This window comes from Salinivibrio sp. IB574 (assembly GCF_001996205.1).
GTDB classification, from domain to species: Bacteria; Pseudomonadota; Gammaproteobacteria; order Enterobacterales; family Vibrionaceae; genus Salinivibrio; species Salinivibrio proteolyticus.
Window position 1 is genome coordinate 1 of the sequence record NZ_MUFN01000002.1, and the last position, 57,671, is coordinate 57,671.

Annotated in this window: 51 protein-coding genes (1 of these 51 running past the window's edge); 28 read left to right on the forward strand and 23 right to left on the reverse strand. The window is 50.6% G+C overall.

Going from position 1 to position 57,671, the window contains the following annotated elements; genetic code table 11:
* Both truC and BZJ17_RS00700 read right to left on the reverse strand, forming a co-directional pair.
* Positions 1 to 651 (reverse strand): tRNA pseudouridine(65) synthase TruC (gene truC, locus BZJ17_RS00695; protein ID WP_077639470.1); only part of this gene is annotated, 651 nt, incomplete at its 3' end.
* Complete coding sequence (locus BZJ17_RS00700; RefSeq protein WP_069588592.1) at positions 648 to 968, reverse strand: YqcC family protein; 321 nt, start codon at positions 966 to 968, stop codon at positions 648 to 650. The genes BZJ17_RS00700 and truC, both read right to left, overlap by 4 nt.
* 140 nt (positions 969 to 1,108) lie before the next feature.
* Between BZJ17_RS00700 and BZJ17_RS00705 the strand changes: the two genes are divergently transcribed.
* The 4 genes from BZJ17_RS00705 (at position 1,109) to BZJ17_RS00725 (ending at position 3,901) form a co-directional block, all read left to right on the forward strand.
* Positions 1,109 to 2,161 (forward strand): DUF3549 family protein, encoded by a 1,053-nt coding sequence (locus BZJ17_RS00705; RefSeq protein ID WP_077639610.1) that lies wholly within the window; start codon positions 1,109 to 1,111, stop codon positions 2,159 to 2,161.
* Entirely contained in the window at positions 2,151 to 2,459 is a 309-nt protein-coding gene (locus tag BZJ17_RS00710; protein ID WP_069588591.1) for a DUF3301 domain-containing protein, read from the forward strand. The genes BZJ17_RS00705 and BZJ17_RS00710 overlap by 11 nt, the downstream gene beginning before the upstream one ends.
* Positions 2,460 to 3,304: 845 nt before the next feature.
* Positions 3,305 to 3,538, forward strand: coding sequence for a DUF2789 domain-containing protein (locus tag BZJ17_RS00720; RefSeq protein ID WP_077639472.1), 234 nt, complete (start codon positions 3,305 to 3,307; stop codon positions 3,536 to 3,538).
* A gap of 66 nt (positions 3,539 to 3,604) precedes the next feature.
* Complete coding sequence (locus BZJ17_RS00725; protein ID WP_077639473.1) at positions 3,605 to 3,901, forward strand: hypothetical protein; 297 nt, start codon at positions 3,605 to 3,607, stop codon at positions 3,899 to 3,901.
* Here BZJ17_RS00725 and BZJ17_RS00730 read toward each other — a convergent pair.
* Both BZJ17_RS00730 and syd read right to left on the reverse strand, forming a co-directional pair.
* Positions 3,869 to 4,648 carry a Zn-ribbon-containing protein gene (locus BZJ17_RS00730; RefSeq protein ID WP_069588584.1) on the reverse strand — a complete coding sequence of 260 codons (780 nt, stop codon included), beginning with the start codon at positions 4,646 to 4,648 and terminating at the stop codon, positions 3,869 to 3,871. The genes BZJ17_RS00725 and BZJ17_RS00730 overlap by 33 nt on opposite strands.
* Positions 4,645 to 5,193 carry a SecY-interacting protein gene (syd, locus tag BZJ17_RS00735; protein WP_077639474.1) on the reverse strand — a complete coding sequence of 183 codons (549 nt, stop codon included), beginning with the start codon at positions 5,191 to 5,193 and terminating at the stop codon, positions 4,645 to 4,647. The genes BZJ17_RS00730 and syd overlap by 4 nt, the downstream gene beginning before the upstream one ends.
* A gap of 63 nt (positions 5,194 to 5,256) precedes the next feature.
* On the opposite strand from syd, the gene queF reads away from it, so the two are divergent.
* The 5 genes from queF (at position 5,257) to xni (ending at position 12,747) form a co-directional block, all read left to right on the forward strand.
* Positions 5,257 to 6,105 (forward strand): NADPH-dependent 7-cyano-7-deazaguanine reductase QueF, encoded by an 849-nt coding sequence (gene queF, locus BZJ17_RS00740; RefSeq protein WP_069588581.1) that lies wholly within the window; start codon positions 5,257 to 5,259, stop codon positions 6,103 to 6,105.
* Between the two features lie 2,003 nt (positions 6,106 to 8,108).
* Positions 8,109 to 8,792 (forward strand): hypothetical protein, encoded by a 684-nt coding sequence (locus BZJ17_RS00750; protein ID WP_077639476.1) that lies wholly within the window; start codon positions 8,109 to 8,111, stop codon positions 8,790 to 8,792.
* A 73-nt stretch (positions 8,793 to 8,865) separates the two neighbouring features.
* A complete protein-coding gene (locus BZJ17_RS00755) occupies positions 8,866 to 10,425 on the forward strand; it encodes a GGDEF domain-containing protein (RefSeq protein ID WP_077639477.1) in 1,560 nt (519 codons plus the stop codon).
* Between the two features lie 103 nt (positions 10,426 to 10,528).
* On the forward strand, positions 10,529 to 11,884 hold the full coding sequence (ppnN, locus tag BZJ17_RS00760; RefSeq protein WP_069588576.1) for a nucleotide 5'-monophosphate nucleosidase PpnN: 1,356 nt from the start codon (positions 10,529 to 10,531) through the stop codon (positions 11,882 to 11,884).
* Positions 11,885 to 11,961: 77 nt separating this feature from the next.
* Entirely contained in the window at positions 11,962 to 12,747 is a 786-nt protein-coding gene (xni, locus tag BZJ17_RS00765; RefSeq protein ID WP_077639478.1) for a flap endonuclease Xni, read from the forward strand.
* On the opposite strand, the gene rlmM is transcribed toward xni, so the two are convergent.
* From rlmM to BZJ17_RS00785, 4 genes are all read right to left on the reverse strand, one after another.
* A complete protein-coding gene (rlmM, locus tag BZJ17_RS00770; RefSeq protein ID WP_077639479.1) occupies positions 12,744 to 13,832 on the reverse strand; it encodes a 23S rRNA (cytidine(2498)-2'-O)-methyltransferase RlmM in 1,089 nt (362 codons plus the stop codon). The two genes, xni and rlmM, sit on opposite strands and share 4 nt — an antisense overlap.
* A gap of 107 nt (positions 13,833 to 13,939) precedes the next feature.
* The gene (locus BZJ17_RS00775; protein WP_077639480.1) at positions 13,940 to 14,320 is read right to left on the reverse strand and encodes a DUF423 domain-containing protein; all 381 of its coding nucleotides are present in this window, start codon (positions 14,318 to 14,320) and stop codon (positions 13,940 to 13,942) included.
* Complete coding sequence (locus tag BZJ17_RS00780; protein ID WP_077639481.1) at positions 14,320 to 14,955, reverse strand: alpha/beta fold hydrolase; 636 nt, start codon at positions 14,953 to 14,955, stop codon at positions 14,320 to 14,322. Before BZJ17_RS00780 ends, BZJ17_RS00775 begins: the two co-directional genes overlap by 1 nt.
* The gene (locus BZJ17_RS00785) at positions 14,952 to 15,857 is read right to left on the reverse strand and encodes a transcriptional regulator GcvA (protein ID WP_069588567.1); all 906 of its coding nucleotides are present in this window, start codon (positions 15,855 to 15,857) and stop codon (positions 14,952 to 14,954) included. Before BZJ17_RS00785 ends, BZJ17_RS00780 begins: the two co-directional genes overlap by 4 nt.
* Before the next feature lie 382 nt (positions 15,858 to 16,239).
* Between BZJ17_RS00785 and BZJ17_RS00790 the strand changes: the two genes are divergently transcribed.
* The 8 genes from BZJ17_RS00790 (at position 16,240) to BZJ17_RS00825 (ending at position 24,402) form a co-directional block, all read left to right on the forward strand.
* On the forward strand, positions 16,240 to 17,451 hold the full coding sequence (locus BZJ17_RS00790; protein WP_077639482.1) for a cysteine desulfurase: 1,212 nt from the start codon (positions 16,240 to 16,242) through the stop codon (positions 17,449 to 17,451).
* A 22-nt stretch (positions 17,452 to 17,473) separates the two neighbouring features.
* On the forward strand, positions 17,474 to 17,899 hold the full coding sequence (gene csdE / locus BZJ17_RS00795; protein WP_069588564.1) for a cysteine desulfurase sulfur acceptor subunit CsdE: 426 nt from the start codon (positions 17,474 to 17,476) through the stop codon (positions 17,897 to 17,899).
* 502 nt (positions 17,900 to 18,401) lie between these two features.
* The gene (locus tag BZJ17_RS00800) at positions 18,402 to 19,142 is read left to right on the forward strand and encodes an SDR family oxidoreductase (protein ID WP_077455935.1); all 741 of its coding nucleotides are present in this window, start codon (positions 18,402 to 18,404) and stop codon (positions 19,140 to 19,142) included.
* Positions 19,143 to 19,156: 14 nt separating this feature from the next.
* Entirely contained in the window at positions 19,157 to 20,368 is a 1,212-nt protein-coding gene (locus tag BZJ17_RS00805) for an acetyl-CoA C-acetyltransferase (protein WP_077639483.1), read from the forward strand.
* 55 nt (positions 20,369 to 20,423) lie between these two features.
* Entirely contained in the window at positions 20,424 to 20,771 is a 348-nt protein-coding gene (locus tag BZJ17_RS00810; protein WP_069588559.1) for a phasin family protein, read from the forward strand.
* An 81-nt stretch (positions 20,772 to 20,852) separates the two neighbouring features.
* Positions 20,853 to 22,667 carry a class I poly(R)-hydroxyalkanoic acid synthase gene (locus BZJ17_RS00815; protein ID WP_077639484.1) on the forward strand — a complete coding sequence of 605 codons (1,815 nt, stop codon included), beginning with the start codon at positions 20,853 to 20,855 and terminating at the stop codon, positions 22,665 to 22,667.
* A gap of 124 nt (positions 22,668 to 22,791) precedes the next feature.
* Positions 22,792 to 23,556 carry a transporter substrate-binding domain-containing protein gene (locus tag BZJ17_RS00820; RefSeq protein WP_077639485.1) on the forward strand — a complete coding sequence of 255 codons (765 nt, stop codon included), beginning with the start codon at positions 22,792 to 22,794 and terminating at the stop codon, positions 23,554 to 23,556.
* A gap of 60 nt (positions 23,557 to 23,616) precedes the next feature.
* The gene (locus tag BZJ17_RS00825; protein WP_077639486.1) at positions 23,617 to 24,402 is read left to right on the forward strand and encodes a transporter substrate-binding domain-containing protein; all 786 of its coding nucleotides are present in this window, start codon (positions 23,617 to 23,619) and stop codon (positions 24,400 to 24,402) included.
* Here BZJ17_RS00825 and tcdA read toward each other — a convergent pair whose 3' ends face one another.
* Together tcdA and BZJ17_RS00835 are read right to left on the reverse strand one after the other, a co-directional pair.
* Positions 24,403 to 25,221: a tRNA cyclic N6-threonylcarbamoyladenosine(37) synthase TcdA gene (gene tcdA, locus BZJ17_RS00830; protein WP_077639487.1), complete on the reverse strand. Its 819-nt coding sequence runs from the start codon at positions 25,219 to 25,221 to the stop codon at positions 24,403 to 24,405.
* A 27-nt stretch (positions 25,222 to 25,248) separates the two neighbouring features.
* Positions 25,249 to 26,169, reverse strand: a complete 921-nt coding sequence (locus BZJ17_RS00835) for a LysR substrate-binding domain-containing protein (protein ID WP_168174069.1) — start codon at positions 26,167 to 26,169, stop codon at positions 25,249 to 25,251.
* Between the two features lie 98 nt (positions 26,170 to 26,267).
* Between BZJ17_RS00835 and BZJ17_RS00840 the strand changes: the two genes are divergently transcribed.
* The 3 genes from BZJ17_RS00840 to BZJ17_RS00850 all read left to right on the forward strand — a co-directional run bounded on the left by BZJ17_RS00840 (position 26,268) and on the right by BZJ17_RS00850 (position 29,569).
* Positions 26,268 to 27,596 (forward strand): aspartate aminotransferase family protein, encoded by a 1,329-nt coding sequence (locus BZJ17_RS00840; RefSeq protein ID WP_077639489.1) that lies wholly within the window; start codon positions 26,268 to 26,270, stop codon positions 27,594 to 27,596.
* Between the two features lie 28 nt (positions 27,597 to 27,624).
* Positions 27,625 to 28,455, forward strand: a complete 831-nt coding sequence (locus tag BZJ17_RS00845; protein ID WP_077639490.1) for a 3-keto-5-aminohexanoate cleavage protein — start codon at positions 27,625 to 27,627, stop codon at positions 28,453 to 28,455.
* A gap of 142 nt (positions 28,456 to 28,597) precedes the next feature.
* Positions 28,598 to 29,569: a TAXI family TRAP transporter solute-binding subunit gene (locus BZJ17_RS00850; RefSeq protein WP_069588547.1), complete on the forward strand. Its 972-nt coding sequence runs from the start codon at positions 28,598 to 28,600 to the stop codon at positions 29,567 to 29,569.
* Positions 29,570 to 29,643: 74 nt separating this feature from the next.
* Here BZJ17_RS00850 and mltA read toward each other — a convergent pair whose 3' ends face one another.
* Positions 29,644 to 30,723, reverse strand: coding sequence for a murein transglycosylase A (gene mltA, locus BZJ17_RS00855; protein ID WP_077639491.1), 1,080 nt, complete (start codon positions 30,721 to 30,723; stop codon positions 29,644 to 29,646).
* Between the two features lie 235 nt (positions 30,724 to 30,958).
* On the opposite strand from mltA, the gene BZJ17_RS00860 reads away from it, so the two are divergent.
* Entirely contained in the window at positions 30,959 to 31,183 is a 225-nt protein-coding gene (locus BZJ17_RS00860; protein WP_069586647.1) for a hypothetical protein, read from the forward strand.
* Between the two features lie 74 nt (positions 31,184 to 31,257).
* On the opposite strand, the gene BZJ17_RS00865 is transcribed toward BZJ17_RS00860, so the two are convergent.
* Positions 31,258 to 31,602, reverse strand: a complete 345-nt coding sequence (locus tag BZJ17_RS00865) for a DUF2850 domain-containing protein (protein ID WP_131826787.1) — start codon at positions 31,600 to 31,602, stop codon at positions 31,258 to 31,260.
* Between the two features lie 246 nt (positions 31,603 to 31,848).
* Between BZJ17_RS00865 and argA the strand changes: the two genes are divergently transcribed.
* Entirely contained in the window at positions 31,849 to 33,174 is a 1,326-nt protein-coding gene (argA, locus tag BZJ17_RS00870; protein WP_077639492.1) for an amino-acid N-acetyltransferase, read from the forward strand.
* Positions 33,175 to 33,189: 15 nt separating this feature from the next.
* On the opposite strand, the gene recD is transcribed toward argA, so the two are convergent.
* The 6 genes from recD to BZJ17_RS00900 all read right to left on the reverse strand — a co-directional run bounded on the left by recD (position 33,190) and on the right by BZJ17_RS00900 (position 46,251).
* Positions 33,190 to 35,028, reverse strand: coding sequence for an exodeoxyribonuclease V subunit alpha (gene recD, locus BZJ17_RS00875; RefSeq protein WP_077639493.1), 1,839 nt, complete (start codon positions 35,026 to 35,028; stop codon positions 33,190 to 33,192).
* Positions 35,025 to 38,558 (reverse strand): exodeoxyribonuclease V subunit beta, encoded by a 3,534-nt coding sequence (gene recB, locus BZJ17_RS00880; RefSeq protein WP_077639494.1) that lies wholly within the window; start codon positions 38,556 to 38,558, stop codon positions 35,025 to 35,027. Before recB ends, recD begins: the two co-directional genes overlap by 4 nt.
* 123 nt (positions 38,559 to 38,681) lie before the next feature.
* Positions 38,682 to 39,212 carry a GNAT family N-acetyltransferase gene (locus tag BZJ17_RS00885; protein ID WP_077639495.1) on the reverse strand — a complete coding sequence of 177 codons (531 nt, stop codon included), beginning with the start codon at positions 39,210 to 39,212 and terminating at the stop codon, positions 38,682 to 38,684.
* A 163-nt stretch (positions 39,213 to 39,375) separates the two neighbouring features.
* Positions 39,376 to 41,622, reverse strand: a complete 2,247-nt coding sequence (locus tag BZJ17_RS00890) for a CehA/McbA family metallohydrolase (RefSeq protein ID WP_077639496.1) — start codon at positions 41,620 to 41,622, stop codon at positions 39,376 to 39,378.
* Positions 41,623 to 42,052: 430 nt separating this feature from the next.
* On the reverse strand, positions 42,053 to 45,433 hold the full coding sequence (gene recC, locus BZJ17_RS00895; RefSeq protein ID WP_077639497.1) for an exodeoxyribonuclease V subunit gamma: 3,381 nt from the start codon (positions 45,431 to 45,433) through the stop codon (positions 42,053 to 42,055).
* 134 nt (positions 45,434 to 45,567) lie between these two features.
* On the reverse strand, positions 45,568 to 46,251 hold the full coding sequence (locus BZJ17_RS00900; RefSeq protein ID WP_069586686.1) for a DNA-3-methyladenine glycosylase I: 684 nt from the start codon (positions 46,249 to 46,251) through the stop codon (positions 45,568 to 45,570).
* Between the two features lie 83 nt (positions 46,252 to 46,334).
* On the opposite strand from BZJ17_RS00900, the gene BZJ17_RS00905 reads away from it, so the two are divergent.
* From BZJ17_RS00905 to pheA, 4 genes are all read left to right on the forward strand, one after another.
* Positions 46,335 to 46,643, forward strand: a complete 309-nt coding sequence (locus BZJ17_RS00905) for a YebG family protein (RefSeq protein ID WP_077639498.1) — start codon at positions 46,335 to 46,337, stop codon at positions 46,641 to 46,643.
* Positions 46,644 to 46,868: 225 nt separating this feature from the next.
* Positions 46,869 to 47,900 (forward strand): 2,3,4,5-tetrahydropyridine-2,6-dicarboxylate N-succinyltransferase, encoded by a 1,032-nt coding sequence (dapD, locus tag BZJ17_RS00910; protein ID WP_069586682.1) that lies wholly within the window; start codon positions 46,869 to 46,871, stop codon positions 47,898 to 47,900.
* A 396-nt stretch (positions 47,901 to 48,296) separates the two neighbouring features.
* Positions 48,297 to 48,647, forward strand: coding sequence for a ribosome-associated translation inhibitor RaiA (gene raiA / locus BZJ17_RS00915; protein ID WP_077639499.1), 351 nt, complete (start codon positions 48,297 to 48,299; stop codon positions 48,645 to 48,647).
* Positions 48,648 to 48,905: 258 nt separating this feature from the next.
* Positions 48,906 to 50,090, forward strand: a complete 1,185-nt coding sequence (gene pheA, locus BZJ17_RS00920; RefSeq protein WP_077639500.1) for a prephenate dehydratase — start codon at positions 48,906 to 48,908, stop codon at positions 50,088 to 50,090.
* A 78-nt stretch (positions 50,091 to 50,168) separates the two neighbouring features.
* On the opposite strand, the gene BZJ17_RS00925 is transcribed toward pheA, so the two are convergent.
* From BZJ17_RS00925 to BZJ17_RS00935, 3 genes are all read right to left on the reverse strand, one after another.
* A complete protein-coding gene (locus BZJ17_RS00925; RefSeq protein WP_077639501.1) occupies positions 50,169 to 50,942 on the reverse strand; it encodes an HAD family acid phosphatase in 774 nt (257 codons plus the stop codon).
* A gap of 350 nt (positions 50,943 to 51,292) precedes the next feature.
* On the reverse strand, positions 51,293 to 52,426 hold the full coding sequence (gene tyrA, locus BZJ17_RS00930) for a bifunctional chorismate mutase/prephenate dehydrogenase (RefSeq protein WP_069586891.1): 1,134 nt from the start codon (positions 52,424 to 52,426) through the stop codon (positions 51,293 to 51,295).
* A gap of 3 nt (positions 52,427 to 52,429) precedes the next feature.
* Positions 52,430 to 53,506, reverse strand: coding sequence for a 3-deoxy-7-phosphoheptulonate synthase (locus tag BZJ17_RS00935; RefSeq protein ID WP_077639502.1), 1,077 nt, complete (start codon positions 53,504 to 53,506; stop codon positions 52,430 to 52,432).
* A 186-nt stretch (positions 53,507 to 53,692) separates the two neighbouring features.
* Between BZJ17_RS00935 and BZJ17_RS00940 the strand changes: the two genes are divergently transcribed.
* A complete protein-coding gene (locus BZJ17_RS00940) occupies positions 53,693 to 55,390 on the forward strand; it encodes a sensor histidine kinase (RefSeq protein ID WP_069586889.1) in 1,698 nt (565 codons plus the stop codon).
* Positions 55,387 to 56,106 carry a two-component system response regulator BtsR gene (gene btsR, locus BZJ17_RS00945; protein ID WP_077639503.1) on the forward strand — a complete coding sequence of 240 codons (720 nt, stop codon included), beginning with the start codon at positions 55,387 to 55,389 and terminating at the stop codon, positions 56,104 to 56,106. The genes BZJ17_RS00940 and btsR overlap by 4 nt, the downstream gene beginning before the upstream one ends.
* Before the next feature lie 20 nt (positions 56,107 to 56,126).
* On the opposite strand, the gene BZJ17_RS00950 is transcribed toward btsR, so the two are convergent.
* Together BZJ17_RS00950 and BZJ17_RS00955 are read right to left on the reverse strand one after the other, a co-directional pair.
* A complete protein-coding gene (locus BZJ17_RS00950) occupies positions 56,127 to 56,516 on the reverse strand; it encodes a DUF2799 domain-containing protein (protein ID WP_069586887.1) in 390 nt (129 codons plus the stop codon).
* A gap of 101 nt (positions 56,517 to 56,617) precedes the next feature.
* A protein-coding gene (locus BZJ17_RS00955; RefSeq protein ID WP_069586886.1) for a carbon starvation protein A crosses the window boundary here: on the reverse strand, positions 56,618 to 57,671 show its 3' portion. The gene runs 371 nt beyond the window's last position; only the last 1,054 of its 1,425 coding nucleotides appear in the window; the start codon falls outside the window, past its right edge; the stop codon is at positions 56,618 to 56,620.

A 57,671-nucleotide genomic window follows, 5' to 3' on the forward strand; every position in this document is an offset into this window, starting at 1 on the left:
AGACACAGGGTGTTCAAAACACATCTGGCTTGCGTGCAACAGTAAACGATGACAGTCAAAGTGGTGACGAAAAACCCGGTTATGCCGTCCATCGCCGTGGGTGGTGTCGCCAATAATCGGATGACTGAGATGATGCATATGTCGACGCAACTGATGTTTGCGACCGGTATGCGGCTGCATGGCGACTAAACTATACCGGCTGGTCGCATAACGCCCCGTCGCGATCGGTAACTCTATCTTCGCTAATGGCTGATAGTCGGTGATCGCCGACTTGGCTTCCGGCGCCTGGCTGGCATGCTTATCAGCAATTTTATCTAGTTCTTCCACCAGCGGATAATCAAGCTGGCCGGCGTCTGTTATCCAGCCTCGGACGATGGCATGGTAGCCCTTTTTAATCTGGTTGTTGGCAAACTGTGGCATCATTGCCGCGGCAACGTCACTGGAAAGGGCAAACACCAAGACACCAGAGGTGGGTTTATCAAGCCGGTGGAGTGGATAGACATGTTGGCCAATTTGATCCCGTAACGTTTGCATCACAAAACGGGTCTCACCTTTATCCAACCAAGAGCGATGAACCAGCATACCGGCAGGTTTATTGACCACCACCAAGTGCTCGTCTTGATATAAAATACTAAGCGGTAGGTCTGTCATTGATCGGCAAACAAACTATCAATCCGCACAACCACAGCGACCACCTCACGATGCCCGGCCTGCTCTTTCATTGCTTCTTCCACATAAGGTGAAATTTCAAAGTTACGCGGTAAAGTCTGCCCAGCATCAATCAGTGCACGCATTTTAGGTACAAAAATCCATTGCAGCCATTCGTGACATGCCAAGGTATCGACAGCAAAAGGCTCAGTGCTCGCGAGACGCTCAGCCGACGGTGGCGTCGTTTGCCATAGCGCGTGATCATTTAGCACTTGCTCCAACTCATCAAGAAGTTGGATACATTGAAAGTGAAGACTCATTGATACCCTCATCACTTAGTGTTTATGGAAACCGCGAAGCATACCATGATCAAGCCAAAGACAACACGCACAAGGCAAGCATCTGCTGGGTGAAAACTGATATACTCCCGCCCATCAAGCGAAAACAGCGAGCGGATACCATGGAATCTTTTCACGCGCTGAGCACCCTTTTTGATCATGCCCAGTGTCAGTTTAGCGTCTACGACTTAGGCCGACGTGTTTGTCTTCTCGACGATGCCGAGTTTCGTGCCGTTGAGGCGAACCAACAACCTTACCCTTACCCTCTGCGCCATCATGCGCATATGGCTGTCGCGTTCTGGCCAAAGGGCGGCGCACCTTGGGTATGGTTTTTGAAAATGCCACTGGATGAGCGAGGGCTACTCAGTCACACCGCGATGGGCGACTTTCTGCAATATGTCAGTGCGGCCATGGGGGAGAATTTAAGCGCAACGCCGAACAAAGCGCAGCGTGAGAAGCTGGCTAACAACCCTTACACCTTCACCCCAACCGATGACAAGATGGCGATGTTTCATGCTTCGCTCACCTACTCGCTCGGTCGTCCCGCGAGCCAATATTACGAACAAGCTCAACACTATTTAAACGGTGAACTCGGCTGGGATAACTGGCAAGGCGTTGGCCTACAAGGCTTGGCAGATATTTGCGTGCGTATGCACGATCAAAACAATGCCACGCGAGTAAGAAAAGCGATCGCCAATATGCCAACCACGCCGCAATATGCATTGCTGGGGTGCTTGGAGCACTGCACCTTGAGCGACAAGCTTGCTGCCACCTTGCGCACGCTATTTAGCGACTTGTGTGAGAGCCAAGAAGTCGACCTCTTTTTCGTTAGCGCATTATTGCGCGCCCATGCGGGTGCACCAAAAGCACAACGCGATCAATTGATCCGTGCCGTATTAGCTAAACGCGCACTCCACCATCAAGAGATCTTTGTCGCCATCGCGGGGCGGTGCTGGGATGGATTAACCGATGATGCGGTATTGGATGCCTTTTTAATTGCGATTGCCGACCAACATGACCCGGCGCTATTCCAACAAATCTATGCCGATCTGGTGATGATGCCTGAGCTTCGCGGTGCATTATTAAGCCGCTTGCATGGCAATACCTCTCCGGCACTGACTCAGGCGATGGCTCGTCTGCAATCGGCAGTGAAGCAACCCCATCATGATCACTGATCTTGTTACCCTATTACTCGTCTTTGTCGTCGCGATGCTGTTTTGGCAACAGCGGCGGCAAAGCGAGCACGCGCATCGATACATTCAGCATTATTGCCAACATATGGGGCTTCAGGTGTTATCCATTGCGCGCGGTAAGCATCGACTCACACACACCGATCAGGGCTGGCGCTGGGTAACACATTACTGGTTTGAATTTTCATCGACCGGGCAAGATAGCTATACCGGCCATGCGCAGTTGCGAGGATTTCGCTTAAAAAGCATCGACACGCCGGTCCATACCATGCCTGTACAATAAGGCCCATACCCACACAATCGCGCCATATTCGCGCAAATGGATAAGCTGTACTAGAGTAACAGTATGATGCACACGTCGCGCGACACGCGAGTAGTACGTGACAGGGAGTCACCGGAAAAGATGGGGTAACCGCTCATGTTTACCGGCTACAAAAAGGAAGGGCGCAGCTTGCGCCGCGCCCGAGAGTTTTACTTGCAGCTATCCTGCTACTAAAAGGTGCTCCCTGCATCATTCCTTGATCAGTCGCCGATTCCTTCAGCGCCGTTCCATGTCTCTCCGTCTTGGAGGTGTCCTTTCGTCATCCTGACAAACCGAAATTCCCGTTTTCGATAAGCTCTCCATCCTGGAGGTGTCCATGACTTCGTCCTGAAGTATTCCTTAAGCCCCCATCCTGGGTTGTCCTAAGTCTTCCTGACGTACAAGCTTCCTGCTTGTAGAGAACGGTTCCATCCGATGTCCTTCTGCAATCCTTGCCAGCGCTTCATCCTGAAGTACTGCCTCATCCTGAGGTACCGAGTCCGTGGTGATTCCTGTTCCCTGTGTCAGTTCCCTTCCGACACCGATAAGATTACGCGACTGAGCCTTTGGCACAAGGCATCACAACGTGCGCGATGTCTCAATTTTATCCCAATCATATAAAACAAAACATAAGCCATTGTTTTTATTAAACTAAAAGCCTACACCTTCTCGTTTGACCCGGTACGATTCTGCTTTTCTCCCACGCCTTTGTAAGAGATATCTCACAAGCGAACCAGCACTTTGTCCCTACCAGAGCACAAGGCAAGCTGTCTAGAGGATTGCTATAGTCAAATAATGGATGCATAGACTAGGTTTGAGGAGCGACAATGGAAACTTTCCAGCACGATTTAACGCACTTGTTTGAGCAATTAGGCCTAGCAAGCGACCAGCAGGCCATCGAGCATTTCTTAACAAGCCATTGTCTGGTCGATGGTCAATCTTTGGTAGATGCGCCGTTTTGGAACACCGCCCAACGGACTTTTATCCATGAGGTGTTACAAGAGGATGCCGATTGGGCCGAACAAGTCGACACCCTTGATGCTTTGTTGAGAAAATCTTAGATTACGACGAGGGCAGCGCGGCAACGAGTTAGCTAAGCGCACGTATTAATGAGATTGAGAATCACGATGAGTTATCAAGCGGCACTAGAACGCGCAATCCACACCTTGGTCCAAAAAGGGCAATCAGTCACCGTGGCAAAGCTGAAAGCACAGCTTGATACCCCGGTGCCGTTGCCCCTCATTATTCAAGCGGTAAAAAGTGCTAAATCTAATTCACCGTTACCCGACATGGCCGAGGCAGAGACTGCTCCTTCAGAGGCAATGCGACTTGCGGCGCTCGAGCAGCAAGTCTCCCAACTGACGGCTCGTCTGAGCGAATTGGAAGAGCGCTTAAGTGAGCTTGAAGTCCCACGAAAGGTTTGAGACCAAACGGCAAGCCTCGCACTTGAACAGGAAAATATCGTGCAGTGGTGTTTCCAATCGCCACTGTCCACCACATTTAGGACAAGGGCGCGCTAGCTCACTGTCCTTATCTTTACCACCGACACGATATTGATAGTAATACGTGGGTATACCCGTGAGGTATTCAATCCGTCCACGCAAATCCCAGCCACGTTGGAACAATCGAGTTTGCGGGTTTTCTAGCTCGTTAAGCCCGGCAAACTCCGCATCACTGGCACCTGCCATCTGCAATTCATCACACGCTTGCCATTCCGTTTGCCACTTGATTACAGATTTGTGGTCACCATTAAAGGTCGCGGGTAAGCGATATAAAGGAATCGGCAGCAAGGTATCACCACACCGTAACGGTGAGCAGGTGTGGACAAACGTGGTATATAACACCTGCCAACTCGGTGTCGTACTTGGCGCCGCTTGTTCGGAGTTAAGGTCTCGACCTAAAAGACGCACCTTAGGCTGAGTCAGACACGCCTCGGACAGTTGATTCAATGCTCGCTTGACTTGAGGGCTATTAAACTTTGGCTGCAACGCATCTTCATCTGGACAAACAACCCGAAGCTGAAACTGCCCTTCTTGCATCAGTATCGGGAATTCACGCCCCAACACCTGACCGTTATAACGCAACGCATCCATCAGGCCATTAATCGCGCGGTCAACCGCGCTCACCGTTGTATTGTCGAAGCACTCGAAGGTTAGCTCGGTAAGGATCATGCTRCATCCACCTCTAACACCTCAATGAATTGCTCAACATCGTCCGCCAACACCTCTCGCGATCCTTTATTGAGTACTTCTTTCACCACTTGGCCCGTGACATTATCAATAGCAATAATCGTCATTTCATCATCAGTGGTCGCAATAAAGACACTCGGGGAGCATTTACGCTGACGCTGCATCATTAAATGCCCAAGAATATTTTCTTGTAAGCGGGCCAAGTCATCTTCACTCCACACTTGCAGTAAATTGAAGCGCTCACCGCCAAAGTGCACCGGCAAATCTGCGCAGTACATAAAGTTATAAAAGTCTTTAATGTCGCTGTGCAGACGTAACTCAATCGCGTGCTCCACGTTGGTGAAGTCTGCCAAGGTATCACGCTGAACCGGTTGCCATTGCACTTGGTGGGCATTTTCGCTCTCGACACATGGTGACGCTAAGCCTAAATACGCCTCCGTGCACGGCAAGCACTGCTGCTCCTTTCGCCATTTGGCAACATATTTCTGGGCTAGCGCCCAAAGGGCGTTATGTAATGTGTTCTCCATTAGCAACCTATAGCAAGATTCAGTAAACTTTACCCATTCTACTTGAATCGATGGCAAATCCGTATGAGCAATTACCAAGATGCCGATGCCCTAGCCGGTCTGTCGCTAGGCCAACACACTGACTACCCGACGCAATACGACCCGTCACAGCTACGCGCCGTCCCGCGTGAGCTGAATCGTCAAGCCATTGGCCTGAGCAATGAGACTGTGCCCTTTACCGGCTATGACACCTGGACACTTTATGAGCTGTCTTGGTTAAACCAAAACGGCCTTCCGCAAGTGGCCATCGGTGAGGTACGCCTACCCGCTTCGAGCCCAAACTTGATTGAGTCTAAATCGTTTAAACTGTATTTAAACAGCCTCAATCAAACCCGCTTCGAGAGCTGGCAAAAAGTCGCCGATGCACTACAGAAGGATTTGTCTGCCTGTGCAGGCGAAGAGGTGGATGTGACCCTCTCGCCACTGAGCGAACTGGAAGGCGAAACCATTGCTGGAATGGCCGGTGAGTGCATCGACCATCAAGATATCAGTATTGATGATTATACTTTTAATCCTGATTGGCTCGATGGCGCCGCGCAAGGGGCGATTGTGTCAGAAACGCTGCACAGCCACTTGCTAAAATCCAATTGCCTGATCACCAACCAGCCTGATTGGGGGTCGGTGCGCATTGCCTATAAAGGGAAAAAGATTAACCGCGAGAAGCTACTGCGTTATCTCGTGTCCTTCCGTGAACATAACGAATTCCACGAACAATGTGTGGAACGTATTTTCATGGACATCATGCGTTTTTGTCAGCCAGAAAAGCTCACGGTTTACGCGCGTTATACACGTCGCGGCGGACTCGACATCAACCCTTATCGCACCAACATGGGTAAAACGCCGAGCGAAAATAACCGACTCGCACGTCAGTAACCATGATTCAGCGACGTCTCGTTGCGGCATATTTGCCGCAACGTTGAGTCAGCGCGCAGACATGGCTGCCTCAAACTGGCAGCCTTCATTTTTGTTCAGACGCATTTTTGAGGATAGCGCATGCGCTTTAGCCGCCCCTTCCTAGGCCTGCTCTTATGGTTAACGTCGTCCATGGCGTTGGCTTCTATCCATTCCTCGCCTGTACTAACCAATGCAGAAGAACTGTTAGCCACCGCGCCTGAGCAATCGTTAGAGATCAGTAACCGTTTCTTAGCGCAGCGACGACTCACTACGGGTGCGAACCGCTCTCACGTCAATAACGATACCGATCGCTCAATTCGCACCCCCTTGCATACGGTGTACGCCTATCTGATCAGTGCTCGTGCTTACGCACACCTTGAGCAACCGCTAGAAGCCAAAGCGGCATTACAAAAAGCCTATCAAGTCGTCGAAGAACACGAACTCAAACACACACTGGTGCAAGTGATGCTGACCGAAGCGTCCCTTACTTGGCATTTAGTCGGCGATGATAAACAGGCATTGCATAAACTGGATGAGGTCGATGCGGCATTGAATGCGCTCCCTGATAACAGTCTCAACATCCACGACGTGCGTTTTAACAGCGCCTTGTTGCGCGCCAATATTCTCGCCGCCACAGCAGACAGTGAAACGGCGCTCATCGCGTATGAGCGTGCACGTAGCCAATTATCCACGCACCCGGAAAACCTACGTGATAAAGTCGAGTTTCAACTCTCATTGGGGGCTTTCCTACTCGATGAAAAACAGCATGAAAGCGCATTGACCGAGTTGCTCAGTGCATTTTGGATAGCCAGTGAAAATGAGTACACCGCGCTCATCGCTCGCGCCAACATGCAACTTGCGCAATTGTACTTTCAGCAAGGCGTGCTCAAACAAGCCCTCGAGCACGCTAACCAAGCAGCAGCGTTTTTTGAACACTTTTCACTGAGCCGTCAGCTTTCCGCTTCCCAGCGTTTATTGGCCGCGATTTACGAACAACAAGCGCGTTATAACTTTGCATTAGTGCATTACTTTAACGCGCTTGAAATTGAGCAAAACCTGTCCAGACCTAAGCCTCTGGCCGAGGTTCACTTTGCCATTGCAAGAACCTATTTCGAGTTATCTCACTACCCATTAAGCGACCGCTATATTCAAGATACGTTACGCTTAGCCGGTGCAATGCCCAACTCGCAGCTCACAACCCAAGCAATCCTGTTGCAAGGGCAAATTCATTTAGCCCTGTCTAAACCCAAACTGGCCGAAAAAGAAATCCAAACTGCGCTTGAACAGGCCCAAGCCCAGCAAGACCTCGCCACCGTMACGCGAGCTTATCAGGCTTTATCCGCGGCGTTGGAAGCTCAGGGGCAGTATCAACAGGCACTCGCCATGCAACGCGAGTACGAACGCTTACGCGCCCGTCAAACCGAAACCGAGCAACAAAGCCAGGCCGATACGTTCAAACAACAGCAACGTGTGGTCGAGCGCCAATTGCAAATGGACGAACTACAGCGTCAACTCGATGGCGCGCGTCAAGAGCAGATCCATTTGCAAAAAGTTAACTATTTCTTGCTCGGTAGCCTTGGTGTGCTGCTGGTCATCGTCTATTTGCGCCACCGAGCCGCCGTGATGCGCCAAATCGAGCTTGAGCAATTGCGTGACGATTTTTATGCCCACCCTCGTACTGGGCTACGCAACCTACGTATGCTCAATGCCAAGCTGCCCCGTTCGTTAGAAAAAAGTAATGCTAATTTTGAGCAATGGTACTTAAACGACATGATCCACCAGCCACTCAGTGACCGGCTGCGGTTCGCAATGTTTGATGTCGCCTTTTTAAAGGATTTATTTTTGCACCATGGCTATCAATATGCGCAGGATATCGAACGTCAACTGGGTGAATACCTCTCCGATAAAGTCACGGGAACCGGTCGCCTATACCACTTTTCCGATGCCCTATTTATTNTGATTTTGAGCAATGGTACTTAATCGTGATGATCCACCAGCCACTCAGTGACCGGCTGCGGTTCGCAATGTTTGATGTCGCCTTTTTAAAGGATTTATTTGTGCACCATGGCTATCAATATGCGCAGGATATCGAACGTCAACTGGGTGAATACCTCTCCGATAAAGTCACGGGAACCGGTCGCCTATACCACTTTTCCGATGCCCTATTTATTTATATTGAAACCAACTGGGAAGAAGATGCCCAACCCGACGCCCTTGCCCATTTTGTTCAATCTTTGATTGAAGATTTTGTCGCACATTATCATCAGCAACCCGACGACAGTGATCAGGATGATACGCTATCAGCAAATATCAGCCTCTCAACTCAAGTTTGTGTCGGGCTGGCTGAATATCCTTTCTTGCCGCGAGCGTATACCTCGATCAACGATCAGGAATTGATTGAAATTCTCCTCACGGCCACCAATAAGGCATGCGAGCTCGCGGAGCAAAGTGGTGATAGCCATTGGGTACATTTAAGCGCCATTGATACCGCGCCTGCCGCCAGCTTCGTCAATACCAACTTACGACATGCCTGCCTGCGCGGTATTGACTCCGGATTAGTGAAGGTTAAAACGTCAGCGAACACATCAATTAACTGGCAGACGGATCACGAATCTGATAAAAAGCGAGGGTTAATTATTGATGATCGAAGCAATAAGTCGGTATAGCTAGAGACGTTTGGCTGGCGAACCCCGCCGCCTGTTGCGTCATCGCAAATGTTGTCAGGTGTATCCCCGAGAAATGAATAAGTCCAATCCACAGCCGGTAACGGCAGGCACCGCGTCTGCGGTCCAAGAAGATACGCCATACGCGTATCGGGACTTGGCCTTAAAATCACGTCGTGAGATCCATATTCTCAAGCGCTTGGTGACTCGCTTTGTCGCGACCTGTACCGGAAGAAGCCCGCTACTCGATAAAAAGTTGGCTGAATTCCGTGAGCTGTTACATGTTACGCAGGATGTCAGCCCTTTGATCCCGCGTTTAGCAATTATAGAACGCATGGTGGGTCAGCACGATATGACACAAAAGAAAGCCGAGTCGCATCTTAGTGCGCAGTTTCATGCCAGTGGCGAAACGCTAAAGCGCGTGCCCGGCTTACCGGCACAACTGAAGCGCGATTTGCGCGATCTTTTATCTCAGCCGGCGGACGATCAAACCACCCGCACCCAGCAGTTGGTCAAGTTACTCCAACTGTATGAGCGCGCTGTCACCTTGCAAGCGGTACGTCCCGGCGCTCGACACTCGGAGACCACCCTCGAACAGGATCAAATTCGCCGTATTGCCGACGAATTGCAAAACCTGATCATTGAACTTGATCTCGACGGGGAAGCAGGCCAACGCTTGCTCGATATTCGTCAGCAGCTACTCGACGCACTCTCACCTGCGACCATCATTGCACTCACATTAGAATCGCTCAAGCTTATCCTTGAGGCGACACACGCCGAGCGGCGGGCCTCGCAAGCATTTCTAGCACAAGTGAATGATAATCTGATTGCGATCAGTCAACAAAATACCCGCGCCTACGATCATGCCCATAGCCTGCGCCAAGACCACCAGCGTATTGATACCTTACTGGGTGGCACTATCGCTAACATTGAACGCGATCTGAGTGCACCTAGCGCCGATGCCACTGCACTAAGTCGCTCGTTAGCGCATGCGCTGGCCGATCTCAAAGCGCTTGCCGACGAGAATGAAGCTCTAAAAAACCGCGAGCAGTCTTTGGTTGAGCAATTGGCGCACAATCAAAACCAGCTGAACGCGGTTGCCGAGCAAACCATGGATCAAAGGCGCCGCTTGGGCGACCAAGAGCGTAAGCTGTTACTCGATCCGCTCACCCGTGTATACAACCGCGCAGCGTTGCACGACCGTCTGGAGCATGAATACCGTCTATGGCGCAAATATCAGCATGATTTCTGTCTCGCGGTAATCGACATCGATCACTTCAAAGAGGTGAATGTCCAATTCGGTCATCTTGTCGGTGATAAGGCCCTCAAGATTATCGCGCGCAGTATTTATCAGTGTCTGCGTGATACCGACTTTATCGCTCGCTTTGGCGGCGAAGAATTTGTGGTCTTACTGCCTGATGCGGATGAAACAACCCGAACCGACATTTTGGCGAATGTGAGTCATACCATCCGTCAGTTGCCGTTGAAATTTAAAAACCAACGCGTCTCGATTACAGCATCGATTGGCGCCACGCTGTTCTCCGGCTCTGACACGCCAACGCATGTGCTTGAGCGTGCCGACCAAGCCCTCTATCAAGCGAAAAACGCCGGTCGCAACCAAATCATTTGGTGTTAATTTTTTCTGGTCAATCTGCCAACCTGTGTGTATTTTTAATTAACACACTGATTTTTATAGCACCACTCTGCCCTTCCTAATTTGTCTTCAAGAGGTTGTCGCTATGATCACACACATTAGCCCTATCGGCACCATGGACCTGCTTTCTCAAATCGAGGTCGATCGTCTTAAAGCGAGTGCAAGCAGCGACTTATATCGACTTTATCGAAATTGCTCACTGGCCGTTCTGAACTCAGGCAGCCACACCGACAGCTCCAAAGCCTTGCTAGAAAAGCATACCAACTTTGAGATCCGCGTATTGCGTCGCGAGCGGGGGATCAAACTAGAGCTGGTCAATCCCCCTGATCATGCGTTTGTCGATGGCAAAATTATTCGCGGTATTCAAGAACATATGTTTTCCGTCTTGCGCGATATTATCCATGTCAATGTTCAGCTCGAGCACAGCCCGACACTTAACCTTACCAGCTCTCCCCATATCACCAACCTGATATTCGGCATTTTACGCAACGCAAAAACACTACGGCCGCGGGTCGATCCTAATCTCGTGGTCTGCTGGGGCGGTCACTCAATCAATGATATTGAGTACCAATACACCCGAGAGGTTGGTCATGAGCTGGGGTTACGTGAACTAGACATCTGCACAGGATGTGGCCCCGGCGCGATGGAAGGTCCAATGAAAGGCGCCGCGATTGGACACGCGAAACAGCGTATCTACGATAGTCGCTTCATCGGCCTCACCGAGCCATCTATTATTGCTGCGGAGCCACCGAACCCTATGGTCAACGAGCTAGTGATCATGCCTGACATCGAAAAACGCCTTGAAGCTTTTGTCCGTATCGCCCACGGCATTATTATCTTCCCTGGCGGGGCAGGGACCGCTGAAGAACTGCTCTACATTCTCGGTATCATGATGCACCCAGAGAACCGTGAACAACCACTACCCATTGTGCTAACTGGGCCAAAAGAAAGCGAAGACTATTTCCGCAATATCGACACCTTCATTCGCGAAGTCCTTGGCGACCAAGCGACCCAATATTATGAAATTGTGATTGACGATCCGGCCAAAGCCGCGCGTTTAATGAAAAATGCGATGCCAGCGGTAAAAGAACACCGTAAAGCCACTGGAGATGCATATTCCTATAACTGGTCACTCAAAATCGAGCCAGAATTCCAACTGCCTTTTGCACCGACCCATGACAACATGGCGAACCTGAATCTACATATGAATCAACGCCCTGAACTGCTGGCATCGGCATTGCGCCAAGCGTTTTCAGGCATTGTGGCAGGTAACGTTAAAGATGAGGGGATCCGCAATATTGAGCAACATGGCCCGTTTAAAATTGACGGCGATAAAGTGCTGATGGCGAAAATGGATAAGCTGCTGCAAAGCTTTGTCGATCAACAACGAATGAAATTGCCGGGCACTGAGTATGTGCCTTGCTATCAAATCGTCTCTTAATCCCATCGGGCGGCTTTGCCCACCCGTGTAAACTGGTACAATGGGTAGCATGCTGCTCATTGTTACCGGTTAAGTCTATGTCCAAGCTTCACGTTGTTATCATTGATGCCATGAACCTGATCCGTCGCGTTCATGCCGCCCAGCCCGACACTCATACCCTTGAGGCAACCACACAGACCTGCCTGAAAACACTCGATAAAATCATCAGTCACAGTGAGCCCAGCCATATCGTTGCCGTTTTCGATCATACCGGCCAAGATCGTGGTTGGCGTGCCGATATTCTGCCTGAGTACAAACAGGGCCGGAAACCCATGCCTTCCGACCTCGAACACGGGTTGGATACCATTCAAGATGCATTCTGGCAGCGTGGTGTAGACTCCTTGCTCTCACAAGGGGATGAAGCCGATGACATGATCGCAACGCTCGCATTAAAAGTCGCGGCTCATCGCGAGCAAGCCACCATTGTTTCCACTGATAAAGGCTATTGCCAACTCTTACAGCCCACATTGCGGGTGCGAGATTATTTCCAACATCGCTGGCTTGATTTAGCATTTGTGGAAAAGAGTTTTGGCGTTCGCCCTGAACAGTTGTGTGATTTTTGGGGGCTCGCCGGCATCAGCAGTAGTGAGATCAGCGGCGTACCGGGTATTGGCCCGAAAAGCGCAGCCAGTTTACTGTCCCAGTACGGTGATCTGGACGCCATACTCTCGGCTAACGATCTGGCTGATAAGTGGGCGAAGAAGTTAGATGGTCACCACGATCTCGCACGCAAATGTAAGGCCGTGGCACAACTAAAAACGGATATCCCACTGGGTTTTAACCTACAGGATATCCGCTTTCAACCGACCACAGTCAGTGCCTAACCATTCAACGAGTGTTGACGTTTTACACGACGCAAGTACACGGTGATTTCTTCACGATCGTGATAAAGGTGTTTCGCCTTCATCTCGTAGGGAATGTTGTGCTGCTTTAAAAACTCACCCAAGGTGTCGAGGTTATAAGAAACCTGCTCATATCGACGGCTCATGGGGAGCTTCAAGTTGAACATGGCCTCTTTCGCCCATCCTGCAATCAACCACTCCCCCATGAGTTGAGCGACGCGGGAGGGTTTTTCGATCATGTCACAGACCAACCAAGTCACATTTTTTCTCGTGGGCTCAAACTTAAAGCCATCTTCGGCATGATGGAATACTTGGCCAGTTTCCATCAAGCTTTCATCCATCGCGCCGTTATCAACCGCATGCACAAACATCGAACGCTTCACTAACTGGTAAGTCCACCCGCCGGGACAAGCCCCCAAGTCGACCGCCCATAATCCGGGCGCGAGTCGCGTATCCCACTCTTCTTTAGGAATAAAGTGATGGAACGCCTCTTCTAACTTTAAGGTCGAGCGACTCGGCGCATCGGCAGGAAATTTCATGCGCGGGATGCCCATGTAATGCGGTGAGTTATTGGTGGTCAATGAGTAACCCACAAAGCATGTCCCCGGCGCGATAAAGCAAAGATGAATAACCGGCTTTTTAGGATTGTCTTTTGCTAACATCACGCCCTGCTTTCGCAGTGCCTGACGCAATGGAACGGTGAACTTACGACAAAACTTCAATAAGGCTTTCGCCTCGTCATTATCCGGCGTCTCCACCCGTAAGTCTCCCGCTTTGGGCAGTGCATCCGCAACAGCCAAAATCGGAGAAATTCGGTCGTCCGGATCCAGATCAGAGAGCGATGCGGTCACCGCAATCATTTGCCGGGCAAAGATCAGGGAATCGAGCGGCAGATCACGGACAATCTGCTCAGCCTCACCGTCTTGGTAGCATTCAAACAGCACATAGGCGCTGTTGTTAATCACTCGCGGAAATCCGTAAATACCCAGCTCAGTGGTTTTTTGTTGAATTTCCGCCGCACAGTCTTTTTCAAACCCTGCACGACAGTAAAGCAAAACCTGATTCATGACTTCCTCTGGTTTGGGTCACCGTCACGATTACCGTGACAAAAACAAGCTGCGCATTATATATGCCAAACGGTTAGGAAAGAAATGCCAACCCTGACGATTTTGGTTTACTGGCGACCCGCGCGCCATGCTCCAAACGCCAATGCGCCCCAGCCGACTAAAAAGCTTAGCCCACCGAGCGGGGTGACAGGCCCGAGCCAAGTCATGTGTGTCAATGCCAAAAGATACAAGCTGCCACTAAAACAGAGTATCCCGACCCACCATGCGATACCCGTTGTAACTACACAGCGCTCAGGCAGTTGAGGCGCAACCGCCCCAAGACACAACAACGCCAAACTGTGCCACATTTGATAATTGACGCCGGTTTTAAAAATCGCGAGCTCATAGTCGTTGAGCGTCGCTTTCAAGCCATGTGCGGCAAATGCGCCGAGCCCCACCGCTAATCCGGCACCGAGCGCCCCTGAGATAAGCCAATGCTGACGCCTCATCAATTTGCTCCTTGTTGGTGAATAAACTGACACAGATGCGAAACGGCGGTTTGGCGATTTTGCATCTCTGTCAGTCCCGAGGCTTTGCGAGGTTTAAAGCTATGATCGCCATCGGGCAAAAACGCGACATCGACACTGGGTGATAGTGAATAATTCACCACCTCTTCTTGGCGGCCAAAGGTGTCTCGCTCACCTTGCAAAATCAATACAGGACGAGTGACTGACGCTAAATGTTCGCCCTTGTATTTTTCAGGTTTGCCCGGCGGATGGAACGGAAAACCCAAACAGATCACACCTGAAACACTTGGATTTTCGGTTAAGTGACTGGCCATTCTGCCCCCCATCGATTTACCGGCCAGCCATAAACGGCTGGTCGCAGGACGCAGACCATTCACCTGCTCAATCACAGCTTCAAAACAGCTCAGCAGAGCAGGCGCACGGTCTGGCGGGCGTTTTTTACCATCGACTTTTCGCTTATCCATGTAAGGGAAATTAAACCGTACCACACAAGTATGCTCGCTCAATCGTGCTGCCATATCGGCCATAAATTCATGATCTTTGTCCGCGCCCGCACCGTGAGCAAAAATAATCCAATCCGTTGCAGTCTGCTCACCATCAATCAAAAGTTCTGTCATAAATTCATCTTCTCCTGCTCTTTCGCAGCCGTTTCTAGCATCCACTCTCGAAATGCCGCAATCCGACCGGTTTCCGCATCACGCTGTTGGCTAACCAAGTAAAAGCCATTGTCACTTTTGAGCACTTGTTCAAAGGGATGCACAAGTCGTCCCGAAGCCAATTCAGGTTGGGATAACACATTATTACCTAGTGCGACACCTTGGCCGTGGGCTGCCGCTTGTAACACCATGGAAGAGTGACTAAAGATAGGGCCATGTTCCAAATTGATATCCGTCAGTTGATGCGCTTTCGCAAATGCTTTCCACTCTTTGCGTGAGCGATCGTGCAGTAACACATGGTGTTTGAGATCATCAGGACAAGTCAGAGGCTTACCGGACTCTAGTAGCAAAGGTGAGCAAACCGGCAGTAGGCACTCTTGGTATAAAAGATCGCAACGTAGCCCCGACCAATTCCCTCGGCCGTAGTAAATAGCCACATCCACATCATCCGTCAGTGATCCGTCTTCCAAATCAACTGCTTTTATCCGAACATCGATATCGGGATGCGCTTTATTGAAATCAGCTAAACGCGGTACTAGCCATTGAATAGCAAAACTCGGCGGAAGACTAATGGTGAGCGCCCCTTTCGCACTTCGCTCCAATACTTTATCGGTCGCATAGGAAAGCTCGGAAAAAATATCTTTAATATCAAGAAAGTAACTCTGACCTTCTTCGGTTAGCAGCAAAGATCGGTTGCGACGCCGAAAGAGCTTAAGGCCAAGGAACTCTTCCAGCGCTTTGATTTGGTGGCTAACTGCAGCCTGAGTCACAAAAAGCTCTTCGGCAGCCCGTGTAAAGCTTAAATGTCGCGCCGCGGCCTCAAACACTCGAAGCGCGTTCAGCGGTGGGAGACGCCTTGCCATAAACAGCTCACCTCTAGTTATTAGTTTTTCTAATCGTTGGCATTATAAATTGTCGATTGCTGATATACCAGCAACCTCCTATAGTGCACCCCGCATCCACAAGTGACGTCTCTCTATTTAAGACTGTTTCCGTGGTTGCGATGTTGTGTTTGCATTTGTCTAACACTGGTTAGACAGGTAGTCGTATCTACCACTTTTAACTTCCTGTATTTTGACATTGTCTGTCATTACATATTTGTTGGCACTGAGCTTTGCTCAGTGCTTTTTTTTGTCTGTTTGATAACGCCTATCCTCGCGATACGCCCTCTGAGCGATAAAGTTACTTGAGTTCCAGCCAAGAGATAGGGATCATAAGCAAGATTCAGTTTGGACAGCTCGTACTATGACGCAACATTTCGATATTCACGCACTACGCGCCCAATTTCCTGCCTGCAAAAATCCGGACTGGGTGTACCTCGACAGTGCTGCAACAGCACAAAAGCCCCAAGCGGTGATTGATGCCATCAGTGATTTTTATGCGTCGCCGTTAGCCAATGTGCATCGCGGCCAGCACCAAGCGTCACTCACTGCGACCGAGAAGTTCGAACAAGCGCGTCGGGATGTGGCGGCATTTATTGATGCTAAACCCAACGAGATCATCTGGACCCGAGGGGCTACCGAGTCGATCAATTTATTGGCTTACAGCCTGAGCCAACATTTCACTGCGCAGGATGAAATCTTGGTCAGCGAAATGGAGCACCACGCCAACCTGATTCCATGGCAATTAGTCTGTGAACGCACTGGCGCGACCTTAGTCAAAATCCCCTGCTGTCCACACACCGGTCAGCTCGATTTACATGCTTACCAACAAGCACTGAATACTCACACGCGGATTGTTGCCGTCAGCCATGTCAGCAATGTCACGGGTACCCGCCATCCTATCGAAAAGATGACCGCCATGGCGCATCGTTATGGTGCAATTGTGATCGTTGATGGTGCACAAGGTGTGGTTCATGACCCCATCAGCATGGCCGAGCTTGATGCAGACTTTTACGTGTTCTCCGGCCACAAACTATATGGGCCAACCGGAATTGGCGTACTTTATGGCAAACAAGATAGCCTCGCCGCACTGCCCGCTTTTCACGGCGGAGGCAAAATGATCACTGACGTAAGCTTTGAGCAGCATACTCTCGCCCCGATCCCTGCTCGCTTTGAGGCCGGCACCCCAAATGCGGCTGGAGCGATTGGACTGGCAGCCGCCATCCAATGGTTAACACAATATGACTTGCGCGCAATAGACGCTCATCTCAGCACCTGTTATCAAGCTCTTGTCGAGGGTCTGAAGCAACGTCCTGCCATTCAGCTTATCTGTCCACAACCGCATAGTACTATGGTGTCTTTTGTGGTGGATGGCGAGCATCACGCGGACATTGCTGAGCTACTCGGCCAACAAAATATCGCGGTGCGTTCGGGCCATCACTGTGCGCATCCGTTTATTAAGGCGCTCAATGTAGAGGGCACAGTCCGTGTATCGTTGGGCGCCTATAATAGCCAAGAAGACATTGACCGCTTCCTGACTGCACTGGATAAAACGTTATATTTACTCGGTGTTTAATCGCTAATTAATAGGATTCACGATGGACTTACCCTCTCACCCATTTGGCAGTGAGCTCGACCAACACACCGTTGCCGAGATGCTGGCACAACACACCAACTGGGAAGACAAATACCGCCAGCTTATTATCTGGGGAAAACGTTTACCGACTTTCACCGACGCGCAAAAACAGGCTGCGAGCCAAGTATCCGGCTGTGAAAGTGATGTGTGGTTTTTGCACCACAAAGACGCGGAAACGCACTACTTTGCCGCCGACTCCAATGCGCGGATTGTAAAAGGACTACTAGCCGTGGTTCTCGCCTGTGTGAACGGCCAAAACCACGCACAGATCGCTCAGTTGGATTTGAATGCGGTATTCTCGCAAGCCGGGCTTGCGCACCACCTCAGTGAATCACGCACCAATGGCTTGCACGCCATCGTGCAACATATCCATTCCGAGATTAAATAATCAAGCGTAAACAGGCGGATAGCAACAATAAACACAGCAAAAAGCCTGTTTACCCCACCCACTCAATTGCCTAATAATCCATTCACATTTAGCCACTAAGCTATCTTAAGACCACCACAATGCAATCGATAACATTGCCCATAATTGAGTCGTTACAACTGCTAATAATCGATCAAATAAAAAACCAAAAACAAACACATCATTTACATTTGATTTCATTTTTGCGGTTAATCATTGACATAGATCTCGAATAGATAAAAGAACGCGTTTTTACTTTGCGTAATTTCTCAGATTCGTTAGGTTAATTATCGGCGGTCATAAAAGGGTCACACCTTAACGATAGACTGCCCAGCAACAGTGACAGAAGATATTAATCATTATTGGCATAGGTCTTGCTGTTACTCACAGACAATAAGGATGACTGTAATTCTGGCGTGAGTGGTTCCAGATGCGGCTTCAGGCATCTCGTTTAATTTGCTTGTTGTAGTGAATGGAGTCATACATGAAGAAACTGGCATTAGTTACCGGCGCAAAAGGCGGTATTGGTTCAGCGATCACAGAACAATTGGTTCAAGAAGGATACCGCGTGATTGCGACCCACTTCACCGGCGGCCAAAGCTGCGCGCAAGAGTGGTTTGAAGAAAAAAACTTCAATACTGAGCAAGTGCGCCTTTTTGAACTCGATGTCACAGATACTCAGCAGTGTGCAACACGTATCGCCAAACTGCTTGAAGAAGAAGGCACTGTCGATGTGCTCGTGAATAACGCAGGCATCACGCGCGATAGCGTCTTTAAAAAGATGGATGCCACCCAGTGGCATGACGTCATTAATACCAACCTCAATAGCCTCTTTAACGTCACCCAACCTTTGTTCGCCGCGATGTGTGAAAAAGGCGGTGGACGTATCATTAATATTTCATCGGTTAATGGCCAAAAAGGCCAGTTCGGCCAAGCCAACTATGCTGCAGCCAAAGCCGGCATGATGGGCTTTAGTAAGTCACTGGCTGCCGAAGGTGCTCGCGCCGGCGTGACCGTCAACGTGGTGGCCCCTGGCTACACAGCAACGCCTATGGTCACCGCTATGCGTGATGACGTTCTAGAGTCCATCACCAATCAAATACCGATGAAACGTCTTGCTAAACCTGAAGAAATCGCCGCGGCTGTGACCTATCTCGCTAGCGACGCAGGTGCTTACATTACAGGTGAAACGCTGTCGGTAAACGGCGGCTTATACATGCAATAAATCAGGGAACGATGATGGAACGCATTTATATCGTAGCAGCAAAACGTACTGCTATTGGCGCCTTTTCAGGCTCGCTAAAAGATATCCCAGCAGGTCAACTGGCCGCTCACGCAATCAAAGGCGCATTGCAGGCTGGCTCACTTAACGGCGACGCTATTGATGAAGTTATTGTCGGTAATGTGGTCAGTGCAGGACAAGGCATGGGTATTGGCCGTCAAGCCGCCATTTACGCAGACATTCCAGCTAGCGTGCCCGCCTATTCTGTCAATATGGTTTGCGGCAGTGGCATGAAGTCGATTATGGATGCTGTGACGCACATTCGCGCAGGAGACGCACAGGTTGTAGTCGCTGCAGGGGTGGAAAACATGTCACAGATCCCGTTTGCGGCGGCAGGCAATTTACGCACCGGACAAAAGATGGGCAATTTTGCGATGAAAGACTTGCTCATCAATGATGGCCTTACCGATGTGTACAACCAATATCACATGGGCGTGACAGCCGAAAACGTTGCCAAAGAAGTCGGGATTACCCGTGAGCAACAAGACAGTTTCGCACTAAGCAGTCAGCAAAAAGCGATTGCGGCAATCGAAGCGGGTCATTTCAAGCAAGAAATTGTGCCCATCGAAGTCAAACAGCGTAAGCAAACACTCACCTTTGATACCGATGAATATCCAAAGGCTGATGCCACGTTAGAAGGACTCACCAAGCTGCGTCCAGCTTTTGATAAAGAAGGAACGGTCACTGCAGGCAATGCGTCTGGCATCAACGATGGCGCCAGTGCCGTCATTGTTGCCTCTGAATCTGCCGTCGCCAAACATGGCCTGACACCGCTTGCTGAAATTACTGCTTACGCGCAGCACGGTATTGACCCGAGCATTATGGGGCTTGGTCCAGTTGGTGCGGTCAATGCCGCGCTCGATAAGGCCAACCTGACTATTGACAACATCGATTTGTTTGAGCTGAACGAAGCCTTTGCAGCCCAAGCGCTCGGTGTGGTTCATCAATTAGCACAACACCATCAAATCACTCCGGATGCTTTATTGGAGCGTGCAAACGTGAATGGCGGTGCCATTGCACTCGGCCACCCTCTTGGCGCGTCTGGTAACCGGATTGTGGTCACACTGCTACACGAGCTGACCCGAAGAAGCGCAACCTATGGCGTCGCTTCTTTGTGTATTGGCGGCGGCATGGGTACGGCTTTGGTTATCAAGCGTACACAAGCGTAAATGGACATTTGCGACCTTGGGAACTATCCCAGACAACACTATCAGGAGATACACCATGTACACAGATATGTTTAAAGCGTTTTCTGAGCAATCTGAAAAAGCCTTGGCTCCATACGTTAACTTCAACAAATTGGTAGCCAAAAACGTAGAAACTCTTACCGAGCTGCAAATGAATGCCATGCGCACATACAGCCAGCTAGGTCTCGAGCAAATGAAAGCGGCGAGCGAAGTGAAAGACGTATCAACACTGACGTCATTCAGCAGCCAGCAGCTTTCTGCGCTGACAAAACTGTCTCAGCAAATGATGGATGACAGCACCAAGCTGCAAAACATCGCCAAAGAGTTCAAAGAAGATATCGACAAGTTGACTGCCGAAAACATGAAAACTGGCACCCCAGCATAAGGGCAAGGCCACTACAACAGCGCCTGCTGCCTTGTGGGTAGCAGGCCTTTGTGGTGTTTATCCGTTTAAGAGGGCAAGACTATGTTTCATCACTTCTTTTCGGACTACCTTGCCAGGCTGCAAGAACAAAACCAGCAATGGTGGCAGGATCTTGAGCAGGGCAAGGCAGCCGTAAACACACCGTTCAACCAAGCCATGCAGGAAATTAGCCTGCAAGACACTGCTCAGTTGCTGGAAGGTGCGGCTCAACAACCCGCTGCACTTTTACAGGTACAAATGCAGTGGTGGGAACAACAACTTCAAATTTGGCAAAACGCCATGCTCGCGCGCGACAATACCGAAGAGGTCGTCAGCGAAGAGCGAGATGACAAGCGTTTCAAAGACAAAGCATGGCAAGAAGACGTCTTGTACAACTTTATCAAGCAGTCTTACTTGCTGTTCGGGCGCACCTACATGCAAACCATCGATGCTATTGAAGGCCTCGATGAGAAAACCCGTGAGCGTCTCTCTTTCTTTTCACGTCAAGCGATTAACGCTATGGCGCCAAGCAACTATATCGCGACCAACCCTGAACTGTTGAAAATGACACTGGAATCTCAGGGCGAGAACCTACTTCGTGGTATGGAGCAGCTAAAACAAGACATGGAGTCAAGCGCCGATATTTTGAAAGTGCGCATGACCAATAACAATGCCTTCCGTGTCGGTGACGATGTAGCGAACACCCCAGGGGATGTGGTGTTTAAGAATGAGGTGTTTGAACTCATCCAATATCGTCCTATGACGGAGAAAGTACACGCGACACCCATCTTGGTGGTGCCTCCGTTTATTAATAAGTATTACATTCTCGACTTGCGTGAGAAAAACTCACTAGTGCGCTGGCTGGTCGAACAAGGCCATACCGTGTTCTTGATGTCATGGCGTAACCCTTCTGCAGATCAAGCGGAGATCGGGTTTGAAGACTATGTGACGCAAGGCACTGTCAAAGCGGTTAGTGCTATCGAAGAAATTACAGGACAGTCGCAGATTAACGGCGTGGGTTACTGTATCGGTGGCACCGTACTGGCCTGCACGATTGCTTACTATGCCGCGAAACGCATGAAGGCGCGCATCAAGTCGGCGAGCTTCTTTACCACCTTGCTCGACTTCTCTCAGCCGGGTGAAATTGGTGCCTATATCAATGACAGCCTGATCCGAGCGATTGAAGCGCAAAATACAGCGCGTGGTTATATGGACGGCCGCTCACTCAGCGTCACATTTAGCTTGCTTCGTGAAAACAGCCTGTACTGGAACTATTACATTGAGAATTATCTCAAGGGAAATAGTCCCGTTGATTTTGACTTGTTGTATTGGAATAGCGATAGCACCAACGTGGCAGCGAAAACCCACAATTTTATCCTGCGCGATTTGTACCTTGAAAACAAATTGGTGCAAGACAAAGGGGTTAAAGTCGGTGGCGTCTGGATTGATCTCAACAAGATCAAGGTGCCAAGCTACTTCATCTCGACCAAAGAAGATCACATCGCCCTATGGCAAGGCACCTATCGCGGTGCACTGAATGTCGGTGGCAATAAAACCTTTGTGTTGGGTGAGTCTGGTCACATTGCGGGGATTGTTAACCACCCTGTGAAGAAAAAGTACGGGTTCTGGACCAACGATAGTCTGCCTGATTCAGCCGATGAGTGGCTCGATAACGCGTCACATCACACGGGCTCTTGGTGGACACATTGGGAGAAATGGCTGCGTAGCTATAGCCCAGAGGAACAGGTAGAGCCTTATGCGATCGGCTCAGAGAACTATCCGGTTCTTTATGCGGCACCGGGTGAGTATGTTCGACAGGTTTTGCCGATTCACACAGAGGCAAAAACCGAACCTGAGCCTGAAGAAGCTAACGCGTAACCAACTACTGTCTCAATAATAAGAATGGCGGCGCAATTGTGGCTCATAGAGAGCGACGGCGCCGCCACTTTATTTCTCCTGCACTATACTCCTCTCATAGTCACGAGAACGCTCAGGAGGCAGTATGAGGCTGATGGTGCAATGGGGATGCGCATTGTTGCTGATCCTTCCAATGCTCACACATGCGCAATCACTCCGCCTAGCGTCGGGTGAATACCCTCCTTTTATTTCGCAACACCTACCCAACCAAGGCCCATTAACTGAAATTATTGTGTTGGCCACCGAAGAAGCTAATCTCGATGTGTCTTTTGGTTATTTTCCTTGGCATGAGTCGATGGCGCTGGCTCAGCAAGGTCAGTGGGACGGTACGGTCGGCTGGGCTTTCACCGAAGAGCGCGCACTGGATTTTATCTATTCAGATGCCATTTATACCGAAAGTGCGGTTTTCTTTTATCACCGAGATAAAGCATTCGATTGGTCAAAGTCCGAGGATTTAGCCGGCCTTGCAGTCGGTGTCGGCCTTGGATATATCGACGTCAAAACACTGAGCCAATTACAAAAAGCCGGTATTGATGTGAAGTTACAAGAATTTGACAAAGAAGAAGAAAAACTCCACGCGTTACTAAATAATCAGATCGATCTCGCACTAGGCAACAAAGATGTTTTGCAGCACATCATTCAAACGACTTTCAGTGCTGAGCAAGCTCGTCAGTTGACGCATCATCCTCGTCCCTTTCGCGTAACCCCCTTACATGTGCTGTTTAGTCGTCAGATTGAACAGGGCTACGATCATTCCCGCGCATTTAACAAAGGGTTACGACGCATAAAAATGGATGGTCGCTATCAAGCAGTTTGGAATCAATTTCGACGGCAAAAAATGTCCGAATAGTCTCTATTGAAGACTTGTCGATATTGGTTTTGGTAAACGTCCGTTGACTCAGGAGTTGTTATGTGGCGATGGCTAATCATTTTATTCGCGTTCACCCTCCCGGTGGTAGGTGTTGCCACGCCAAATTTGGTGCTTACGTCTGGCGACTACCGTCCATTTATTTCTGATCAACTGGCACATCAAGGGGTGTTGGCGCATATCGTCAAAGAAGCTGGCAAGCAACAGGGCATGGAGATAGAGATCAAGTTTGTCCTTTGGCAGCAAGCCAAAATAGAGGCACAAACCGGTAAAGCACACGGCACGGTTGGTTGGGGCTATACCCCAGAAAGAGAGCGCGACTTTATTTATTCAGCCCCCATTTATACTGAGTCTGTGGTCTTTTTCCACCTCAAAAATCGCTACTTCGATTGGCAGTCTTTAGAGAGTCTCAATGGTCTCAACGTCGGTATTAGCGAAGACTATATTGAAGACAATATGCTGGAAACCTTTAATCAAGAGGGTGGCAGCGTCATCATCCACAAATACCCGAACGAGCTCGAGAAGGTGAAAAGCTTACTAACCGGTCAAAGTGATGTGATTATCGGCAATCAATACGTCATCCATGACGTGGTGCGTAATCAACTTCGCAACGACGAAAGTCGTCACATCACATTTCATCCCAAGCCGCTTCGAGTGACTCCATTACATGTCTTATTCAGTCGTCAACACCCCCAAAGCGCACTGTGGGTCAGTCAGTTCAATCGAGGATTACGCCAGTTAAAGATGAGCGGTGACTATCAGCGCGCTTGGAGTGCGTTTCGTATGGGAGAGTATGGGCTTATCGGCATCCCCGCCGAGCAGCCGTAGTTAATCGGCTTGGCGTCGTTTATCCGCCTCGATCAATTTATGTAAAATGCGCGACACCGCGACGAACCCGAAACTGGCCGTCACCATGGTTGCCGCACCAAAACCACTGGCACAATCCATTCGCTTCGGCCCTTGTGCAGATGCCTTGCTTTCACAGACACTGCCATCAGGTTGTGGGTATTTGAGTTGCTCGCTTGAAAAGACACAGTCAATCCCAAATTTTCGACCTTGAGTCTTAGTAAAGCCGTAAAAGCGACGCAAATTGTTACGCAGCTTCGCCGCGAGTGGGTCTTGAATCGTTTTAGTCAAATCCGCCACTTGGATCTGGGTGGGATCGATCTGTCCCCCCGCGCCACCTACGGTAATGACTTTGATTTTGTGCCGCTTGCAGTGAGCCAACAAGGCTGTTTTGGGCTTGATGCTATCGATAGCATCAAGCACATAATCAAAGCGCTTGTCGATATACTCAGCAATATTATCCGGCGAGATAAAATCATCAATCACAGTCACTTGGCATTCTGGATTGATCGCCGCCACACGCTCGGCCATCACCTCGCTTTTGCTTTGGCCAATGGTCGCTTTCAAAGCATGAATTTGTCGGTTGGTGTTAGTGACACACACATCATCCATATCAATCAGTGTGATGGCCCCAATCCCTGTCCGTGCCAGCGATTCCACTGCCCACGATCCCACGCCACCAATACCGATGACACAAATATGGCTCTGGTGAAACACCTCAAGCGCACGGCGTCCATATAAACGAGCCGTACCGCCAAAACGTTGCAGATAAGATTCTGATAGGGATTGTGTCATAACCATAGTCTTCATTGATCGCGCAGACAGGCGTTATACCGACTTGCTAATGGGATGTCTAGCCGGATCCCCTTTGAGGGCATCATACAACCAATTGATCACGTGCATAACCGCTGGTGAGCGCTGCTTATATCGCGCGCTGTAAAGATAATAGCCATAGCCGCTATCGATACTTAACCCCAACGGATTCACAATCTGATCGTTTGACAGGGCGGCTGAGGCCATAAAGGTAGGGATTAACGCCATCCCCATCTGTTGTTTTACGCCTTCAAGCGCCATAAAAAAGTGCTCAAACCCCGCTCCGTATTGCGGATTGCTATCAGCCAGCCCAAATTGTTGCCAAAATTGCTCCCACAGTGAAGGGCGCGTCAAATGAGATAAAACCGGCACCTCCGATAACAACGCGGTCCGATCCAAAGGCTCTGGTAGCAAGGTCACTGATGCAACAAGCGATAAGTGTTCGTGAATCAAACAGACTCCTTGCGCGCCTGCCTGCTGATGAGGCTGACAGCGGATTAAAATATCCAGTTCACTCTCTTTCCCTTGGGGCACATAGTCACTGGCACTGACCACCACAGAAATATCAGGATGCTGCGATTTAAACGCTGGCAACTGAGGGATCAACCAAAGGCTAGCAAACGAGGGCGGCACCAATAAGCTGACGGACTCATGCCTTGCACTTTGCTGACGTGCTTGCGCCGTGGCATTGGCGATATCATTGACGCTGGCCGATATCATAGTTAAATAAGGCTCTCCGACTCTGTTGAGTCTTACTCCCCCAGCATGTCGCTCAAAGAGTGGTTGACCAATTCCTTCTTCGAGCTGCTGTATTTGCTTACTCACCGTACTTTGGCTGACATGCAATACCTTGGCGGCTTCTGAAAAACTTCCTGTTTGAGCCACCGCAATCAGTGTTTGAAGCGAGCGCATCGACGGCAAACGCACATTCATCATCCCATTCCTTTTTTGCATGCCTGGTGAAAATATATCCTTTGCGGTTTAAAACACAAGTTCACCATACTGAGTTATCACGCTTGCATTGAGGCCCTCGTATGAGTCATGTCTTTCACCGTCACTGTCATCATCTCCCCCCTACCATTGCCAGTGGTAATGGGATGTACTTAATCGACACTCAAGGTAACGAGTATCTCGATGCATGCGGAGGCGCAGCCGTCTCTTGCCTTGGGCACAACCACCCTACCGTGTTAGAGGCTATCCACCGTCAACTGGATGCTATTCCTTATGCGCATACCGGCTTTTTTACCTCCGCACCGAGTGAAGCACTTGCCGAGAAGCTGGCTGATCTTGCCCCACCTTCTATCAACCATGCTTATTTGGTCAGTGGTGGATCTGAGGCGATGGAAACCGCCCTCAAGCTCGCTCGCCAGTACTGGGTGGAAGTCGGCGAGCCCCAGCGCCAACATTTTATTGCTCGGCGACAGAGTTATCATGGCAACACCTTGGGCGCCTTGTCTGTGGGAGGGAATGCGTGGCGACGTGCTCCATTTGCGCCTTTATTGATGGATACCAGTCTGATTGCCCCCTGTTACGCCTATCGCGATCAAGGTCCCGATGAGACCGCTTACGAGTATGGTCAACGGGTGGCCAATGAGCTTGAAGCCATGCTGTTAGAAAAAGGCCCAGATACCGTCATTGGGTTTGTCGCAGAACCTGTGGTGGGCGCGACAGCCGGTGCATTGACCGCAGAAGCTGGCTATTTTTCTCGTATACGCGCGATCTGCGACCAGTACAATATTTTGCTGATCCTCGATGAAGTCATGTGCGGTACGGGACGCACTGGGCGTTTTTTCGCCTTTGAGCATGAAGGCATCATTCCAGATATTGTTGCCATCGCTAAAGGGCTGGCTGCCGGTTATCAACCCATTGGCGCGACCTTAGTCACGGATAGAGTCTATGAAGCGATTGCATCTGGGTCAGGCTTTTTTCAACACGGCCATACTTTTATGGCTCATCCAACGGCATGTGCCGCTGCCTTAGCAACACTCACCACACTTGAGCAAGAAGGATTAGTTGACGCGGCGGAAAAACAAGGTGAGGCGCTTAAAACGGCGCTACATCATCAGTTTGATTCACACCCTTTTGTCGGCGACATTCGCGGACGTGGACTGTTTGTCGCGTTGGAGCTCGTAGCAGACAAAACCAGTAAACGTCCCTTTTCATCTGATCTCGCGCTCCATCAAACGATAAAACACACCGCCATGCATAACGGGCTGATGTGTTATCCCATGGGCGGTACCATTGATGGTAAGCAGGGGCATCACATCTTACTCGCACCGCCCTATATCATTGAATCAACTCATATCGCGGCCATCACCGACAAGTTAGCACTAACATTAGAGATGTGCTTGCCTTCTCAATAACGATACATTGATAGACGAGGGGAAAAGAATGCAAGACGCAAGGACGATCATGGTTGCCCCCAATGGTGCACGCTTACAGCCCTCACACCATCCGAGTGTGCCTGTCACCAGCGAACAGCTTATTCACTGCCTGCACGAATGTGCAGAGGCAGGCGCAACCATGGCACATATCCACGCCCGAGATACACAGGGGGCTCATAGCCTTGATCCCGCGCTAAACCAAACGCTATATCAGCAAGTAATGGATGCCGTCGGCGATCGCATGGTGATTCAACTCACCACCGAAGCCGTGGGCCGCTATTCTCCCCAGCAACAAATGGCTCTGATCCGAGCCGTCAAACCGGAGGCCGCTTCCTTTGCGCTCAGAGAGCTTGTTCCTGATCATCAACCGGCTCACCAAGCCGTGAAAGATTTTTTTGCTTGGACAGTGGAGGCGCGCATCTACAGTCAGTTTATTCTCTATCACCCTCAAGAATTGGCACGCTATTACGCGTTGCGAGAACAAGGCATTCTTCCCTCGCAAGGTCATCACCTGCTTTTTGTTGCGGGCCGCGACCGAACGCCTCCCAGAGGCACACCGGAAGATATCGTCGCCATGTATCAAGCTCGTCACTTAGATGACACTGTTCCGTGGTCTGTCTGTGCATTTGGCCAGCGTGAGCTTTCCTGTTTAACCACGGCTGCCTTGCTAGGAGGAGATATGCGGATTGGTTTTGAAAACAACACCTTCGATGTCCATGGTCGCGCTGTCCCCAATAACGCCTACCAGATCACACAACTGCGCAACACGCTGGAAAAGCTGGGATATTGTACTAAACCTGTACAAGCATTGAGGCAAACCATGACCCAGTCGTTTTAACCCAATACTATTGCTTGCAAATATTGTTAAAAGATTGAAAAAATAGCGCGGTGACACTTTTTTGTCATATTTGCATCGAGTGTCATACCATCTTCGAGGGTGCGCCCGGATAGCAACCTCTAACTAAAAAGGAATCTTAAGCATGAAAGCGATGAAACCAACTCTGATTGCGCTCAGCTTTTCCGCTGCACTAGGAACCGCRGCAACCGCTCAAGCAAATCAGTTTGTGACCATTGGTACCGGTGGTGTTACTGGTGTTTATTACCCTACGGGTGGTGCAATCTGCCGTCTGGTCAATAAAAGCAAAGATGACCATGGTATTCGCTGCTCAGTAGAGAGTACGGGCGGTTCTATTTACAACATCAATACTATCCGTGCTGGCGAGCTAGATATGGGTATCGCCCAGTCTGACTGGCAATATCACGCTTACAAAGGCACCAGCAAGTTTAAAGACCAAGGCGAGTTCAAAGATCTGCGCGCGGTCTTCTCGATCCACCCTGAACCCTTTACTGTGGTCGCACGTGCGGACGCAGGGATTAAAACCTTTGATGATCTGGCTGGCAAACGCGTCAACATTGGTAACCCAGGCTCAGGTCAACGCGGTACCATCGAAGTATTGATGGACCAAATGGGTTGGGATATGGACAAGTTCGGCCAAATCTCTGAGCTAAAGGCGGCGGAACAATCCAAGGCATTGTGTGACAACAAAATTGATGCCATGGTCTACACAGTCGGCCACCCAAGTGGCGCAATCCAAGAAGCGACCACTGCCTGTGATAGCGTGCTAGTGGAAGTGGCGAACGACGCCGCTAAACAGCTGATTGCTGACCGTGATTACTACCGTAAAGCCGTGATTCCAGGTGGCATGTACCGTGGTAACGATGGCGATGTCACTACGTTCGGTGTCGGTGCGACCTTTGTATCATCGACTCAAGTACCAGACGACGTGATTTACAACGTCGTGAAAGCGGTGTTTGAGAACTTCGATGATTTCCGCCGTTTGCACCCAGCCTTTGCGAATCTGAAGAAAGAAGAAATGGTAAAAGATGGCTTGTCTGCACCGCTTCATCCCGGCGCAGCACGCTACTATCGTGAAGCTGGCTTGATTGAGTAATCAATCACGCTCAAAGGAAAAGCGAGCATTCAATGCTCGCTTTTTTATCGCTTCAACTCCGTGAGTGACACTCTCTAAGGCTGACTCGCAAGCTGGGGCGCCAACGCTTCAAGCTTCCAAACTCGGCCAAAGTGTTTGTAATGCCCCGCACGTTCTCCAGCGTCATTGCCCATACCGTGGTACAAATCAAGATGATTTTCTTTCACCGCCCCACCGGTATCTAATGCCATTAACAGCTTGAGTACATGCTCACCTGTCCAGTTGCCTTGCTCATCCAACTGAGGCACTTCAGCCAGTAGCACACTCCCCATCGGTAAATAACGTCTATCCGCCGCCACAGACGCGCCGGCTTTCAATGGAATACCTGCCGTCCCACTCACGGGATCTGCCGCCTTAGGCGTGAAGAAAACATAAGAGGGATTTTGCTCCAGTAACTTACGAACTTCCTCTTCACCATGAGCCGCCACCCAGTCTTTGATCGCTTTCAGCGACATTTTTTCACGCGGCACTTCACCGTTTTCAATCAAGACTTTACCGATGCTGACGTAAGGGTGCCCATTCTTGCCACCGTAGGCAAAATACTCGAGTTGGTCGTTGTCGCCAAAGTGGACAAAACCACTGCCCTGAACTTCCATAATAAAGTTATCAATCAAAGAAGCGCTATAACCCAGCTCTAACCCCAACCCATCTAAGGCTCCATCGTAAATCGCTTTGCGATCTGGGCAGTCGTCATCGCAAAAGGGTTTGGCATAAACCGGATAGCGGAACAAGGTATCGGGTTGATGGCGCATCTCAATCACTGGTGAGAAATAACCGGTAAACATCACGTTACCAAAGTCATCACCACCGCCCATTTGGTCGACACCCAGTCCAAACTCAGCAAGTGCTTCCACATTGCCTCCTGCATCCAGCCACGCTTGCAAACGCTGGTATACCGCTTGGTGCTTGGCCACTAGCGAAGGCGATTTCGCTTTTACTTCGGCTAACTGATCATTAAACAGACTAAAGTCACGTGGGCTATCAGACACCACGTGTGGCACTGGAGTTAAAATTGATTCAAACCGCCCATCAACATATTGTTGACCACGGTCAGTGGGACGTACACACCCTGCGAGTGCAACCACACACCCCATCACGACTAACGCTTTTTTCACACTGTAATCCAATCAGTAGTTTGTAGCGCTAAGGCTCGCAAAAAGACCTACACTTCGCAATCACTTCTCATTGCTAAGTTGTAACTGCCTGCAAATCAATACACGTTGAATGTGATCAAATCTATCTTACCTGCCTGAAATAGGCGACATTCATGAAAGTGTCATATAATTGTTATGTACTGTGTCTGAAACAAAATTGCATAATAAATGCAACATCAAGGGAGTACAGGTTGCTATGGATCTGAAAGTTGGGCGTTCAACGCTTCTTGATACCGATGCAGTGGAATACCAATGGATTCGAATGATGGCCAGTGAGGGCTGCACTCGAAACACTATCAATACCAGCATTCAACGTTGTCTCGGTGGCGATGAAACCACCGCCGATATTCTTCGCCGCGTGGCCATGAAGCAGTGTTCGGTTAATGAACTGCTTTCATCTCTCGACGCGGTTAAATACTAGCGTGTAAAGTGGCGCCATATTGCCAATTGATCGCAATTGGCGCCTCTTCACTTGCAGCAGCGCTGCGCGCAAACTTAATTCGCCTTACCGAACATAGACGTATAGTGCGCTGGCGATAGCCTTTCTAGCGTTGATTTATTCTCTACGCGATACAGATACTCTTGTGTGCCAATCGTGTACGACAGCTCATCGCCATCAAACGTATAAGCGGTAGTCGCACGACTGCCATTGGTATAAATGCCATCCGAGCGCACCTCAAAACGGTCAGCCGCATAAGGGGCCACCTCTAGTTCCACCCACTCACCGTATAGATCTTTTTTGGTCATATCAGGGGCAAAAAACTCGGGGCGAGTTGCCACAAGAAAACTGGCGCCACCCGCTAGAATAATAAACACCAGTAAAAATATTTGTTTGGTCAACCGCACGCTACAACCTCACTCACTGATAATCAGGACATTTTAACCAATCCCATTGTCTACTTTAGACGCAGTTTGCAATTCTTGTGAGTTTGGTTCCTAAACAGGAGCTAATTTGCCCCGTTACCTTGCCTCTTTATCGCTCGGGCGCGCAGACGACAGCGCATAGTAAAATGACTAAAGGCTTGACACTTATCACCCAAAGAGAATAAAAAGGCACTATAAGTGAATATTTAGACGGATAGGCACGTGAAGATAAGAAGTACCGCACTGGTTAAAGGGTTTCGCCAATCGGCGCCGTATGTCAACGCTCACCGAGATAAAACTGCGGTGATCATGCTGGGTGGCGAGGCCATGGCGGATGAGAACTTTCAAAATATCGTCAATGATATCGCCCTACTCAATAGTCTAGGCATGAAGCTGGTATTGGTGTTTGGCGCCCGCCCGCAAATCAATCGCACCTTAAATCAGTACGGACTGGAAACGCCTTATCACAAAGGAATACGCATCACCGACAGCCACGCACTTGAGGTGGTCAAACAAGCAGCCGGCCAAGTGCAACTCGACATTACGGCACGTTTATCTATGGGGCTCAACAACACCCCAATGGCGGGCGCCCAGATTAATGTGATCAGTGGTAATTTTGTTATTGCGCAACCGTTGGGCGTCGATGATGGGATTGATTATTGCCATAGTGGCAAAATTCGCCGCATCGATATTGACGGCATTCAGCGCCAGCTCGATCAAAACACGATCGTACTGATGGGGCCGGTAGCCAGCTCAGTCACAGGGGAATGCTTTAATCTCACCTCCGAAGAAGTGGCGACTCAGGTCGCGATTCGGTTACGCGCAGACAAGCTGATTGGCTTTTGCTCCGAGCAAGGGGTCTTAAATCAAGACAATGAGGTGATTTCTGAGTTACTGCCCACCCAAGCTCAACCGCTTTTAGAAGCGAGAGAAGCCGCTGGCGATACCGGCTCTGGCACCAGTCGCTTTTTAAGAGGCGCAATTGCTGCGTGTCGCGCGGGCGTTACGCGTAGCCATTTGATTAGCTATAAAAAAGATGGGGCATTAATCCAAGAGCTGTTCTCAATTGAGGGGATCGGCACCCAGATCGTGATGGAGCGTGCCGAAAAAGTGCGCCAAGCCCAGATTGACGATATCGGTGGGATCTTGGATTTGATCCGGCCTTTGGAGCAACAAGGGATCCTAGTGCGCCGCTCGCGAGAACAATTGGAGCAAGAAATCCCACGTTTTACCATCATCGAACGGGATGGGTTAGTGATAGGCTGCGCCGCACTCTATCCGTTTAGTGAAGCGCGTACCGGCGAGATGGCATGTGTCGCTATTCATCCAGACTACCGTGATGGCGACCGCGGCGTCATGCTCCTCAATCACCTCAAGCAACGTGCTAAAGCCAAAGGGCTCGAGACCATTTTTGTGCTCACCACCCACAGTTTACATTGGTTTTTGGAACAAGGCTTTTTGCTCTCCGATGTGTCAGCACTCCCTAACACTCGCCAAGAGCTGTACAACTATCAGCGGCGCTCTAAGGTGCTGACTTTAGCGCTTTAGCGTATCTCGCTACACTCAAGGCGCTATCAAAGCATCCGGCAAACCACTATACCGGGCGGTGCGTGCGCCCACACCGTGGCGCAGCACCGGCCAAGACGCGTAAAGATCAAGCTGGCGCTTCGCCCGCGTGATGCCGGTGTAAATCAGCTCGCGGGTGATCACCGGTGAAATGGTGGGCGGACATACCAACACTGTATGCGCAAACTCCGAACCCTGTGATTTATGCACCGTCATCGCAAACGCAGTTTGATGGGCGGGCAGACGGCTGGCAAGCAAATAGCGCACCTCTCCATCGTGGGTTTCAAACGCTACTCGCGTAATCCCCCCTTGCTGCACCGCAATCCCAATGTCACCGTTATACAACCCCAGAGCATGATCGTTTTGCAAAATCATGATCGGTCGGCCGTGGTACCAAGTGTCACGCTCTTTGGCGATCAGCCATGCCGACGCCAAGTGCTGCTCAATAGCTTGGTTGAGACCAGCGACGCCAAATGGACCTTCAGTCAATGCACACAACAAACGAAATTGGCTAAAGGCACTCAGCACGTCCGCCATCGATGACGGGTTTTCGAGCGTTGCATTGTCGAGTGTCGTTAAGTAATCGCGATATCCTGTCACCGCTTGTTGCATCAGGGCCTGATAGCTGTCATCACTCAACACATGGTGGGCAATATCGCTATAGCCACGTTTTAACACCGCCCCCACCTCAGCCATTTCTCCTCGGTTCACCGCAAAGGCGAGCTGGCCAATGCCGGATTGGGCATCAAAACGGTAACTCTTGCGCAGCAGACACAGAGCACTGGCAATCGCTGGCGCGTGCGGGTTTTCGGGTACGTCAAAGCCTGTTAGCTGGCTTAAACGCGCTGCTTGCGCCGCTGGATAGCCCGCCTCGGCGTACTGACAAATATCGCCTAGCACCGCCCCCGCTTCCACCGAGGCAAGCTGATCTTTATCCCCCAGCAAAATAATGCGTGTTGAGGGCGCCAAGGCATCGAACAACTGTGCCATCAAGGGCAAGTCCACCATTGAGGCTTCATCGACAATCAACACATCCGCATGCACGGGATTATTTTTATGATGGCGAAACGCTACTCGCTGCGGAATCGCCCCTAATAATCGGTGAATGGTACTGGCTTGGGTCGGTAGCGCCGCTTTCACGTCATGATCAACAGGCAAGGCGGCAATCGCCCGTCCTAGTGATTCAGTCAATCGGTTGGCCGCTTTGCCGGTCGGGGCGACCAGCTTGATAGTGAGCGCTGCAGACGTTGTACGCTCGGCGTGGTGCGACGCCACCAGCGCCGCCAACAAACGGGCGACGGTGGTGGTTTTACCCGTACCCGGCCCACCCGAAATCACCGCAAAAGGTTGGGTCAACGCGGTGGCTGCCGCCACTTTTTGCCAATCTATCTCTGCCTGTGAGGCGACAAATAAGTTATCTAGGGTTTGTCTGGCTTCATCCGGTACCGGCAGCGCCGTCAGACGCTGGCGAATATGCCCTGCCACTTGCTGCTCGGCATGCCAGTAGCGATGCAAATACAGTCGGTGTCCGGCAAGCACCAAGGGCGTCGCCTGCGTCCCGTAAGAAACCACCGACGCCTGTGCCAATTGCTCGCTTGGCGCTTGGCTATCAATGTGCGCCAATAAAGGCTGCCAAGCGACGTCACTGGGTGGCTGCCACTGGTGCAAATCAAGGCAGACATGGCCTTTGCCTACTTCACGGCTCAGCAGCGCCGCCCATACTGTGATAGTAGCCTTATCTAATTGGGTTTCTTCTTCACCCATCAAACAAGCAAATTGCACATCAATCGCTCGTAATTCCCCGCGCTGGTAAAGTGCCATTAATGCTTGTTTCATACCGACTCTCCAGCAAAGAGGTTGTCCAAGGCGTCAATCAGCGCCTTGTCGGGGCGATGCGCGAATACACCGGTCTCGCCGCTATCACTGGCGCCCCGTAAAAAGAAATAAAACACGCCCCCCACATGGGTGTCGTAATCATAATCTGGGATCCGCTGGCGCAAAAATCGGTGCAGCGCCAAGGTATAGATCTGGTACTGAAAGTCGTATCGGTGCGCGATCATCGCCTCTTTGAGCGCATCAGGATGGTAATCGGCCACACTGTCCCCTAAATGGTTCGACTTCCAATCCAGCACGTAATACTTGCCATCGGCGCGGAAGGTTAAATCGATAAAGCCTTTTAACATCCCGCGCGCCGTGTCAAAGGTGAGCTGGCCAGCTCGGGCTGATAACGCATCATATCGCGCGGCGAGTCGATTCAATCGCTGGCAGTCTAGTGCGGCCAAAGGCATCACGAACTCCATCTCCGTTAACCGACTGGCGTTGTCAATTTGGTTCAGCCTCAGCCCTTGCTCATTAAGCGGGTGCTTCAATACCTGAGTCATCCACTGCTGCAATATCGGGCACCACTGCGGGTCATAGTTTTCCAAGCTAAGGTGATGAGTAATGAGCTCTGCGACTTCTTCACGCATCAAATCAGCGGTAAAGTCCACCTCTTCAAACAAGGTATGTAAAAAGGTACCGGCTCGCGCGCCTTTGGGAAACGCAAAAACTGACCAAGGATCCACCGCCACATCCGCCGTCTCCTCGTCAGCGAGATCATCGTCCGCGTCCAAGTCGTAACTGGCTAATGTTGGCAAAGCGCTGATGTGATGGCTTTGTTTTAGCAGCCCTGAGTAACTGGTTAACCGCCACTGTCGGTCAATTTTGCCGTCAAACTGACGCGCGCTTAGCGCCTCGTGCGCCCCCGTTTGAGGGGTATAACGACTATCATCTGGCTCAGGTGGTGCGACCACCGCCACCGCATCGCTCGCGCTCGCCAATCCAGCCAAACTCTCGGCCAGCAAACTAGCATCACCGGCTTCTCCATGCTGGAGCAAATAACCGAGGGCCGTTAAGTGCAAAGCCGAGTCTTTTTGCCGACTGTTACCTTGTTTAAGGGGCGCACAGCCGATAAAACACCCATACACGGCGCGCGTCACCGCCACATACAGCAAGCGGATATCTTCAGCCAGCCGCTCTTTTTCAGCGCGTTCTTTGCCTTTATCGACATTATCCAGCGCCAGCACCGGCTGATACTGTTCATCATGATAAAACGGTTGGCTGCTTTCGCGATATTGACAAGCGAACGGCAAGTAAACCAGATCGTATTCCAAGCCTTTCGATTTATGGATGGTGACGATTTGCACCAAATCACGCTCCGACTCCAACCGCACCTGCTGCTCTTCCGATTGTTGAGCCGGCTCGGCCATTCGCTCTTGTAACCAGCGGATCAGCGCGTGTGGGTTGTCCAATTGCTGGCTGGCATTTTGCAGCAACTCCGCGATATGCAAAAAGTCGGTCACACAGCGCTCACCTTGCGGCATCGCCAACCAGTTTTCTGCCACTTGGCGGGCACTGGCGACTTGGCGAAGCATCGGCATCACCCCACGACGCTGCCAAGTATCACGGTAATAGCTAAAGGCCACCACCTCTTGCTCCCACAAGGCTTCGTCTTGATTGAGCAACGCCAGCTGCTCAGCGGTCAGGCCAAATAAAGGGCTGGCTAGCGCCGCCCGTAACTTACGCTCGTTTTCAGGCTGCATCACCGCCACTAAAATGCGCTCAATATCGCTGGCGACGGGGCTGGCGAACACATTATCACGGTTAGAAAGATACACAGACGCCACGCCTTTTTCGGCCAGCGCTTGCTTGACCAGCTGTGCCTCGCGTCCGGTGCGCACCAACACAGCGATATTGTGCGGCTGAATGTCGGCTCGGCCGGAAGGTGTTTGTAGATAACTATTGCCCGCCACCGATTGGTTGAGTATCTGAGTGATATGCTGTGCGGTACTCACCGCCAAGGTCTGTTCAAAATCTTGCTTGGCACACAATTCATCCGGGCTGTGATGCCAAAAGGTGAGCGCGGGCTGCTCGTTTCCCTCCACCACCAGCGCTTTTTGTTTGGCGCTAGGCGAAGAGGCCACCTCTAAAAAGGGAATACTGTCTTGATAGACAAACGGTGCCTTCGCACGTGAGAACAAGGCATTGACCCCGCGCACCATGCCATCTGCCGAGCGCCAGTTGGTGGCAAGGTTATAGTGATCACTCACCTGTGCACGGGCATGAATATAGGTGAAGATATCGGCGCCACGAAAGGCATAAATCGCCTGTTTAGGATCGCCAATCATCATTAAACCGGTGCGCTCACCCTCTTCCTCTGTGTCTGCGTCTGCGAATACAGGGGCACCGTCCGCCACTGGCGGCTGATAGACAGTGCTAAAAATCTGATATTGCAGCGGGTCGGTGTCTTGGAACTCATCAATCATTGCCACCGGATATAAGCTGCGAATACGCGCGGCCAACTGGTCTTGGCTATCTTGGTCAAGTGCGCTGGCAAGTTGAGAAAGGAGATCGTCAAACGAGAGCCACCCTTGGCGACGTTTTTCTTGGCGGAGCAGCTGCCGCACTTCTTTAATCGCCAGTGCGGTCAATCCCGGCTTTAACGTCGGCGGCTGATCAACCAATGCCTGAATTTGATCAAATAGCGCTAGACTCGGTGGCTCAGCTTTACTCTTGGCCGCTAATGTCTGTTGGGCGAATTTTTCCAATTTGTCGGGCAACTGGTAATCAAGCGTCTCGGCATTGGCCCATTGTTCCATCGCATTCAGCCAGTTTGCCAGATGATCTTTGCGATAACTGCGGCCATCGAGTTTAGCGGCGCTGAGTTGTTCGTTGATCTGCTCCCCCGCCTCGCGCCATGCGCGCTTCACCGCATCAATCTTGGCAATCGCCGCTTGGTGTGCCGCCATAAGATCTTCGCCGAGATCTGGCGCCTTGACCGTGACAGTCGGCCCGGATAAATAGGGCGCAATCTCTTTTAATAAGGCCTCTGGCGCGGGCCAGTAGCTGCTCACCACACCGGCTAACGATTTAGGCAGCGGATAAAAACGACGACGCCAAAAGTCGGCCGCCGCGCGCGCTTTGATCTGTCGCTCGTCGGTGACAAATTCATGACTGAACAGGCTGCCCGATTCAAACGCATTTTGGGTCAGCATCCGCTGACAAAAACGCTGCGCTGCGGTTTTATGATCGCTAATCTCTGCCAGCAAAGGTTCAATGATAGGATCGTCACTCTCTCCGCGCATAAAGGCAAAACGCGCCTCATGAATGCGGCGCCGAATACGGTCTTTTAGCTCTTGGGTTGCCGCTTCGGTAAACGTCACCACCAGTATTTGCTCGACCCGACACGGCGCTGCGCGGCCATGCCCAAGCAACAATCGCAGGTACAAGCCAGCAATGGTAAACGTCTTGCCGGTCCCGGCGGAGGCTTCGATTAATCGGACGCCATCAAGTGGCAAGGTGAGCGGGTTGAGGATCTGCGGTTCCATATCATTATTTCATCGCCTAGTCTGCCCGCTATTGTAGCAACCCCTTGGGGTAAAACATATTCCAACGAAGGTAACCAAGCGGAGCCGCTAACGTTTTAAGAAACGGAGGTACATCCTCGTTGGTCACTCAGCAGCCACGCTTGCCGGAAGCCTTGAACCGCTCTCTTCATAGCTGAATCGAATAAAAGTCTTGATGAGGTCACGATCTTTTTCTTCACTACGTTGGTACGCCTCTCCAACTAGGTCACGAACGACGGATTGCCAGAAGTAATGGGCCAGCGTGTTTTTCAGTAAAACGCGAATTTGCCAGCTCCCTTGATGCTGAGCGACTAATTGCTTGAAAGCAGCCTTGCCAACGTTTGAACCACGAAAACGGTTTATGATAAAAAACTGATCCATATCTAAACACGACATATCCTCAGGATATCGACGTAGCATTGCAAACCCTGCCAGTTCATTATCCGCATAAATAAAGTAGGCCCAATGATGAAGGGCGTCATCATACGGTGCGAGAACATGATCGGGAACACTAAAGCATCCTTCCTCAGTTAATGGCAACGCTGTAAATGCCGACATGTCATACATATAAAGCTGAAAAAGGTTCTTCAATACTGTGTGAGATTGGGAAGAGACGGGAGTTAGCGTTATGTCCATACTACCACCTTTTGGTGCTGCATAAGCTGGCAGCATGGTGAATCACTTGCTGCTTAAACTTATGATCCTAAAAATAAAACAGGTTATACCATAAGCAGAAAACGCGTCACGATCAAAAAAGGCCAGCATCGCTGGCCTTGGTTCGTTTATTGAGACTCGACGTTTACGACTGAAGCCAAACTGGGTTGGTCCATGCCGTGCTGCCGTCTTTGTCTTCCACTTCTAAGTTGATCCAACCCTCTGCATCCGCAGGAATAGGCAGTGATAGCTCAAGACGCTGTGTGCTCTCTTCAGGGTTAATGGTAATGCTGTTTAGCACCTCACCACCTTGACCGATTAAGCGCACTTCTTTGAGACCATCCGCGGCGACCACGTTAATATCCCATTTATCACCTGCCTTGGCGGTTTCACCAAACATGATGTTTTGTGGGTACAAGATTGGTCCCTGCGTGGCATAGCCGTGACCGGCTTTTAACGCTTTGGCAAAGGCGAGCGGCGTCAATTCGCTGTCAACGTGCGCCATCATACGAATACGACCGGTGAGCTGGTTCCACGCATCATGGGTATCAGTACCCKCGGTGAGGTACATGGCTTCGCCTTGATCCCAAAGCTTGTGCGCTTTTTCAAGCGTCGGCTCGTTATCGACACGTGCGTTAAGTTCCATCAGATCGAAACGGTCGGTCTTACCGCCCGGCACCGCATCCTTAGCGATATTGGTGAAGTAGCCATAATCGTTATATGGATGGTTCATCGGCACCACTTCTGCACCCATCTCATGTGCAGCATCAATCAGAGTATGTACGTCATCAGTACCCGGATCGACCGTCAGCGCAGCGCCATTATCGATAGGAAATGGATTCATGTGACCCCACGATGGCGAAATCTCAATCGATGGAATGAAAGGCACACCACGTTTCGCTGATAAGTCAGCAAACACTTTGTGATTAATGGTGGAGTCGTGATCACTGATAAAGGTCAAATCCAAGTCGGTAGCTAGCTGAGCACGCACCACGATTTCTGGTGGGGTTACCCCTTCCAACACATTACCGTGGTGGTGCAAGTCAGCGCCATACCAATGGTTACGATTTGGGAACGTAACCTGAGGCACTTTCACCACTTGTTGGTTGGTTTTGCCCGACTCGAGCGTTACATCCAAGGTTTGTGATTCTGCAGTAAAGCCCGCACCGGCGTTAATGCCTAGCTTGTATTCACCCGGTGCCAGTTTTAGCTCAGCATGGCCGGCTGGCAGCAAGTCAGTGAAGAAGGTGCGTTTACCCAAAAATTCAACCGGTGGCGCTTGGCCTTCAATGATAGTCACACGCGCATCCTTGGATACACCAGAGGTCGCTTCTTCCACGTTAAGCGCAAGCGTCGCTGGGCTTTTCAGCGATGTGAAGTCCAGTGTCTGCTCACTGTCCGCACTCACGGTAATAGATTGCGGCTGGCTGTTCGCATGGCCGGTTGCCGTGCCGTACACTTGGTACTTGCCTTCTGGCAAGGCCATGCTGTACTGACCATCTTTAGCAAGCGTCCACGCGTAAGGGTGGCCGTCTTTTTCAATCATCACAATCGCATCGGCAGGCACGTTACCATTGTCGGCGCGAAGTTGGCCGCTAATGGTGCCCGTCGCTTCGCCATGACGCTCAGCTTCGGCTTTAACAATCGGTGCCATATCGCCGTTTGGAACAACCTGCAGCTTTGAGTCAAAGGTACGGGTTTCACCGGCTTTAAGCGTGTGGCCCAAATACATGTCGCGGCCATTGTATTTGATGCGATCAAAGTAAGGCGCATGCAACGCAAACGCCCAATCTCGGTCATACGCGACCATGCGATCGGCAAGGGCGTTATCCGCCATCGCTTCTTCATTGCCTTCAAGGCCCGGCACTGCGAACTGATAACCCGTATCCGGCCAAATCGTGTGGCCTGATTCCAGCTTAAGATCGTCTTCGCCTTGGTTGGTCATCACGGTTTTCAGCCCAATCGAATCAGAGCCTGATTCCAAGGTATACCAAGTGGTAATGTCGACATTGTCGAAGTTACGGCTCACTTTGATCACCGCTTTTTCATCGCTGTCTTCCACAATCTCAATCGACTTACGCTCGTTCGGCCAAGCCGACCAGCTGTTGGGGATGAAATCTGCAAAAGCGACTCGGTCTAGATCAATTTTGCCATTTTTCACCGCCGCGAGATCCACCAAGGTGCCACGTGGCACACCCCACGGTGGCGCAGACTCAACCGCCAATGCAAACGCGACATGCTCGTTTTTTACGGTGATGTCTTGGGCGTGCGTTGCCTCGCCGTCGGGAATCGCCGTTTTACCCTGTGTAATGCTGACGTCGGCATGCGCTGAGGCACCCAACAGTAGTCCAGACACTAAGGTCGCCACCGCGCTTTTTGAGAATTTATGCATGAAGGCACATCCTTTTTTTCATGGTTTGTTATATGAATTTTCGATGACATTGTGCGTTAACTTAATTACACGTTCAAATAAAAAACCAACAAAAACCATCATCAAACCTCACCAAAGATATGCACACTAATTTTATTAAATTACACAATTAACTGATATTTATAAATAAAATTATATAACCAACCCAAAAAATAATAGCCAAACGAATGTTTAGACCACGAATAAATCAATTCATTAAATACATGCTTTTGACTAATAAACAAACAACAAAGTGATAACAATTTGCTCTATTGGCGTCTCACGATGCATCGCTTTTAACCGTCTTGTTCACCACGCCCCTAAAAGAGGCATCGGTTAAATATTCTTTTTTTACGCATAAAAAAGCCAGACAAGACGTCTGGCTAATAAGGTACAGCAGGAAGATAAGACGCTAACGTTTTTGTCGCTGCGCTAGCATAGGCATTAAGTGGCGATCGCCTGTAGCTAAGAGCGCTTGGCCGAGGCTCTCTCGCCATTGCGGCCAAACACGGTAGATGTAAGGATCTTGCCCTTCGCCAGGATTAAAGCCCCCCACAAACGTATCGCGTATCGCTTTTAGGGCTTTGTCTTGGCCGGTTTCACTGTTATCAAAGCCTTTTTTGCCATCTCGGGCTTTTATCCCCGCTCCGACTGAGCTTGGCAGATAGGTAAGCGGCTGGTTGAGGCCATGTTGATAGTCTTCAACCAAAGCTTGTAAGTGTGCAAGCGCGTCATCTTTGCTGAGTGGGGAAAACTCGATGGTTTCTTTCACCCCCACCAATGTACTCGGCACGGCTTCGCCCATCGCGCATTGACATAAATGATCGATCCATACCGCAAGCTGATGACGCACGGTCAGATCACCGCAATGAAAGCGGACCAAGCTGTCTTGATAACGCCGATTGAGCCAACCTTGCAATTGCACCTCACCCAACGCAGTGGGAAGGGTCAGATTAAGCTCAAGATCAGGGCGAGGCGCGGCGAGTAAAGGCGTTAAACGTTGGTACATATCACGGATCACCGTGACTTGCGAATCCAAGGTCAGTTCGCCAAAGTACGCCAAAGGCAACTTGCCCTGCCCACGCTGTCGAGCCATAAAATCCTGCACACTTTGGGGACTGTCATCGGTTTCAATAAAGTGCGCTAACAGCTGATCGCGTAGCTGAAACCGGTGCAAGGTATCTAAACTAAAGGGTTCAAATTCTTCTAACGGCGCCTCTAACTGCTCAAAGAAGACTTTCAAGCGGCGTTGGAAAAAATAGCGCACGGGCAACCGCCAAAAGCGCTGCAATTCAGCCAACTCAATCACGGGATCCTTGTGGCTGTCCGGATCAGGGTTTAACGCATCGCCAATAAATGCCGGCAGTTGCGTCCCTTGTCCTTGAGCAGCCGGTAGCCACTCTTGTGCATAACTTCCAGCACCGGAAAAGGCATCAGGGCTAAAGGGCGTTAGCGGATGGAACTGGATAAGTTTTTCTTCCAACTGCTGGCGTGACTGCGCTTCGGGTAAGTCGCGGTCACCGGCCAAACAGTAGCCTTGAGTACAATATTCAAGCAACTCGGTGACCAGTACCGATGGGACTTTTAAGCTGTTGTCTTGCACTGAGCGACCGACATAACTGATATACAAACGCTGCTGTGCTGACTGCAACGCTTCTAAAAAYAGGTATCGATCATCGTCGCGRCGCGAGCGATCTCCCGCCCGCGTGCGACCGACCATCARATCAAARCCGACRCTGGGCACWGTGCGYGGGTACACGCCATCATTCATCCCAAGCAGACACACCACATCAAAGGGAATGGAGCGCATCGGCATCAAGGTACAAAAGTTGACCTGGCCGGCCAAAAAGCGCTGGCTGACTCGCTCGTTATTGAGGCGACCATTAAAGTAATCGCGCACCACGGGCAACGTCAACGTATGGGTAAAGGCGGCATCGCTAAGCTGCGTTAGCCAACTGTCTAACTGAGTACGGATCAATTTGACTGCTAACTCTTCATCCCCTTCAATGGCGAAGCAGTCATCCAGCATTTGGGTCAATCGCGCCACCCACGCCTTGCCATCGCATTCAATCGCCAACTGCTGCTGGTAGTAAATTAAGGTGTCGATAAACAATCCTAAACGCCCCGCCAGCTCCGCATTAAGTCCTTGGACTTCATCATAAGGGACAGTGTCTGCAAACAAGCCGGCCTCACTCGGCATCGCGTAGCCGAGTAACATACGTTTCAGGCCAAATAGCCACGTATTCTGATACTGCTCGGGTAAGGCAAATTGGCTTGCGGTATGGGTATCAAGCCCCCAGCGAATGCCGGTTTCTTCCACCCACTGCTTAATCTGATCAAACTGGTGGCTGTCGATGGCAAAACGGCGCGACACCGCCGGCACCTCAAGAATTTCCAATAGCTCCGCCGCACTGCATCGACTATCAGGCAGGGTGAGCAGACGCAAAAAGGCGGCTAACACCGGGCTTTCTTGATCGGCGCTGCGATCTGAGATGGAAAACGGAATAAAACGCTCACTCGGTGCATTACCAAACACCGCTTGAATGGCGGGGCTGTAGGCATTGATATCCGCCACCATCACAATCACATCGCGGGGGCTCAGTGATGGGTTGGCCTCAAACATCGCCAGTAGCTGATCGTGCAGCACTTCGACTTCGCGCATCGGGCTGTGACAGGCATGAATTGCGATCGAAGCATCATCTGGCTCGATTTCTGTTTTCGCCGCACTGGTTTCAGTCTGCTTGGGATCGCCCGGCTCATTCAAATCCAAAATATCGGCTTGGATGTGATGCAGCAGATTATCGCGAGTGACCTCAACAAAGCCGCTATCAATCTCATTACAGGCCATTTCCGAGAGCAGCAGTAAGTTATCACGTCCCAGTTTTCCCATCGACGCCAGCAAGCTATTCCCTACTTCACCGTGCTCAGGCTCATCAAGCCCCAGTGCCAATTGGCTCTCGGCGGGGATGTCTTCAATTCGGCTGATTTTATCCCGTTCCAATGCGGCACGTTTAGCCAGATAGCGCTTGTCGCGAATATCGCCCCAATAATAACGGCATGGATTGGTGAACATAAAATGCACCTCCACATGCTCGCCCAGTGCTTGCAACGCATCCAGATAGCGTGGTGGGAGCGCGGAGATGCCAAACACAAAGACCCGCTCAATATCAGCCAGTCCCTCAGGTTTGTGCTGATGACTGGTTAAGGTATCGATAAACTCTTGATACAAGTTGGCGCGATGATAAGGCGATTGACCCAACGCCAAGGTGTGATCGTATAAGCGGCGCCACAGTTTTTGCTGCCAAGGCTGCACATCGTCAAGCTCAGGCACCGGTTGTTCTTGCTCCCATGCCAGCACCCACTCGGGGCGATAGACCAAATACTGGTCGAAAATATCGGCCACTTTTTCGGCCAGCTGGTAAGCACGCTGCTGATCCTGGCTGTCTTCCAAATACGCGGCTAAATCAGCGAACTCTGGCGCATCCAGACAGCTGGGTAAGATATCCATCAGCTTCCATGTCATCGCCTCTTTATTGAAATCACTGCGCTCAGGCACGCCATCCAACACCCGCACAAACAGCTGCCAGATAAAGGTAGCGGGAAGCGGGAATTCGACGTTAGCGACAATCTGCTGCTCATTGGCGAGTGCCATTTTTAACCACTGCGCCATGCCGGGGCTTTGCACCAGAATAAGTTCTTTTTGAAAAGGGTCAGACAGCGGTCGCTGTTGGATCAGGGAGACCAACAAGGATTTCAACAGATCGAGCTGATTAGAGTGATAAACAGTAAACACAAGGCGCTCACATGGGAAAGATAACTGGCATCGATTGTGGCCGATTGCCGTGATAAGCGCAAACCGCCACCAACACGCCGCGACCTCGCACACGACTTGCTAACCGTGTGATAGCACAGCAAATCGCTGCGCGTTTAAACGCGATTGTCACCCACACTGAATGCGATCAGCTGGCTGATATGGTTCAGTGAACGACCCGACTCTTGTTGCCACTCATTAAATGCCTGTTGCGCCGCTTGCATCGCCCGCTTGGTCTCTCGGCCGCTATCAACGATTTTAGTCGCACGCAGGTAGTGCTCGATATCGCGGGTGAACAAGAAGGTGTCCTTGCCCATTCGGCGCAAGGTATAAGCACCCGTATTACCACCTAAACGCTTACCGTGCTTTTTTAAATACTGCCATAAACCGACAATATCTTCGCTGGGCCAATCGGCGACAAACTGGCTAAAACTGCCGTGCGATTGCTGCACGCGGTGGATCATTTCCGCGTTGTGCGGAATGGTCATCACCTTGGTAAGGTGACGAATAATCGCTGGGTTGGTGGCTTTTTCTTCCCACATTTCCGGCGGCATCAGCAGCATTTTCTCAATATCAAAGCCCCAGAACACCTCTTCAAATCCGGGCCATTTTTTACGCACAACCTGCCAACTAATGCCCGATTGAAACACCTTCTGGCTAAACGCCGCGAGCCAGCGATCATCTGGTATCTCACACAAGGCATCATATTCAAGCGGTGCCACCAGCATATGCTCTAACGCACGTTGACCGCCTTTACGTTCGGCGGCACGTTGATAAATAGTGCTAAATTTTTCTCTCATGTCACAATCATGGCAGGGTCAGTAGACAATGGCCCTTATCGTACTGTATAAAAAGACAGTAAATCAACGAAGAGAGGGTGATTATGGCCGTTATCGTCAAGTACGTGGTCGAACGCGAAGGAGAAGAGAAGATGACATTTACCTCCAAAGCCGAAGCCGATGCCTACGACAAAATGTTGGACATGGCAGACGCCTTGTTCGATCTGATTGAAGAAAGCAAACTGGTAGACGACGAAGAAAAGCGTGAAGCCTTGTCGCTATACCTAGCTGAACATAAAGACTCTGTCCTCGAAGCGCTGGGCGCTAAGCGCAAGGCGGCAAAGAAAAAGTCGGCTAAAAGCGAGACCAAAGCGGACACAAATAGCGACGACAAAGATGCCGACGCAGCCTAATGTTGTGATTGCTGACCCTTTTAGGATCCGCGAAAGAGCAAGCCCAGTGGCTTGCTTTTTTTATGCCCGCCCCCTTCACCACCTATGCATTAAGGCGCATCGCTGCCCCGACCTGTGCGGTTTTTTCGTCAGCCGCCGTTTGATCGCTTCCAACCACTGCCGCTTGTCTTTAAGATGAAGCGTTAGATGTTTTAAGCCCAAATATACACAAGGAGATCTTCCCCGATGGCAAGCTTTGCTCTGGCGCTAGGTACAGCGACCAAAAACCAGGACGGTAAAATCATTGAGGCCTACTTCCCGGCACCACTACTCAACCCGAGCGATGAGCTGGTTAACGCACTTAGCGCCCTCACCGACTATACGTCGGGTAACCAAGTGATCGAGGTGGCGCCTGAAACATGCGGTGCGATCAGCGAAGCCTTCTCAGCGGCTGACGCCTCTCAAGCGGCAACCTTTGCCAATAAAGCGCAACAAACCACACAACCCTTGGTACTGGTGATCCTCGAAAATGATATCAAGCCAGCGTCAGTGGCGGAAGGCTTCCTCAAGCTTCAACTGATCTCACACCGCTTAGTCAAACCACACGGTGTGGTGCTTGACGGACTCTTTGGTCTGCTACACAACATTGCTTGGACCAACCAAGGCCCGATTGACTTGCCGGAACTGCCTGAGCGTCAAATGGAAGCTCGCCTGAAGGGCGAAACATTGACCGTTGAGTGCGTGGATAAATTCCCGAAAATGACCGATTACGTGGTGCCTGCTGGCGTGCGTATTGCGGATACCGCCCGAGTGCGTTTAGGTGCCCATGTGGGCGAAGGTACGACAGTGATGCACGAAGGCTTTATCAACTTTAATGCCGGTACTGAAGGTGTCAGCATGGTTGAGGGCCGTATCTCTGCAGGAGTCATGGTCGGCAACGGCAGTGATATTGGTGGCGGCGCATCAATCATGGGAACCTTGAGCGGCGGCGGCCAGATTGTCGTTTCGATTGGCGAAAACTCACTACTCGGTGCCAACGCCGGCCTTGGTTTCCCATTGGGCGATCGTTGCACCATCGAGTCAGGCCTGTATGTCACCGCCGGTACCAAAGTCACCATGCTCGACGCCGACGGGAATGCGGTCGAAAGCGTTAAAGCACGTGACTTGGCGGGCAAAGCCGATCTCCTGTTCCGTCGTAATTCAAAAACAGGTGCCGTTGAGTGTTTGACCAACAAGAGTGCGGTTGAGCTCAACCACGAGCTACACGCGAATAACTAATGCTTTGATTATTTATCAGCGCATTATCAGGCGGCCATCATGGTCGCCTTTTTTATGCCCAGTTTGCTTGAGCCACTCTCGTTTCACCGCAGATCACCAAAAAGTACAAGCTGATTTGTGGCACATTTTTAACCACAGCGAAAAGTAGAAAAACAAATAGGCGCGACGCGGCCCTGACTGGCGGGTAAATCAGCATTCGTGACCTCTCCCAAGGTAGCATTTTTGTCTTTAAGTTCAAGGGATTTCATGCTTAACAAATGTCAGGATCCGTGAAGGCTCACAGTTCAACTTTTCGTTTTTTCTCCCCCCTTTAAACTTGAGCCAAGTCACGTTATCAAAGGAGGAAAGCGGTAATCTGAATATGAACCTAATACAGGGGAACAAAGAGGAACGAGTATGAGAGTGGAAATTGCAGGCAAAAACATCGAAATCACTCCCGCCATCCGTGAGCGCATCGAAAGCCGCTTTGATAAGTTGGCCAAGTGGCAGGTGGCACTCATCAATCCTCATGCTGTGATCAGTAAGGAGCCAAACCATAAGTTCAAAGTAGAAGCCAAAGCAGGGTTGCCAGGATCAACCATCGTAGCCTCTGCAGAAAGCGATGACATGTATAAAGCGATCAACGAGGTGGGCCAGAAGCTCGAAAAGCAATTAAATAAGGTCCAACACAAAGGCGAAGCACGCCGCAACGACAAATCAACGGCAACGGTTGCAATGGAAGAAAATGCAGCCGACGAGGAAATCTAACCCGCATTGCATTACCTCACCCGCTAAACATGTCAGCCCCGCCCCCGCGGGGCTTTTTGGTGCTTGACAGCATCCCCCGCTGTCAATATGGTTAATTGACACGCAAACATAACAACCAAGGCCCTATGCTGATTATTGCTCGTTTCTTTCGCTTCTTTTTTATCTCGCCTGTGCGGGAGGAAGCGTGCTAAGCCTTAACAGCATGGCGCTCTAACCTCCCAACCGGGAGGTTTTTTTGTATTAGAACAAGGATAATGTATGCCAGACACGCCACTTTCACTGGACGAGATCCGTACTCGGATCAGCCAGTTAGACCACGAACTGCTGACTTTACTGGCCGAGCGCCGCCGCCTCAGCGTGGATGTCGCGAAAAACAAAATCGCAATTCAAAAACCGATTCGCGATCAAGCACGAGAACAAGCCTTATTGGAAAAATTGGTCAGTGATGGCAGCGCTCACCAACTGGATGCCCATTATGTGCTGAGTATTTTCCACACCATTATTGAAGACTCGGTGCTGATCCAGCAGCGTTATCTTCAAGCGCTGGCCAACCCCGACAATCAACGTCCGGTAGCTCGGGTTTCCTTTTTAGGCAGCCAAGGTTCGTACTCTTATCTCGCCGCGCGCCAGTACTTTAGCCGCAAGCAAACCGAATTGGTGGAAATGGCTTGTGACAGCTTTAAACAAGTGGTCGAAACGGTAGAAACCGGCCATGCCGACTATGGCTTATTGCCTGTCGAAAATACTAGCTCAGGGTCGATCAACGAAGTGTACGATCAGCTGCAGCACACCCGGCTATCTATCGTTGGCGAGTTAACCCTTCCCATTGCTCATTGCTTACTGACCGTTGGCCACCAAGATCCCAGCCATATTGATACCCTATACGCGCATCCCCAGCCTCATCAGCAATGCAGCGAATATGTSGATACTTTAGGAAAAATTAAGAAAGTGTACTGTTCAAGCACCGCTGACGCGATGCAACAAGTGGCAGATTTAAACCAACCTAATGTGGCTGCCATCGGCCATGCCGCCAGTGGTGAGTTGTATGGCCTCACGGCAATCAAAACAGACATAGCGAATCAGCAGCAAAACTACACCCGCTTTATTGTGGTGGCCCGTAAGCCGGTGAAAGTGTCCAAACTTACGCCTGCCAAAACCACGTTCATTATGTCGACGTCGCAGCAAGCAGGGTCTTTGGTGGAGTGTTTGATGGTATTGCGAGAGCGCGGCATCAATATGACCAAGCTCGAATCTCGGCCCGTGCTCGGCAACCCATGGGAAGAGATGTTTTATGTCGATGTTGAAGCCAATATGGCCAGCGATGTGATGCAAAGTGCACTGGACGAGCTCACCACCCTGACCCGTTATCTAAAAGTGCTTGGTTGCTATCCGTCAGAGACCATTTCTCCCACCGAGGTATCGCTGCCGGACAGCAACGACTAACTAAACTATCCATTGCCCACAAATCAGTTGCCCATAAAAAAGCCCACAGTGTGGGCTTTATATCAGGCAATCGCGCGACTATTTATACTCGAATGGCGCATTCCAGCCAGTGAGTTTGGCTTCACTCCAATCGCCGTACATAGCGTTTGGCAATACAATCCAGTCTTGACCAAAATGCTTAGCATGTTTGCTCACTAAGGCACGTTGTTGCTTAAGATCCGCATCACCAAACTCGCCAGAAAAGTCATGCAGAGAGTCGCCTAGCTGCATCACTAAGGTATGTTTGCTCTCGACAATTTTACGGCGTTCGGCTTTAGGTGGACCTAAGAGTAAGACATGGTCATCCGCAACTTGCGGCAAGGCCAGTGCTTTCAACGTCGCCAAGGTGTCTGATTTATTTTCTTGATAACGATCAGAGACATAATAAATCGCCACATCATGTTGGTCGGCAAAGTCTAAAAATGCTTTTGCCCCAGGAATAAGACGTGGATGCCCTTCGCGCTCCCAGTGCTTCCAAGTATCCCAACTGGTGAAATCGTGACAGGCCTGCATATCTCTGACTAGCAAGGCACCATTATCAATAATGGTCTCATCTAAGTCTGTCATGATGGCTAGGTTTGCATTCTCGCCATGAGATTGGATTTGTTGCTCTAAACGGAAAGTGGCAAGTTCAAACGTTTGACGCTGCATCGCAATCACTTCTGCGGATTGCTGCTGATAACGAAGCCCCATTGCATATTCAGCCTGTTCACAGCCAGCGCCATCTTGCGCAACCGCATGACCCGATGTCATGAATGCTAGGCTGGTGAACGCTGTGGCGACAGCAATATTGCAGTATCGGGCGATTCTCATGAAATCATCTCCATTGATGTGTGTATGTAAGCTGCAAGCCCTCCTCACAGCAAAGTTACAAGATGTAACTTTAAGTTACACTTTTCATCATAATGTATTTCTATATCATCATCAAACAGCACGAAAAACCACCTATAAACTGCATTGATGGTCTTTATCACCAATAATTAGTTAAATATCGATAGTTTCAATGGTCATAATTTGCAGCATCGCTGCTCTCTAGTTGAATGCAGGAGAAGTCTGTAAGCACCGACGTATTACCTTTCAGGGCTCATCGGCGGCGGGACCGTATCACGCAAAAAGCCCACGATGTGGGCTTTTTTAATGCTAAGTGGGCTGGTTTACATAAGCTAGGTCGCGGTGCGGTGGGTGGCGTCGTTGGCTTGTCGCAACAGGCCTTGGCTTTCTTGTAAAAAGCGCGGCGCGTAATCGCCAAACCAGTTTTCGACTTGCGCGAAGGCATCGACAAAAGTGGCTTTGTCGTGCTGTTCAAGCAAATCAATCGCTTCCCCAAAACGCTGGTAAAAGCGCTTAATCATCGCCAAGTTTTGCGGTGAGGACATAATAATATCCGCATACAAGCTCGCATCTTGGGCAAACAGACGCCCCACCATGGCAAGCTCCAAGCGATAAATCGGTGAGCTCAACGCTGTCAGCTGGTCCAAGTTGGGGTTTTCTTCTGCCAGATGGACCCCGTAAACAAATGACGTAAAGTGACGTAGCGCTTGGATCAGCGTCATGCCCTCATCATGCTCAACAGCACTGATCCTGTGTAGTCCCGCCCCCCAAATACGAAATTGCTCGAGCAGCCATTGGTAGGCTTCTGGCTCGCGGCCATCGCAGTAAACAATGACCTGCTTAGCCAGGCTAGCCACATCAGGACCAAACATGGGGTGCAGTCCCACAACGGGGCCTTGATGCGCCGTTAACATGGCTTGTAGCGGGCCAGATTTAACGGAGGTAAGGTCTGCCAAGATACAGTCTTTCGGAAGCTGCTGGAGGGCGCTAATCACGGTTTCGGTGACATCAATCGGCACAGAGACCACCACCATGCCGGCATCTGCGAGCAGTGCCTCTGCGTTGTCCCAATCGTTTTTCTCCAACACAGACACTTGATAGCCCGATAAGCGGAATAAGCGTGCGAATAAGCGACCTAACTGCCCTTCTCCACCAATCACCACGATGCGGCGCAAATCCGGGTTTAGGCATTTAAACCCTGAGTCGTTTTCGCTGCTGTACGACTCTCGCATTGTGCGTCGCAGCACATCTTCAATCAAATCGGGCGGCACCCCTTGCGCTTCGGCTTCTGCTCGTCGAGACGCTAACATGGCCGCTTCACGGTCAGGCGCATAAATGGGCAAGCCATGCTGACTTTTTACCTCTCCCACTTCCGCAACCAGTGCCAGTCGTTTGGCGAGTAGAGTTACCATTTGTTTGTCGACATCATCGATTTGATCGCGCAGTCGGCTTAGTTCCGCCACCATGATTTAGTCCTGTTGAATCCGTTGTTGTAGAGAAGTTGCCAACGCTTGGTGCGTATGACGCAGCAATTGTTCGGTAGACGCCCAATCAATGCAAGCATCAGTGATCGAGACGCCGTACGCCATCTCTTCTTTGGGCAGATCCGCCGACTGATTCCCCGCATGGATATGGCTTTCTAGCATCAGACCGATAATAGACCGGTTGCCCTGATTGATCTGGTGGATCACATCTTCAGCGACCAAGGTTTGGCGACGGTAATCTTTGCGAGAGTTCGCATGGCTACAATCGACCATCAGCGATGGCGTCAGGTTAGCATCGCGCAGTTGCTGCTCACACTCGGCCACAGAGACGGAATCATAGTTGGTTTGCTTGCCACCACGTAAAATCACATGGCCATTGGGGTTACCTTGTGTGGTCAATAATGCCACTTGGCCGGCTTGGTTAATCCCCATAAAACGGTGCCCTGAAGCAGCCGCTTTCATCGCATTGGTGGCGGTGGCCAGATTGCCATCCGTGCCATTTTTAAAGCCAATCGGCATCGACAGGCCACTCGCCATTTCACGATGGGTTTGTGACTCGGTGGTACGAGCACCGATGGCTGCCCAACTAAACAAATCGCCAATGTATTGTGGACTGATGGGGTCGAGCGCTTCGGTGGCCAGCGGCAATCCCATTTCAGCAAGCTCAGTGAGCAGACTGCGTGCTTGCTTTAAGCCAAACTCAACATCAAAGCTGCCATCCAAGTGTGGATCATTGATAAGCCCTTTCCAGCCCACTGTGGTGCGTGGTTTTTCAAAGTAAACCCGCATCACAATAAACAAGTGATCGCTCAGTTCATCCGATAGGGCTTTTAAACGGCGGGCATAGTCTTTCGCCGCGTCGACATCATGAATTGAGCAAGGACCACAGACCACAAGCAGGCGGTGATCACGCTTGTTGATAATATCTGCCACGGTTTGACGGGCCTGACTAATCGCCGCACGGGTGCTTTTTGCGATAGGAAATTGATCGCGAAGTTGCTTTGGTGTGAGTAGCACTTGTTCATCGCGAATGTTGATATTGGTTACCGAATCTTGCTGCATGACTTTGCCCTAAAAGATGTTCACTATGTTTTACATAGACAATACCAGCCCATATTTTAAAAGCAATAGTAACTGTATCATTTAAATTACGGTGTAATTTTTATTTTACACTCGCATTTTTAATTAGAGTCTTTTATCACCAACAGTTACTATAACGGGGAACTCTAGTTACCCCTTTTTATTGTTATGGCGTTAGTGCTTTCATTGCTGCAGCAGATGAGCGTGTATCTTGTGATCGCGTATTTGCTGAGCAAAACCCCTGTGTTTATGCCGCTGCTCAGTATTTCTGGGCGGCTATCGCACAAGTGTGTCTGCTATGTGCTCTTTTCCGGCTTCTGTATTCTCGGCACCTATTTTGGGTTGCACATCCAAGACGCAATCGCGAATACCCGCGCCATCGGTGCCGTGCTTGGCGGTCTGCTTGGCGGCCCTGTGGTGGGTTTTTTGGTCGGCTTAACGGGCGGACTACATCGCTATAGCTTAGGAGGGTTTACAGATTTAGCCTGCGCGATCTCGACCACAGCAGAAGGCGTGATTGGTGGCTTAATGCACCGCTACTTGGTCTCTCGCAACCAAACCAGCCGTTTGTTTTCCCCTACCGTGGTCCTGAGCGTGACGTTCGTAGCAGAGCTGGTACAAATGGCCATCATTCTCGCCGTCGCCGAACCCTTTAGTCGTGCTTATGAGCTCGTCAGCGCAATTGCTGCGCCCATGGTGATCGCTAACTCAGTCGGCGCCGCGATGTTTATGAGCATTATTGTTGATCGCAAGACGTTGTTTGAGCGCTATTCCGCGGCGTTTTCGAGTAAAGCGCTTAAAATTGCTGAACGCTCGGTCGGTATTTTAAGTAGCGGGTTTAATCAACAAAGTAGTGAACAGGTCGCCGCCATTATCCAGCAAGAAACTGGCGTGGGGGCGGTGGCAATCACAGATCGCGAGAAAATCCTCGCCTTTACCGGCATTGGTGATGACCACCACTTGCCCGGCACTCCCATTGCGTCCGATTATACCCGACGTGCCATTGCAGATGACCAGCTCATCTATATCGACGGCGCGGATACCCCTTATTGCTGCTCACTGTCTCCCCATTGCAAACTGGGCTCTGTGTTGGTGATCCCGCTGCGTGGCGGGGATGGCTATGTGCTAGGGACGGTGAAGCTTTATGAGCCAAAACGTAAACTGTTCTCGGCGATCAATGTCACCATGGGAGAAGGGATCGCGCGTTTGCTCTCCAACCAAATCTTAACCGGCCGTTATCAGCGCCAGCAAACGTTGCTGACCCAAGCGGAGTTAAACTTGCTACGCGCCCAAGTGAACCCTCACTTTTTATTTAATGCGTTGAACACCATCAGTGCGGTGGTAAAGCGCGAACCAGAGCGCGCCCGTCAGTTAATCCAGCACTTATCCACCTTCTTTCGTAGTAACTTAAAGCAAAACCGTGAAACCGTCTCGCTTGAGCAAGAGCTGAATCATCTTGATGCCTATCTGGAACTCGAACATGCCCGCTTTGCCGATCGAATGAGTGTTGAAAAGCAGATAGATCCGGCTATCTTGCACGCGGTGATCCCCAGTTTTACCTTACAGCCTTTGGTTGAGAACGCGGTGAAACATGGGATCAGTCAATTAATGGCCGACGGTCAAATCATTATTCGTGGTTGGCAAGAAGGCGAATGCCTGTATTTACAAGTCGAGGACAATGCAGGTCTCTATCAACCAGCGGCACAGCATGCTGGGCTGGGACTTCGTATTGTCGATAAACGGATACGCGGATTATTCGGCGGACAATACGGGCTTAAAATGACATGCCAGCATGATCACTGGACACGTGCCACCGTGACCTTGCCATTAACCGATACTGCCCCAAACAAGGAGACCATGGCATGATTCGAGCGTTAATCGTGGATGACGAATTGTATGCACGTGAAGCCTTGGAAGATGAGCTGCTAGGATTAGGCGGTGTAACCATCATTGGTCAATGCAATAACGCCATTGATGCACTGAAAACCATTAATCACACCCGCCCCGACGTGGTGTTTTTAGATATTCAAATGCCTCGCGTCACCGGCCTTGAGCTGCTTGCGATGCTTGACCCCGAGACCATGCCCAAAGTGGTGTTTGTCACCGCTTATGATGAGTTTGCCGTACAAGCCTTTGAGGACAACGCATTTGATTATTTGCTCAAGCCCATCGAAACCGCGCGCTTAAAAAAGTCGCTCGACAAACTGTCGCGTGAGTTAAATCGACAAGAGGACTATCAGGCGATCACGCCCGCACTGGAGCTGCTCCCTTGTGCGGGCCATAACCGGATTACCTTAGTGCCTCACCAAGACGTCGAAGTGGCACGCACCTCAGTGACTGGCGTGACACTACTCACCGCCAATGGAGAATCAGTCACCCATTTAAGCTTGAAAGTCTTGGAAGACAAAACGCCCTTAATGCGCTGCCACCGACAATTTTTGGTGCACCCTGCCGCCATTCGGGAGATCCGGCTGTTAGATAATGGGCTCGCGGAGGTGGTGACCGCCTCCGCTCATTCGGTACCGGTAAGCCGACGTTATCTTAAGGCACTGAAAGATAAACTTGGTCTTACCCATAATTGATGCCGGCACCGGTTTTAGCGCTAGTAAAACTGGCTATTCGCTTGGCTTTGGTAATCGTTATAGCCACGTTGCCACTCCATACGAAAACGCTGTGAMCCGGGTCGGCTTTCGCACACGCCCATATAGGGGTTGCCATCCAACCCGAGTTGATACGCATGTGCAGGATTGCAGTATGCGTCAATGCCATGAATATAGCCTTGCTCGTAGTCGAGGTAATTGGCGGTCATACGGTCGCCCGCTTTGTTCGCCAGTGTGCGTAAGTCGTTTAAGGTTCGCTGTGGTAGCCCGCGCTGGCCATCTTGCTCACCCAGTCCATACCAGTTTTGCTCATCCACTAACGCTTGTGTAGTCGACGCTGCACACCCCGTCATCAGCACAATAGTCAGTAACGAAAAAAGCGCGTGTTTCATGCCACCATCCTTTTGATCAAAAAAGCCCCAGCGAGTGCTGAGGCTTTGATCTTAGCGCATTTTATGCGTTATTGCTGTAATACCAATTGGTTAGGATGGCATCATTGCTCATCAGCAATCAGCTGAGGGTTCGGCTTATAGACCACGAGGAACGCAACACTCGCCACCACCGTTGTTACCAAGCCAATGATGGTGGCTGTGTTCATCGGTAAGCCAAAGCCGATGTCGGCGTTAGCTAAGTAGGTCACGGTGACTGCGGTCATAAACATCGCCGGAATGGTGCAGACCCAGTGCAGCTTATCACGCTTAATTAGGTAGGCTGCCGCGGCCCACAACATGATCATCGCCGTGGTTTGGTTCGCCCAACCAAAGTAGCGCCAAATCACGCCAAACTCGGCCTTGGTGATCAAGTAACCCACCACAAACATAGGAATCGCAATCAGGAGACGTTTCATCAATGGCTTTTGCTGAATATTCAAAAAGTCAGCAATGATCAAACGCGCAGAACGGAACGCGGTATCCCCTGAGGTGATAGGCAATACAATCACACCTAATACCGCCATAATGCCCCCGACGGTGCCCAAGAGCGACGTAGAGACCTCATGCACCACAGCGGCAGGACCGCCATTGGCGAGCGTTTGATTCAACGCATCCGTGGATTCGTAAAAGCTTAATCCTAAGCTACACCAGATAAGCGCAATGACACCTTCGCCAATCATGGCGCCATAAAAGATAAAGCGACCCGATTTTTCATTCTGCATGCAGCGCGCCATCAATGGCGACTGGGTGGCATGGAAACCTGACACCGCCCCACAGGCAATAGTGATAAAGAGCAGTGGCCACAACGGCAGATCGGTGGGATGGAAGTTAGTGGCAAAATCGAGCCCTTGGCTGTAGAAGCTGTGATCGCTTACGGCCAGACCAATCATTAAGCCAACCGACATAAAGACCAATAAGGCGCCAAAGAACGGATAGAAGCGGCCAATAATCTTATCGATCGGTACCACAGTCGCGAGGATATAGTAAGCAAAAATGATCGCCACCCATACCGGTACACTCATCGCCGATAAGCTACCTAGCAGCTTGGCAGGGCCCAAGACAAAGACTACGCCCACCAGCATCAAGAGTAACACCGCAAAGAAGTTCATAAAATGT

Coding starts and splice junctions, on each gene's coding strand:
- BZJ17_RS00700 (WP_069588592.1), bottom strand. CDS start 968: ATGAGTCTTCACTTTCAATGTATCCAACTTCTTGATGAGTTGGAGCAA.
- BZJ17_RS00705 (WP_077639610.1), top strand. CDS start 1,109: ATGGAATCTTTTCACGCGCTGAGCACCCTTTTTGATCATGCCCAGTGT.
- BZJ17_RS00710 (WP_069588591.1), top strand. CDS start 2,151: ATGATCACTGATCTTGTTACCCTATTACTCGTCTTTGTCGTCGCGATG.
- BZJ17_RS00720 (WP_077639472.1), top strand. CDS start 3,305: ATGGAAACTTTCCAGCACGATTTAACGCACTTGTTTGAGCAATTAGGC.
- BZJ17_RS00725 (WP_077639473.1), top strand. CDS start 3,605: ATGAGTTATCAAGCGGCACTAGAACGCGCAATCCACACCTTGGTCCAA.
- BZJ17_RS00730 (WP_069588584.1), bottom strand. CDS start 4,648: ATGATCCTTACCGAGCTAACCTTCGAGTGCTTCGACAATACAACGGTG.
- queF (WP_069588581.1), top strand. CDS start 5,257: ATGAGCAATTACCAAGATGCCGATGCCCTAGCCGGTCTGTCGCTAGGC.
- BZJ17_RS00755 (WP_077639477.1), top strand. CDS start 8,866: ATGAATAAGTCCAATCCACAGCCGGTAACGGCAGGCACCGCGTCTGCG.
- ppnN (WP_069588576.1), top strand. CDS start 10,529: ATGATCACACACATTAGCCCTATCGGCACCATGGACCTGCTTTCTCAA.
- xni (WP_077639478.1), top strand. CDS start 11,962: ATGTCCAAGCTTCACGTTGTTATCATTGATGCCATGAACCTGATCCGT.
- rlmM (WP_077639479.1), bottom strand. CDS start 13,832: ATGAATCAGGTTTTGCTTTACTGTCGTGCAGGGTTTGAAAAAGACTGT.
- BZJ17_RS00775 (WP_077639480.1), bottom strand. CDS start 14,320: ATGAGGCGTCAGCATTGGCTTATCTCAGGGGCGCTCGGTGCCGGATTA.
- BZJ17_RS00780 (WP_077639481.1), bottom strand. CDS start 14,955: ATGACAGAACTTTTGATTGATGGTGAGCAGACTGCAACGGATTGGATT.
- BZJ17_RS00785 (WP_069588567.1), bottom strand. CDS start 15,857: ATGGCAAGGCGTCTCCCACCGCTGAACGCGCTTCGAGTGTTTGAGGCC.
- BZJ17_RS00790 (WP_077639482.1), top strand. CDS start 16,240: ATGACGCAACATTTCGATATTCACGCACTACGCGCCCAATTTCCTGCC.
- csdE (WP_069588564.1), top strand. CDS start 17,474: ATGGACTTACCCTCTCACCCATTTGGCAGTGAGCTCGACCAACACACC.
- BZJ17_RS00800 (WP_077455935.1), top strand. CDS start 18,402: ATGAAGAAACTGGCATTAGTTACCGGCGCAAAAGGCGGTATTGGTTCA.
- BZJ17_RS00805 (WP_077639483.1), top strand. CDS start 19,157: ATGGAACGCATTTATATCGTAGCAGCAAAACGTACTGCTATTGGCGCC.
- BZJ17_RS00810 (WP_069588559.1), top strand. CDS start 20,424: ATGTACACAGATATGTTTAAAGCGTTTTCTGAGCAATCTGAAAAAGCC.
- BZJ17_RS00815 (WP_077639484.1), top strand. CDS start 20,853: ATGTTTCATCACTTCTTTTCGGACTACCTTGCCAGGCTGCAAGAACAA.
- BZJ17_RS00820 (WP_077639485.1), top strand. CDS start 22,792: ATGAGGCTGATGGTGCAATGGGGATGCGCATTGTTGCTGATCCTTCCA.
- BZJ17_RS00825 (WP_077639486.1), top strand. CDS start 23,617: ATGTGGCGATGGCTAATCATTTTATTCGCGTTCACCCTCCCGGTGGTA.
- tcdA (WP_077639487.1), bottom strand. CDS start 25,221: ATGGTTATGACACAATCCCTATCAGAATCTTATCTGCAACGTTTTGGC.
- BZJ17_RS00835 (WP_168174069.1), bottom strand. CDS start 26,169: ATGATGAATGTGCGTTTGCCGTCGATGCGCTCGCTTCAAACACTGATT.
- BZJ17_RS00840 (WP_077639489.1), top strand. CDS start 26,268: ATGAGTCATGTCTTTCACCGTCACTGTCATCATCTCCCCCCTACCATT.
- BZJ17_RS00845 (WP_077639490.1), top strand. CDS start 27,625: ATGCAAGACGCAAGGACGATCATGGTTGCCCCCAATGGTGCACGCTTA.
- BZJ17_RS00860 (WP_069586647.1), top strand. CDS start 30,959: ATGGATCTGAAAGTTGGGCGTTCAACGCTTCTTGATACCGATGCAGTG.
- recD (WP_077639493.1), bottom strand. CDS start 35,028: ATGAAACAAGCATTAATGGCACTTTACCAGCGCGGGGAATTACGAGCG.
- recB (WP_077639494.1), bottom strand. CDS start 38,558: ATGGAACCGCAGATCCTCAACCCGCTCACCTTGCCACTTGATGGCGTC.
- BZJ17_RS00885 (WP_077639495.1), bottom strand. CDS start 39,212: ATGGACATAACGCTAACTCCCGTCTCTTCCCAATCTCACACAGTATTG.
- BZJ17_RS00900 (WP_069586686.1), bottom strand. CDS start 46,251: ATGAGAGAAAAATTTAGCACTATTTATCAACGTGCCGCCGAACGTAAA.
- BZJ17_RS00905 (WP_077639498.1), top strand. CDS start 46,335: ATGGCCGTTATCGTCAAGTACGTGGTCGAACGCGAAGGAGAAGAGAAG.
- dapD (WP_069586682.1), top strand. CDS start 46,869: ATGGCAAGCTTTGCTCTGGCGCTAGGTACAGCGACCAAAAACCAGGAC.
- raiA (WP_077639499.1), top strand. CDS start 48,297: ATGAGAGTGGAAATTGCAGGCAAAAACATCGAAATCACTCCCGCCATC.
- BZJ17_RS00925 (WP_077639501.1), bottom strand. CDS start 50,942: ATGAGAATCGCCCGATACTGCAATATTGCTGTCGCCACAGCGTTCACC.
- tyrA (WP_069586891.1), bottom strand. CDS start 52,426: ATGGTGGCGGAACTAAGCCGACTGCGCGATCAAATCGATGATGTCGAC.
- BZJ17_RS00935 (WP_077639502.1), bottom strand. CDS start 53,506: ATGCAGCAAGATTCGGTAACCAATATCAACATTCGCGATGAACAAGTG.
- BZJ17_RS00940 (WP_069586889.1), top strand. CDS start 53,693: ATGGCGTTAGTGCTTTCATTGCTGCAGCAGATGAGCGTGTATCTTGTG.
- btsR (WP_077639503.1), top strand. CDS start 55,387: ATGATTCGAGCGTTAATCGTGGATGACGAATTGTATGCACGTGAAGCC.